General features: G+C 66.8%; 64 protein-coding genes. 29 read left to right on the top strand and 35 right to left on the bottom strand.

Annotation, left to right across the window (positions count from 1 at the left end):
- Nucleotides 1-156: 156 nt before the first annotated feature.
- The 9 genes from P5G59_RS20620 to P5G59_RS20580 form a co-directional block, all read right to left on the bottom strand.
- Nucleotides 157-774, bottom strand: coding sequence for a DUF6349 family protein (locus P5G59_RS20620; RefSeq protein ID WP_021756257.1), 618 nt, complete (start codon nt 772-774; stop codon nt 157-159).
- Nucleotides 775-803: 29 nt separating this feature from the next.
- A complete protein-coding gene (locus tag P5G59_RS20615) occupies nt 804-1,688 on the bottom strand; it encodes an ArdC-like ssDNA-binding domain-containing protein (protein WP_021756258.1) in 885 nt (294 codons plus the stop codon).
- 366 nt (nt 1,689-2,054) lie between these two features.
- A complete protein-coding gene (locus tag P5G59_RS20610) occupies nt 2,055-3,953 on the bottom strand; it encodes a hypothetical protein (protein ID WP_021756259.1) in 1,899 nt (632 codons plus the stop codon).
- 235 nt (nt 3,954-4,188) lie between these two features.
- Nucleotides 4,189-4,422 (bottom strand): hypothetical protein, encoded by a 234-nt coding sequence (locus P5G59_RS20605; protein WP_183428951.1) that lies wholly within the window; start codon nt 4,420-4,422, stop codon nt 4,189-4,191.
- 59 nt (nt 4,423-4,481) lie between these two features.
- The gene (locus P5G59_RS20600; RefSeq protein WP_021756260.1) at nt 4,482-5,396 is read right to left on the bottom strand and encodes an FHA domain-containing protein; all 915 of its coding nucleotides are present in this window, start codon (nt 5,394-5,396) and stop codon (nt 4,482-4,484) included.
- The gene (locus tag P5G59_RS20595; RefSeq protein WP_021756261.1) at nt 5,393-6,724 is read right to left on the bottom strand and encodes a MinD/ParA family ATP-binding protein; all 1,332 of its coding nucleotides are present in this window, start codon (nt 6,722-6,724) and stop codon (nt 5,393-5,395) included. The genes P5G59_RS20600 and P5G59_RS20595 overlap by 4 nt, the downstream gene beginning before the upstream one ends.
- Nucleotides 6,725-6,744: 20 nt before the next feature.
- Nucleotides 6,745-7,803: a M23 family metallopeptidase gene (locus P5G59_RS20590; RefSeq protein WP_021756262.1), complete on the bottom strand. Its 1,059-nt coding sequence runs from the start codon at nt 7,801-7,803 to the stop codon at nt 6,745-6,747.
- 2 nt (nt 7,804-7,805) lie between these two features.
- Nucleotides 7,806-8,360 (bottom strand): hypothetical protein, encoded by a 555-nt coding sequence (locus P5G59_RS20585; protein ID WP_021756263.1) that lies wholly within the window; start codon nt 8,358-8,360, stop codon nt 7,806-7,808.
- Nucleotides 8,360-8,635: a helix-turn-helix domain-containing protein gene (locus P5G59_RS20580; protein WP_021756264.1), complete on the bottom strand. Its 276-nt coding sequence runs from the start codon at nt 8,633-8,635 to the stop codon at nt 8,360-8,362. The genes P5G59_RS20585 and P5G59_RS20580 overlap by 1 nt, the downstream gene beginning before the upstream one ends.
- A 42-nt stretch (nt 8,636-8,677) precedes the next feature.
- Here P5G59_RS20580 and P5G59_RS20800 point away from each other — a divergent pair, with 42 nt between their 5' ends.
- Genes P5G59_RS20800 through P5G59_RS20540 form a run of 8 tightly spaced genes read left to right on the top strand, consistent with a single transcriptional unit; the run spans nt 8,678 to nt 17,660 of the window.
- Nucleotides 8,678-9,409, top strand: a complete 732-nt coding sequence (locus P5G59_RS20800; protein ID WP_307794843.1) for a DUF6668 family protein — start codon at nt 8,678-8,680, stop codon at nt 9,407-9,409.
- Complete coding sequence (locus P5G59_RS20570; RefSeq protein WP_021756266.1) at nt 9,406-9,714, top strand: hypothetical protein; 309 nt, start codon at nt 9,406-9,408, stop codon at nt 9,712-9,714. Before P5G59_RS20800 ends, P5G59_RS20570 begins: the two co-directional genes overlap by 4 nt.
- 7 nt (nt 9,715-9,721) lie before the next feature.
- A complete protein-coding gene (locus tag P5G59_RS20565; protein ID WP_021756267.1) occupies nt 9,722-10,468 on the top strand; it encodes a DUF8175 domain-containg protein in 747 nt (248 codons plus the stop codon).
- A gap of 3 nt (nt 10,469-10,471) precedes the next feature.
- Complete coding sequence (locus P5G59_RS20560; protein ID WP_185279202.1) at nt 10,472-12,106, top strand: TrbL/VirB6 family protein; 1,635 nt, start codon at nt 10,472-10,474, stop codon at nt 12,104-12,106.
- Nucleotides 12,096-13,604, top strand: a complete 1,509-nt coding sequence (locus P5G59_RS20555) for an SCO6880 family protein (RefSeq protein WP_374113197.1) — start codon at nt 12,096-12,098, stop codon at nt 13,602-13,604. Before P5G59_RS20560 ends, P5G59_RS20555 begins: the two co-directional genes overlap by 11 nt.
- Complete coding sequence (locus P5G59_RS20550; protein WP_021762744.1) at nt 13,604-15,178, top strand: P-loop NTPase family protein; 1,575 nt, start codon at nt 13,604-13,606, stop codon at nt 15,176-15,178. The genes P5G59_RS20555 and P5G59_RS20550 overlap by 1 nt, the downstream gene beginning before the upstream one ends.
- Nucleotides 15,175-16,971, top strand: a complete 1,797-nt coding sequence (locus P5G59_RS20545; protein WP_241706175.1) for a type IV secretory system conjugative DNA transfer family protein — start codon at nt 15,175-15,177, stop codon at nt 16,969-16,971. The genes P5G59_RS20550 and P5G59_RS20545 overlap by 4 nt, the downstream gene beginning before the upstream one ends.
- Entirely contained in the window at nt 16,968-17,660 is a 693-nt protein-coding gene (locus tag P5G59_RS20540) for a DUF4913 domain-containing protein (protein WP_021762746.1), read from the top strand. The genes P5G59_RS20545 and P5G59_RS20540 overlap by 4 nt, the downstream gene beginning before the upstream one ends.
- A 119-nt stretch (nt 17,661-17,779) precedes the next feature.
- Here the strand turns inward: P5G59_RS20540 and P5G59_RS20535 are convergent, their stop codons facing one another.
- From P5G59_RS20535 to P5G59_RS20520, 4 genes are read right to left on the bottom strand one after another with little or no spacing between them, the layout of a single operon-like run.
- The gene (locus tag P5G59_RS20535; protein WP_021762747.1) at nt 17,780-18,628 is read right to left on the bottom strand and encodes a hypothetical protein; all 849 of its coding nucleotides are present in this window, start codon (nt 18,626-18,628) and stop codon (nt 17,780-17,782) included.
- Nucleotides 18,629-18,643: 15 nt separating this feature from the next.
- A complete protein-coding gene (locus tag P5G59_RS20530) occupies nt 18,644-19,459 on the bottom strand; it encodes a 3'-5' exonuclease family protein (protein WP_021762748.1) in 816 nt (271 codons plus the stop codon).
- On the bottom strand, nt 19,413-21,176 hold the full coding sequence (locus tag P5G59_RS20525) for a relaxase/mobilization nuclease domain-containing protein (RefSeq protein WP_363324719.1): 1,764 nt from the start codon (nt 21,174-21,176) through the stop codon (nt 19,413-19,415). The genes P5G59_RS20530 and P5G59_RS20525 overlap by 47 nt, the downstream gene beginning before the upstream one ends.
- On the bottom strand, nt 21,176-21,595 hold the full coding sequence (locus P5G59_RS20520) for a MobC family plasmid mobilization relaxosome protein (RefSeq protein ID WP_021762750.1): 420 nt from the start codon (nt 21,593-21,595) through the stop codon (nt 21,176-21,178). The genes P5G59_RS20525 and P5G59_RS20520 overlap by 1 nt, the downstream gene beginning before the upstream one ends.
- 261 nt (nt 21,596-21,856) lie before the next feature.
- Here P5G59_RS20520 and P5G59_RS20515 point away from each other — a divergent pair, with 261 nt between their 5' ends.
- Together P5G59_RS20515 and P5G59_RS20510 are read left to right on the top strand one after the other, a co-directional pair.
- Nucleotides 21,857-22,228, top strand: coding sequence for a hypothetical protein (locus P5G59_RS20515; RefSeq protein WP_021762751.1), 372 nt, complete (start codon nt 21,857-21,859; stop codon nt 22,226-22,228).
- 330 nt (nt 22,229-22,558) lie between these two features.
- The gene (locus tag P5G59_RS20510) at nt 22,559-22,762 is read left to right on the top strand and encodes a helix-turn-helix transcriptional regulator (protein ID WP_115698368.1); all 204 of its coding nucleotides are present in this window, start codon (nt 22,559-22,561) and stop codon (nt 22,760-22,762) included.
- A gap of 26 nt (nt 22,763-22,788) precedes the next feature.
- Here the strand turns inward: P5G59_RS20510 and P5G59_RS20505 are convergent, their stop codons facing one another.
- The 5 genes from P5G59_RS20505 to P5G59_RS20485 all read right to left on the bottom strand — a co-directional run bounded on the left by P5G59_RS20505 (nt 22,789) and on the right by P5G59_RS20485 (nt 25,535).
- The gene (locus P5G59_RS20505; protein ID WP_021762753.1) at nt 22,789-23,196 is read right to left on the bottom strand and encodes a hypothetical protein; all 408 of its coding nucleotides are present in this window, start codon (nt 23,194-23,196) and stop codon (nt 22,789-22,791) included.
- Between the two features lie 14 nt (nt 23,197-23,210).
- The gene (locus tag P5G59_RS20500) at nt 23,211-23,792 is read right to left on the bottom strand and encodes a recombinase family protein (RefSeq protein WP_021762754.1); all 582 of its coding nucleotides are present in this window, start codon (nt 23,790-23,792) and stop codon (nt 23,211-23,213) included.
- Nucleotides 23,789-24,568 (bottom strand): Fic/DOC family protein, encoded by a 780-nt coding sequence (locus P5G59_RS20495; RefSeq protein WP_021762755.1) that lies wholly within the window; start codon nt 24,566-24,568, stop codon nt 23,789-23,791. Before P5G59_RS20495 ends, P5G59_RS20500 begins: the two co-directional genes overlap by 4 nt.
- Nucleotides 24,565-24,759, bottom strand: a complete 195-nt coding sequence (locus tag P5G59_RS20490; protein WP_039921998.1) for a hypothetical protein — start codon at nt 24,757-24,759, stop codon at nt 24,565-24,567. Before P5G59_RS20490 ends, P5G59_RS20495 begins: the two co-directional genes overlap by 4 nt.
- Before the next feature lie 206 nt (nt 24,760-24,965).
- The gene (locus tag P5G59_RS20485; protein ID WP_021762757.1) at nt 24,966-25,535 is read right to left on the bottom strand and encodes a recombinase family protein; all 570 of its coding nucleotides are present in this window, start codon (nt 25,533-25,535) and stop codon (nt 24,966-24,968) included.
- 283 nt (nt 25,536-25,818) lie between these two features.
- Here P5G59_RS20485 and P5G59_RS20480 point away from each other — a divergent pair, with 283 nt between their 5' ends.
- On the top strand, nt 25,819-26,340 hold the full coding sequence (locus P5G59_RS20480; protein WP_308458017.1) for a cation efflux transmembrane domain-containing protein: 522 nt from the start codon (nt 25,819-25,821) through the stop codon (nt 26,338-26,340).
- Nucleotides 26,341-26,414: 74 nt separating this feature from the next.
- On the opposite strand, the gene P5G59_RS20475 is transcribed toward P5G59_RS20480, so the two are convergent.
- Entirely contained in the window at nt 26,415-26,963 is a 549-nt protein-coding gene (locus P5G59_RS20475) for a hypothetical protein (protein WP_039922000.1), read from the bottom strand.
- 133 nt (nt 26,964-27,096) lie between these two features.
- Here P5G59_RS20475 and P5G59_RS20470 point away from each other — a divergent pair, with 133 nt between their 5' ends.
- From P5G59_RS20470 to P5G59_RS20455, 4 genes are all read left to right on the top strand, one after another.
- Complete coding sequence (locus P5G59_RS20470; RefSeq protein WP_185279203.1) at nt 27,097-27,444, top strand: hypothetical protein; 348 nt, start codon at nt 27,097-27,099, stop codon at nt 27,442-27,444.
- 77 nt (nt 27,445-27,521) lie between these two features.
- Nucleotides 27,522-27,722 carry a hypothetical protein gene (locus tag P5G59_RS20465; protein WP_081703938.1) on the top strand — a complete coding sequence of 67 codons (201 nt, stop codon included), beginning with the start codon at nt 27,522-27,524 and terminating at the stop codon, nt 27,720-27,722.
- A complete protein-coding gene (locus tag P5G59_RS20460; RefSeq protein ID WP_081703939.1) occupies nt 27,719-29,629 on the top strand; it encodes a cytochrome c oxidase assembly protein in 1,911 nt (636 codons plus the stop codon). Before P5G59_RS20465 ends, P5G59_RS20460 begins: the two co-directional genes overlap by 4 nt.
- Nucleotide 29,630: 1 nt before the next feature.
- Nucleotides 29,631-30,569: a cytochrome c oxidase assembly protein gene (locus P5G59_RS20455; RefSeq protein WP_115698372.1), complete on the top strand. Its 939-nt coding sequence runs from the start codon at nt 29,631-29,633 to the stop codon at nt 30,567-30,569.
- A 5-nt stretch (nt 30,570-30,574) separates the two neighbouring features.
- Here the strand turns inward: P5G59_RS20455 and P5G59_RS20450 are convergent, their stop codons facing one another.
- Together P5G59_RS20450 and P5G59_RS20445 are read right to left on the bottom strand one after the other, a co-directional pair.
- Nucleotides 30,575-31,210: a copper resistance CopC family protein gene (locus P5G59_RS20450; protein ID WP_021762764.1), complete on the bottom strand. Its 636-nt coding sequence runs from the start codon at nt 31,208-31,210 to the stop codon at nt 30,575-30,577.
- A gap of 14 nt (nt 31,211-31,224) precedes the next feature.
- Nucleotides 31,225-32,160, bottom strand: coding sequence for a cation diffusion facilitator family transporter (locus tag P5G59_RS20445; RefSeq protein WP_021762765.1), 936 nt, complete (start codon nt 32,158-32,160; stop codon nt 31,225-31,227).
- 121 nt (nt 32,161-32,281) lie between these two features.
- On the opposite strand from P5G59_RS20445, the gene P5G59_RS20440 reads away from it, so the two are divergent.
- On the top strand, nt 32,282-32,596 hold the full coding sequence (locus P5G59_RS20440) for an ArsR/SmtB family transcription factor (RefSeq protein ID WP_021762766.1): 315 nt from the start codon (nt 32,282-32,284) through the stop codon (nt 32,594-32,596).
- Here the strand turns inward: P5G59_RS20440 and P5G59_RS20435 are convergent.
- Complete coding sequence (locus P5G59_RS20435; protein WP_081703940.1) at nt 32,593-32,904, bottom strand: TFIIB-type zinc ribbon-containing protein; 312 nt, start codon at nt 32,902-32,904, stop codon at nt 32,593-32,595. The two genes, P5G59_RS20440 and P5G59_RS20435, sit on opposite strands and share 4 nt — an antisense overlap.
- Nucleotides 32,905-33,061: 157 nt before the next feature.
- Here P5G59_RS20435 and P5G59_RS20430 point away from each other — a divergent pair, with 157 nt between their 5' ends.
- The 9 genes from P5G59_RS20430 (at nt 33,062) to P5G59_RS20390 (ending at nt 38,393) form a co-directional block, all read left to right on the top strand.
- Nucleotides 33,062-33,475: a hypothetical protein gene (locus tag P5G59_RS20430; RefSeq protein WP_021762769.1), complete on the top strand. Its 414-nt coding sequence runs from the start codon at nt 33,062-33,064 to the stop codon at nt 33,473-33,475.
- Nucleotides 33,476-33,811: 336 nt separating this feature from the next.
- Nucleotides 33,812-34,393 (top strand): M23 family metallopeptidase, encoded by a 582-nt coding sequence (locus tag P5G59_RS20425; RefSeq protein WP_051336951.1) that lies wholly within the window; start codon nt 33,812-33,814, stop codon nt 34,391-34,393.
- Nucleotides 34,390-35,085: a DsbA family protein gene (locus P5G59_RS20420; protein ID WP_021762771.1), complete on the top strand. Its 696-nt coding sequence runs from the start codon at nt 34,390-34,392 to the stop codon at nt 35,083-35,085. The genes P5G59_RS20425 and P5G59_RS20420 overlap by 4 nt, the downstream gene beginning before the upstream one ends.
- Nucleotides 35,073-35,324 (top strand): hypothetical protein, encoded by a 252-nt coding sequence (locus tag P5G59_RS20415; RefSeq protein ID WP_021762772.1) that lies wholly within the window; start codon nt 35,073-35,075, stop codon nt 35,322-35,324. Before P5G59_RS20420 ends, P5G59_RS20415 begins: the two co-directional genes overlap by 13 nt.
- Nucleotides 35,325-35,385: 61 nt before the next feature.
- Complete coding sequence (locus tag P5G59_RS20410; protein ID WP_185279204.1) at nt 35,386-35,763, top strand: hypothetical protein; 378 nt, start codon at nt 35,386-35,388, stop codon at nt 35,761-35,763.
- Nucleotides 35,757-36,332, top strand: coding sequence for a signal peptidase II (locus P5G59_RS20405; RefSeq protein WP_301220844.1), 576 nt, complete (start codon nt 35,757-35,759; stop codon nt 36,330-36,332). The genes P5G59_RS20410 and P5G59_RS20405 overlap by 7 nt, the downstream gene beginning before the upstream one ends.
- Entirely contained in the window at nt 36,329-37,324 is a 996-nt protein-coding gene (gene ccsB, locus P5G59_RS20400) for a c-type cytochrome biogenesis protein CcsB (protein ID WP_115698371.1), read from the top strand. The genes P5G59_RS20405 and ccsB overlap by 4 nt, the downstream gene beginning before the upstream one ends.
- 65 nt (nt 37,325-37,389) lie before the next feature.
- Nucleotides 37,390-37,734, top strand: a complete 345-nt coding sequence (locus tag P5G59_RS20395; protein WP_021762831.1) for an ArsR/SmtB family transcription factor — start codon at nt 37,390-37,392, stop codon at nt 37,732-37,734.
- On the top strand, nt 37,731-38,393 hold the full coding sequence (locus P5G59_RS20390; protein ID WP_021762832.1) for a cation efflux transmembrane domain-containing protein: 663 nt from the start codon (nt 37,731-37,733) through the stop codon (nt 38,391-38,393). Before P5G59_RS20395 ends, P5G59_RS20390 begins: the two co-directional genes overlap by 4 nt.
- 310 nt (nt 38,394-38,703) lie before the next feature.
- Here P5G59_RS20390 and P5G59_RS20385 read toward each other — a convergent pair whose 3' ends face one another.
- The 5 genes from P5G59_RS20385 to P5G59_RS20365 form a co-directional block, all read right to left on the bottom strand.
- Nucleotides 38,704-39,141, bottom strand: a complete 438-nt coding sequence (locus tag P5G59_RS20385) for an SHOCT domain-containing protein (RefSeq protein WP_081703946.1) — start codon at nt 39,139-39,141, stop codon at nt 38,704-38,706.
- 48 nt (nt 39,142-39,189) lie between these two features.
- Complete coding sequence (locus P5G59_RS20380; protein ID WP_115698370.1) at nt 39,190-41,121, bottom strand: ABC transporter ATP-binding protein/permease; 1,932 nt, start codon at nt 41,119-41,121, stop codon at nt 39,190-39,192.
- Nucleotides 41,118-42,026 (bottom strand): efflux RND transporter periplasmic adaptor subunit, encoded by a 909-nt coding sequence (locus P5G59_RS20375; protein WP_147295979.1) that lies wholly within the window; start codon nt 42,024-42,026, stop codon nt 41,118-41,120. Before P5G59_RS20375 ends, P5G59_RS20380 begins: the two co-directional genes overlap by 4 nt.
- A 178-nt stretch (nt 42,027-42,204) precedes the next feature.
- The gene (locus P5G59_RS20370) at nt 42,205-43,041 is read right to left on the bottom strand and encodes a hypothetical protein (RefSeq protein WP_147295978.1); all 837 of its coding nucleotides are present in this window, start codon (nt 43,039-43,041) and stop codon (nt 42,205-42,207) included.
- Nucleotides 43,041-43,397, bottom strand: coding sequence for a peptidase inhibitor family I36 protein (locus tag P5G59_RS20365; protein ID WP_021756243.1), 357 nt, complete (start codon nt 43,395-43,397; stop codon nt 43,041-43,043). Before P5G59_RS20365 ends, P5G59_RS20370 begins: the two co-directional genes overlap by 1 nt.
- 244 nt (nt 43,398-43,641) lie before the next feature.
- Between P5G59_RS20365 and P5G59_RS20360 the strand changes: the two genes are divergently transcribed.
- The 3 genes from P5G59_RS20360 to P5G59_RS20350 are packed head-to-tail and all read left to right on the top strand — an operon-like array spanning nt 43,642 to nt 44,697.
- The gene (locus P5G59_RS20360) at nt 43,642-44,037 is read left to right on the top strand and encodes a hypothetical protein (RefSeq protein WP_021756244.1); all 396 of its coding nucleotides are present in this window, start codon (nt 43,642-43,644) and stop codon (nt 44,035-44,037) included.
- A gap of 35 nt (nt 44,038-44,072) precedes the next feature.
- Nucleotides 44,073-44,369: a hypothetical protein gene (locus P5G59_RS20355; protein WP_039920821.1), complete on the top strand. Its 297-nt coding sequence runs from the start codon at nt 44,073-44,075 to the stop codon at nt 44,367-44,369.
- Between the two features lie 55 nt (nt 44,370-44,424).
- Nucleotides 44,425-44,697: a hypothetical protein gene (locus tag P5G59_RS20350; RefSeq protein ID WP_039920823.1), complete on the top strand. Its 273-nt coding sequence runs from the start codon at nt 44,425-44,427 to the stop codon at nt 44,695-44,697.
- 3 nt (nt 44,698-44,700) lie between these two features.
- Here P5G59_RS20350 and P5G59_RS20345 read toward each other — a convergent pair whose 3' ends face one another.
- Nucleotides 44,701-45,024: a hypothetical protein gene (locus P5G59_RS20345; RefSeq protein WP_021756247.1), complete on the bottom strand. Its 324-nt coding sequence runs from the start codon at nt 45,022-45,024 to the stop codon at nt 44,701-44,703.
- A gap of 59 nt (nt 45,025-45,083) precedes the next feature.
- Here P5G59_RS20345 and P5G59_RS20340 point away from each other — a divergent pair, with 59 nt between their 5' ends.
- The gene (locus P5G59_RS20340) at nt 45,084-45,410 is read left to right on the top strand and encodes a hypothetical protein (RefSeq protein WP_147295977.1); all 327 of its coding nucleotides are present in this window, start codon (nt 45,084-45,086) and stop codon (nt 45,408-45,410) included.
- Between the two features lie 10 nt (nt 45,411-45,420).
- On the opposite strand, the gene P5G59_RS20335 is transcribed toward P5G59_RS20340, so the two are convergent.
- From P5G59_RS20335 to P5G59_RS20305, 7 genes are all read right to left on the bottom strand, one after another.
- Complete coding sequence (locus P5G59_RS20335; RefSeq protein WP_021756249.1) at nt 45,421-45,945, bottom strand: hypothetical protein; 525 nt, start codon at nt 45,943-45,945, stop codon at nt 45,421-45,423.
- Complete coding sequence (locus P5G59_RS20330) at nt 45,942-46,700, bottom strand: hypothetical protein (RefSeq protein WP_021756250.1); 759 nt, start codon at nt 46,698-46,700, stop codon at nt 45,942-45,944. The genes P5G59_RS20335 and P5G59_RS20330 overlap by 4 nt, the downstream gene beginning before the upstream one ends.
- Nucleotides 46,701-46,735: 35 nt before the next feature.
- The gene (locus P5G59_RS20325; protein ID WP_021756251.1) at nt 46,736-47,161 is read right to left on the bottom strand and encodes a ParB family protein; all 426 of its coding nucleotides are present in this window, start codon (nt 47,159-47,161) and stop codon (nt 46,736-46,738) included.
- Nucleotides 47,158-47,955 carry a ParA family protein gene (locus P5G59_RS20320; protein ID WP_039920825.1) on the bottom strand — a complete coding sequence of 266 codons (798 nt, stop codon included), beginning with the start codon at nt 47,953-47,955 and terminating at the stop codon, nt 47,158-47,160. Before P5G59_RS20320 ends, P5G59_RS20325 begins: the two co-directional genes overlap by 4 nt.
- A gap of 119 nt (nt 47,956-48,074) precedes the next feature.
- Entirely contained in the window at nt 48,075-48,461 is a 387-nt protein-coding gene (locus P5G59_RS20315; RefSeq protein ID WP_021756253.1) for a single-stranded DNA-binding protein, read from the bottom strand.
- A 65-nt stretch (nt 48,462-48,526) separates the two neighbouring features.
- Nucleotides 48,527-48,763 carry a hypothetical protein gene (locus tag P5G59_RS20310; RefSeq protein ID WP_021756254.1) on the bottom strand — a complete coding sequence of 79 codons (237 nt, stop codon included), beginning with the start codon at nt 48,761-48,763 and terminating at the stop codon, nt 48,527-48,529.
- Between the two features lie 155 nt (nt 48,764-48,918).
- A complete protein-coding gene (locus tag P5G59_RS20305; protein ID WP_021756255.1) occupies nt 48,919-49,200 on the bottom strand; it encodes a hypothetical protein in 282 nt (93 codons plus the stop codon).
- Between the last annotated feature and the right edge of the window lie 475 nt (nt 49,201-49,675).

The raw sequence follows: 49,675 nt of genomic DNA, 5'->3' as shown, positions 1-49,675 counted from the left end.
GGCCTCGCGGGGGCGGCGTCCTGAATCAGCGCGCCCGCGCGCAGCGCGGCGGCTTCCGCGGCCGTGAGCTCGACGACGCTCGACCGGTGACAAAACATGCATGCGGGTGTGGTGTGCGTCTCGGTGGTCATGAGTCCTCCAATAGTGGTGTTGGGGTTAGTCGGCGGCGAGGTCGTAGCCGCCGAGCGGAGAGCGGCCGGGGACGTGGCGGCGTCCGTGCTCGCCGCGCTCGGTGAGGATCGGGACGCCGGGCCGCTGCCAGGCGGCCGGATAGGTGGCGGTGACCCATGCGGCGACGGCCGCGATCCGCTGCTTGTTCTCGAACCGGGCGAGCTTGCGGGGGAGGATCGGCAGCTCGCGCCATCCGGGGAGGGCGTGGTCGTGCCACGCCTCGACGGCGGCGCTCTCGTTGTCGGTGATGACGTGCCAGGCGCAGCGCGGGCAGTTGGCCTGATACCGGCCGCCGCCGGGCAGCGGGGCGGCGCTGTGGTCGTGGTCAACCTCACGGCACCAGGCGTCCGCGGTGAACATGTGCAGCTCGTGACCCTCGGTGACGGTCGGGCCGTCCAAGTAGTAGGCGCGGTGCCACATGTGGCTGCGGGGGATGCAGCCGAAGTGCCCGTGCTCGGCGCAATAGCGCTCGAACGCGGCGACCAGGGCGGCGGGTTCGTAGTAGTCCGCCGTGTAGCTGAGGGGCGCGCCATCCCAGGGGGTGGCGGCGACCGCCTCGCGCTCGAATTCGGCCAGGTCGAACAGGGTGGGCTCACCGGTCATTGCAGTTACCTCCAACAGTACTATTAGGGTCAGGCGGTGGCGAGCTCGGCCGCGGGCTCGGTGAGCGCGTCCGCGAGGGTGTGCGCGGCGCGCAGGACGTTGGCCGCGGTGGCCTTGATGGTGTCGGAGTCGCAGTTGCTCCACCCGGCGACGTAGCCGACGCTGTAGGCGCTGGTGTCCAGTCCGAGAATGCCGGCGACGACGTAGGCGACGCTCTCGGCTTCGGTTTCCTTCACGCCGCGGTGCTCGATGTACTCGGCCTGATCCTCCTCAGCGTGCAGGATCGCGTGCGCGGCCTCGTGCAGGGCCGTCTTGGCTGCCTGGGCGGGAAACAGGTTCGCGTCGATGACGATGCGTCGGGCCTCGGGGTCGGTGTAGCCGTTGGCAGCTCCCGCGATGGGCTCGCACTCGACGGTCCAGCCGGTGCCGGTGAGGTAGTCGGCGGTGGCCTCGAAGATGCCGCGGGCGTCGTCTCCGGTGAGCGGTCGCGCGATGTCGGCCGGGTCGCCGGCTTCCTCGTCGATGAGGTCGGTCTGTCCCATGTCGAACACGGAGACGGGGAAGAACCGCACGCGGCGCTGTTCTTCTTCCTCGCCGGTTCGTTCGTTCTCGACCGTCTCGCGAATCTCGCGGCCGCCAAAGATGCGGATACCGCGCTCGCCCTTGCGCACTTGGCGGTTGAGCTTCTGCCAGGTCCTGTATCCGGCGACGTGGGTCGCCTCGGGCCGCTGGGCGAAGATCAGCAGCAGGTTTCCCAGGCTGTAGCGGTGGAACGACTGGGCGAAGTTCAGGAAGGCCGCCCATGCCTCGGATTCGCGCAGCGCCTCGACCTGTGTCGCGATCGTCGCTTGCAGCTCCTCGGCCTCGGCACGACGCTCCTCGGCGCTCTTGGTGCTGGTGATCTTGCGGGCCATCTCGCTACCTCCGGTGACGGTATTAGTACTATTAGGGCCACTCAGACCCCCTCCACGTTTTCTTGCCGTGAAGGCACGAAGTGCCATTCAGGGCAGAGGAGGGAGTGCAACCCGCAGGGCGGTGGGGGAGAGAGTTTTCGGCCGATGTGAGGAGCGCAGCGACGCGGCCGAAAAGTCTCGGAGGAGCCGGCGGCGCAGCCGCTTGCGCGGACGACGAGGCCCGTAGAATGCCGCAGGCTTCACGGCGAGAAAACGAGCGCCGCAGGCGCGAGAAGCAGCCGGCCGCGTGCGGCCGTCGTTCACGGCCCGCAGGGTCGCGGGGAGTGCGAGGGCGCCGGCCCTCGTGTCGGCCGGCGGCCGACTCGCTCAGGCGATCCGCTCGTCTCCCAGCATCGTGTCGACAGGATCGGGCGCGATCGCTCGGCGGCCTTTGCTCGCCGTCGATGCCGTAGCCGCGCCGCTCAGCAGTGCACGTGCCATCCGGAAGTCGGCTCGACCGTTAGCGTCCCGCGGGTGTGCGCCATAGGCGTTTGTTCCCAAGTCGGGGAGGAGTGCGAGCTGGCCGGGTCCGGGTCGGCGGCTCGGGTGGGTGCGGCGTGGGGCGCGCATCCACGTCTCCTCGGCCTGCCACCACGCCCACAGCTCGCGCTCGACCGTGTAGCGGGCTGCGCGCGCCTGCAGTCGGCCGTCGACGTCGAGCTGCACGGCGGCGGCTCGACGGTAATCCACCGATCGCCGTCGCCATCCGTGGCGGGTGAGGACGAGGACGCCGGCACGGGTGAGCCGATCGAGGGCCGGCCGCACCTGGTTGACGGTGCATCCTGCGGAACGAGCGAGCGCGTCGACGGGTTGAGGATCCGTTGTGGTGCGGGCGTACATGTTCCCCGCGTGGAAGCCGAGCCCCGGTCCCAGCGTGAAGAGGTCGTGGGCAGCGTCCCGGGTTCTCTGGGTCAGGGTAGCCAGGAGGGTGGATCGTTCTGCGGACCCTGCCCCTGCGGGGCGCGGGTCCGCTTGTGACCGACTTGTAGATGCAGAGCTGGGGATAACCGATTGAGGGTCGATGGTCCAGTGCGCACCATGTGGACCATCGGCAGCGCGGGTCTGGGCGACCCACCCGTCCGCGGCGAGCCGTAGGAGCGCCGTCCTGGCCGTCTCCCGGCCGATCCCGGCAAACAGGGCGAGGCGGCGGGTATCGGCCTCTAGAGAGGCGCTGAGGGCTTTCAGGGCGAGCATGCACAGGACGTCGAGCACGCGGCGGTCGGCTGGGCCTCCTCGGTGGGCCCAGCGGCCGGCAGATGCGTCCGCTCGCGCCTGGACGTGGCGGACGTGGGCGGCGATCGCGTCGGCGCGGGCGTCGAAGGTGGGGTCGTCTCCGACCTGCCGGTCTGTGGTGGCCACGAACCGTACGGCCTTGTCCCATTGCCGGCGGAGGACGTGTGCGGCTCCGCCGCGGCCGCGAGGGCGGCGCTGTAGGCGATCGCGGTAGGACCGGACGTGCTCTAGGCCCGGTGCGTCGTCGACGAGCGCAGCGACGTCGGCGTGACGCCATCTGGCGGCCGCGGCGCCGACGAGGATGCGCCAGAGTACTGCGGAGGCGTCGCCAGAGGCAGCGTCCTCGCGCAGTGCGGCGGCGCTGCGTGCGGTGAGCTCGCGGCGCGGGCCGGGGAGGTACAGGCGGCCGTGCTCGTCGACGGGGATCGGGCGCTTGGGGTCGATACGCCCTGCGGGCTCAGCGCCGTTACTGAGCTTGGCCAGGGCCTCGACCAGGCCACGCACCTGCGCGGCCGTGGTCGTGGGGGTGGTGAGCATCCCGAGGTCGCCGCGCAGCACCGTCGAGCGGCCGCCGTGGCGGTGCGGGGCACCTGGCGGGCGCAGGCAACCGGTCTGCGGGTTCGTCAGGGGAACGATGTCGAGTGTTGGGCACACGTTGCGCAGGAAGTGCGCGAGGGTGGCGATCGTGCCTGCGTCGACGCTCTCGGAGAGAGCGGCCCAGACGTGGCGGCCGTGTGAGGGGCCGGACTCGCAGACTACGTGCTGAATGCCGGCGTCCGTGAGGAGGCCGGCGATCACGTCAGCGTCACGAGCTGCCGCGGCCGCGGCACCGGGCGTCTTGGCGTCGAGGTCGAAGCCAAGGAAGCGGAAGCGTCCGCTGGCGTCGGCCAGGTACATCGCCCACGGGCGCGTGGGCTCCTTGCCGTCGACGCGGCGGTGCGAGGGGTAGCGGTTCTGAACGTCGCCGTAGGCGTCGACGACAGCGACGCGCACGCTCGGCCGAGGGCTGATGGCCGCGGTGAGTATCCACGACGCGCCAGGAGCGCCGGAATATGCATAATCCGTCGCGAGGGTTATGATGGCACCGTCTTTCACGTAGTGGTTGACACAAACAGGCCCCGGTCGCCAAACCGGTTCCTCACATCGCTTGATCTGTTTCCGTCGCCAAACAGTCCAGATCAGGCACTTAGCTTCGGCCCCCGTCTCGCAAGAGGCGGGGGCTTGCTCGTTAAGCCGCTGTGATGGGCAGCTCCTCGTATTCGTGACGTGGGGGGAGCGCGGGCGCGTATTCGGGCATGCCGACTTCGCGCGCGAGCAAGGACGCGATGTAATCGTTGACGCTCATTCCTCGGGCCTCCGCTTCTTCGCGGACGGCCTCTCCGAGAGGGTTAGCTACACGCGAGATGAGGGCCTGACGGTCGCCTTTGCTGTGGCGGCCGCCACGGTATCGCTGCGCTGTCATGTTCGTGAGCCTAGGGGCGTTAAGAAACTGATTCTGGTAGGCCACGCGGGCGTGTTGCATCACTTCGCCTCCGATGGCGTGACCTCGATCGTGCATACGACGTCGCCCATGCGCAGGCTGGTGCCGGGTTCGATCGTGTAGGGCACGCCTGGCTCGAACCGGCGGGGTGGGTCGGTCTGCGTCTCGATGCCGTTGCCGCTGTGGTAGTCGGTGACGACGATGCGGCCCTCGTCGTCGACGTCGATGAGGGCGTGGGTGCGTGAGAGCATCCGCTCGGGGCTCTCGACGGCGATCGGCTTGCGATCGCCTACGGCGATGGGATGGCGGCCGAGCACGACGCTCTCGCTGGTGTCGACCGACTCCTGGGTGGTGAAGCGCAGGCGCAGGCGCGGCCGCGTGTTGGCCGGGGGAGTGGGCTTGGCCATGACCGTGTGGTCCAGCTCCTCGACGGGGACCACCACGGCGCGCACGAAGGGCAGCTCCTCGACGGTGGTCGCGGCGTCGGGGACGACGGCCTTGACGTCGATGGGGTCGGCTTCCACGCGGTGAGGCTCGGGCGTCTTGCACTGGACGCACACGGCCTCGGTGACGGGTTGGAGTCGCCGGCAGATGCGGCAGCGTCCCTCGTGGACGGTGAGCCCGTCTGCCGGCGGGATCGTGCCGGCGGCATCGAGGAGCTGCACGATGCCCTCGGGCCGAACCCCGAGCGTCCATGTCTGGCTGCTGTCCTTGACGGTGAGGCGCACCGGCCGGTGCAAGCGGATGGCGATCGCTACGCATCGGGCGATCATGCCGGTTCGCAGCTCCTCGACGCTGGTGGCTTCGCAGGGCCGCTCAGTGCCGTTGATCGTGATGCTGCCGATGTACGTCGGTGGAGCATCTGTGAGCTGGTCGCTGGGGCCGTGGATGCTGGCGACGACTTTGGGCCAGTCCGCGACGGCTTCTGATGCGCGGAGGGCCTGTGTGGCGCTCATAGCCCGCGGGCGACGGCGGCCGCGGCGGCCAGCCACGCCCGTTGCGTCGAGGGTCGCAGAGCGCCGTAGTGCAGCACGCCGTCGACCATTGCCTGGTCGAAGGGGATCGTGACGGCTTCGCGAGTGATGTCGCGGTAGCCGGCGGCGACGCGCTGCATGTCGGCCGGGGTGGCCTTGGGGTCGGCCTGCGTGACGATCACCACGGCGTTGTCGGCCAGCCGAGCGGATCGCTCGTCGCGGTCGGCCAGCGCTTCCAGGAGAAGCGCGCCGGCCTCGGCGTGGTCGTCGCGGGTGGTGGTGGCCACCACGAGCTGGTCGGCGTGATCGATCATCCGCCGCCACATCGGATCGGACTCGTCGTTGCCGGAGTCGATGAAGATCAGCCGGTAGTACTTGCTGGCGACGGCGTGGATGGCGTCGACGTCCTCGGGCTCGATGCGCTGCTCTTGGGCGAGCGCCATCGGCTTGGACCGGAGAACGTCGAAACGGTCGCGGGTCTGGTGGTGCACGTAGTGGGCGAGGTCGGCGGACTGGGCGCTGGTGCTCAGGAGCCGATCGACCTGGGGCAACAACTCGAGCAACGTCGACTCGTGCGGCCCCTGCTCGGTCCGCCAGCCGAGCGTGCCGCGGGTCTGGTTGTTGTCCCAGGCGAGCACGCCTGCGCCGCCGTAGCGGGCGAACACGCCTGAGAGGAGGACCGTGCTGGGGGTCTTGCCAGCGCCGCCCTTGCCGTTGACGATCGCGATCGTGCGCGGGCCGGGCCAGTGCTGGGAGACGGCGAGCACGTCGGCGCGCTCTGCGCGCTCCTCCTCGCTGGGGCTCATGCGGATGCCGGCGCGCGTTGCCAGGCCGCGCCACCCGGTGGTGGCCGGCTCCTCGATCTGTTCCCGCACCAGGAACGACTGGCGCATGGCTCGACGTGTCGGAAGGTCTGCCCTCGGCGCCGCGGCGGCCGTGGCGGTGACCCATGAGCCGGGGCCGGCCGACGCCGCGCCGGTCTCGTCGGCCTCCGCCTGCTGGGGGGCAGGTTCCGCAGCGGGCTCAGGGGCCTGCGGTCGTGCTTCGCGGCTGTCGTCCTCGGTCACGGTCTGGTCCGGGTGGATGATCAGCGGCCATTCCCCGGCGGGGTCACGGGTGAGGACGTGCAGCGGCCGGCCTAGCTGTTCGGCGCGGGCCGCGACGATCGCGACGACCTGAGCGCGCGCCTCGTCGACGTCGCCTGCGGCAACCTCCGTGACGGTGCCACCGATGGATACCTGGGCGGTGCCGTCCTCGTTGAGGGTCGCGGTGGCGCGGGGCCAGGCGGCTGCTTCCGTTGTCGTGCTCATGTGGGTGTTTCTCCTTCCGCTCATCCGCCGATGGTGATTCCCACGGTCTTCATGAAGGCCACGGGATCGGTGGGGGAGCCGTTGATCATCACTTGAAAGTGGAGGTGACAGCCGGTGGAGTCACCAGAGGAGCCGATACGGGCGATCTGCTGCCCTGCGGTGACCTTCTGGCCGTCCTGGACGAGGATGCCGGAGGCGTACATGTGCAGGTAGACCGTCTGCACGCCGCCGCCGTGGTCGATCACGATCGTGCCGTTGGAGCCGTAGCCGACGCCGAAGCCGGTGGCGATGACGGTGCCGGTCTGGGCGGCGTAGATGGGGGAGTCACAGCCACCGGCGATATCGACGCCGGCGTGGAGCTTGTACACGCCGCTGATCGGGTTCACGCGCATCCCGAAGGGATCGCTGATGGGGCCGGCGGCCGGAAGCGCCCAGCCCTGAGCGCTGACGGTACCGGTGCCGGTGCCGACCCCGGAGCAGACCTGGTTGCCGGTGCCGGTGCTCAGGCCGAGCTTGGCTCCGGTGAGCCCTTCGACGACGGCCACGGCGGCGTCCCAGTACTTGGCGTAGTAGTACGGGTCCGCGTTGACCTGGACCTTGTGCGCGGCGATCGTGGGCGCGAGGGAGTCGCGGTCGGTGATCGTGGCCAGCTTCTTGAAGAAGTTCGTTGCGCTGATGTAGGGGTCCATGCGGTCGCTGAGCGACCCCCATGCCCCGTTCGCGCGCTGCTGGAACAGGCCGCGGCTGTCCGGCCCTACAGCGTCGCCGTAGTTGAGCACACGCAGACCGGATTCGCCCATCGCCGTCATGACGCCGATGGTCTGGTCGCGGGAGCTGAGGTTGAGATCCTTGCCGGCCTGGATCACGTACGCGGCGTTCACGAGCTGGTCGTGCCCGTAGCCGCTGATCGTGGTGGCGGGCACCGTCTTGGGGTCGATGGTGACCGCGGCAGCACTGTTCCCGGTGGGGTTGCAGCTCGCGGACGCCGACGACGTGAGTAGCAGCATCCCGAACACCGTGGCGAGGATCAGCACGGGCACGGTGATGATCGCTACGAGCCCCCCAGACTTGCGATCCATCGTCAGTGTGTCCCTGCCGGAGGGGTGAATCGGCTGGCGAGCCAGGGCGACGCGCCGTCGCGTCGCGTGAGGATGATCGTGTAGGTGCCGGCGTCGGTGGGAACGTCCACCGAGACGGCGTAGGTGCTGCTGTCGTCGACGATGGTCCCGTTGCCGGTGAGCTTGTGCGCCGGGATGTTGGCGGGGTCGACGGACTGGTAGTCCTGCTGCGCCTGCGGCGTCAGGAGCGGCGACAGGGCCGCCCACCACTCAGTGGAACTGAGGTCCGGGCGCGCGAACGCCGTGAGCGCCTTCTCGGCCGCGGCAACGGCGCTACTGCGCTGCGTGGCGTCCCAGGCGGGTGCCGGGTTCGGGTTGACGGTTCCGCCGCCGGACTCGTCGTCGAGCTGGGTGCCGGGGGGAGCCGGTGTGAACGTGTTCAGGTCCGGGATGGAGACACCGGAGGGTGTGGGGGAAGGGCTCTCGGTCGGTCGCTGTTCGCTGTTACCGGCGCATCCGGCCAGCGCAACCGTGACCAAGACGACGCCGGCTAGACCGAGCGTGCGCTTTCCCCCCATTACCCCTCCTCGTGCTCCTCACCCCGCGCTGGCGGCTGTGTCCGCCGTGAGTTCGCCCCCTGCTCTAGAGCTTCCTTTAGTTCATCCCGCAGGATGAACCATGTAGCTCCGAGCTTGTAGCCGGGGATCACTCCGTCTTTGAGCCACTTGTAGACGCCGGGCTTCGTGAGGCCCAGCATCTCTGCAACCTCTGGGACGGTCAGTGTCTCCTTGCGCCCCTTGAACAGCGCATCAAGCCCTGACGTCACGGGGAACACCGGAAGCCGCAAGCGCATGCAGACAGTGTAAACGAAAAGTGGCTCTGTTGCACGCTGTTTATGCGTGTGTATCCCTGTAGCATGCTGTTGCTCCCAGTAGAACGATCGAGTATTCTTGTCGCGTTAGCGACGTCGAACACAATTATCGAGGGGGGAACGGTGAGCGACGGCATTAATCCATGGATATCCCGACCCACTGACCCTGAGCCGGCATCTCCAACGACCAGCGCACCGTCTGTTGCGCCGCCCACAGGCCCGGTCGGGCCTCAGCGTGGGGTTCCGGCCCCGGATCGCGTCGACCAGCTGCCGACGTACGATCGCCCGCAGACAGCGCCCCTGTGGTGGCTCGGAGCGCACGGTGGTTCTGGTGAGTCGAGCTTGGCCGCGCTCGTGCCTGACTGGCTTGCTGCCGATCACGGTTGGCCGCGTCCCCCAGCGGGGATGCCGGCGCGTGTCGTTCTCGTCGCCCGCTCCCACGCTTATGGGCTGCGTGCCGCCCAGGCGGCCGCAACGCAATGGGCGGCCGGCCTCGTTCCGCACGTGGAACTGCTCGGCCTCGTTCTCGTCGCTGATGCCCCCGGCCGGCTGCCGCGCCCGCTGCGCGACCTGGCCCAGGTGGTCGGCGGCGGTGTCCCGCGCACGTGGAACGTGCCGTGGGTCGAATCGTGGCGTCTGGGGGAGCCGCCGGCTCTTGCGGATGCTCCGCGGGAGGTTCATCGACTCGTCGATGAGCTGAGCGCGCTGGTCACACCCGGTGCAACGGGCACCACCTACCGAAAGGAACAGCGATGAGCACGCTGCACACCATCCTGACCGCGGCGAACGACTTCCTGGCGCATGTCCCGGCGGTCGACATTCCGAACCCGAACCCGCAGCAGCCGCCCGGCACGGGCGGCATCACCACGATCATGGCGTGGTTGAAGTGGATCGGGTACGCGGTGGTCGGCGGCTCGATCATCGTTGGCGGCATCCTGATCGCGGTCAGCTTCCGCCGCGGCGAGGGCCACGACGCCCTCCCGAAGATTCTCTGGCCGATGGCCGGCGCGATCGTGATCGGTGCGGGTGCCGCGTGGATCGGCACCATCGCAGGAGGGTGAGGTAGTCGTGAGCGACGAGAACCAGAACGAGAGCCAGAGCCCGTTCACACGTCCGGGCTTCATCGCCGCCGCAATCGTCGTCGCGCTGATCGTCGTGTGCGGGATCATCCTCGTGGCCGTCAACGTGGGCAAGGGGAGCCCTAACGCGGCTCCCACGTCCAGTACGAGCACGTCTCCCAGCGTCATCTCGTCGCCCGGCCCCGTGTCGGGCGACTCGAGCGTTTGCGGCCTCCGTGGGGTCCAGCTTTCCGGTACCGTCAGCGCGGCTCCCGAGACGTCATGGAAGTACCAAGATGTGCTCGCCTACCCGACGTCGCAGACCGCCGGCCCCGGTGCCACGGCCGCGTCCGGATACCGATACTGCTTCCAGCACACCCCCGAAGGAGCGTTGTTTGCCTCAGCAAACTTCGCGATTATGTCGTTCGATCAGTCGCTCCGAAGCACGTGGCTCCCGTACGTACTGGCCCCCGGCCAGAACAGGGACAGCCTGCTCAGCTCCGGGCTCAATGCAGCGAACCCATCCGGCATTCGAGCGTCGATCGCGGGATTCCGCGTGCTGTCGTACGACGGCGAGCACGCGCAGGTCGACGTCGCCTTCCAGGCCACGACTTCCGGCCAGATCGTCACTGGGTCGTTCGTCGCGAAGCTCATTTGGTCTGGCGGCGACTGGAAGCTCGACTCGTCCGCGCAGAACCCGGCGCAGGTTGATCAGCTTCCGAATCTTGCCGGGTACACGGCCTGGGCGGTGGGATGACCAATGGCTGGACAAGACTGCGGATTCCTCGGCACCGGCTGCGTCGTGCAGGACTGGGTGAACAGCGCGGTCGGTAATGCGATCGACAACATGGCGAAGGCGGTCCAGGAGGCTTTCGGTAAGGCGGTGGCCTCGCTGGGAACGGTGTGGGTGAACATCGGCACTCCGAACCTGACGGGATCGGGTGGCAGCTCGTCGATCGCCGCGGGGTCGTCGGCTCCGAATTCGGAGGGCATCACGACGGTGCTCAGCTATGTGACGTGGGTGTCCTTGGCCATCTGCGGTATCGCCATGATCATCCTCGGGATGATCGTGGCTTCTCGCTTGCGATCGGGGCAGGGGATTGCGGCGGTCGGCCGCGCCGGCATCATCTTGGGCGCGGTGGTCCTGATCAGCGGGGCGAGTTCGCTCGTCTCGACGATCATCGCCTCGGGGCCAAGCGGCGCCGGAGGCGCGGTCGCGTTTCTGCAGGCGGGGCTCTGGTGGTACATGGGCGCGCTGGCCGTGCTGTCGGTGATCATCGGCGGTGCCCGGATGGCGTGGGAACAGCGCGCCGAACCGGGACGGGAGACGCTGAAAAGCCTCGTGACGCTGATCATCGTCGCGGGTGCCGGCGTGACCGTCGTCGGCCTCCTCGTCGCGGCGTCCGACTCGTTCTCGGTGTGGATCATCAACAAGTCGCTGGACTGCGATGTGGCCGCGACCGGGTCCACGTGCTTCGGCACGAACGTGCTGAACCTGCTGGCGCTGACGACGAACCCGGCCGCGGGCGGCCTGGGCTCGCTGCTGATCATCATCTTGGGGCTGATCGCGATCCTCGCGACGGCGTTTCAGATCGTGCTCATGGTCGCCCGCGGGGGCATGCTCGTTATCCTGACGGGCATCCTGCCGCTGTCGGCGTCGTTCACGAATCTCGAAACCGGCAAGGCGTGGTTCCGCAAGAACGTCGGCTGGCTGCTGGCGTTCATCCTCTACAAGCCGGCGGCGGCATTGGTGTACGCGGCCGCGTTCCAGCTCGTCGGCACGAACGTGTTCAAGGACGACGGGACGGGCCTGCTGGCCGTGCTCACGGGCCTCATGCTGATGGTGATCGCGCTGTTCGCGATGCCGGCACTGATGAGGTTCGTCACTCCGCTGGTCGGCTCGATGGCTGGTGGCGCGGGTGGCGCGATGGGCGTGGCCGCTATGGCCGCGCTTCCGACCGGAGCTGCGGCGCTGGGACGTCTCGGGACGGGTAGCGGTAGCAGCGGCTCCGATGGGGGCACTGGGAGCACGAGTTCGACCGGCTCGACCGGATCGCCCTCGGGCAGCCGCGGCGGCGGCGGTGCGCCTACGTCTCAGCCCGGCGGCGGCGGTGGTGCGTCCACGGGTGCAGCGAAGTCGACTGGTGCGGCCACGGGCTCCGGTGGTGGAGCTGCGGCCGGTGGCGGAGCTGCGGCCGGTGGCGCGGCCGCTGGAGGCGGTGCTGCTGCGGGTGGCGCGGCGGGTGGTGCGGCCGCGGGTGCGGCTGCCGGGCCGATCGGAATGGGCGTGGGGGCAGCGGCCGGCGTGGTCGCTGACGGCGCGAAGAAGGCCGCACAGGCCGTTCAGAGCGTTGGCGAACAATCTACGGAGGGAGGCCCCAGTGGTGGCCGTTGATTCAACTCAGGAAGGCCCTCGGACCTACGGCAACTGGCGGCGTCCGACGTCGCCGGGCCTGCTGGGTCTGGGCACGGTGGGTACGGGCCTGCTGTTCGTGGCCCTGTTCGCGATCCTGATCGCGCTCATGTCTGCCGGCATCCTGGCAGCGCTGATCACCGCGGCGATCGCGGGCGGTCTGCTGCTCCTCCTGGTGCTCAAGAACGCCGATGGGCGCAGCGTCCTCTCCCGCGCCTCCAACCGGATCGGATGGGCCTCCGCCCGTTCGCGCGGGACGCACCTCTACCGGTCCGGCCCTCTGGGCCGCACCGAGTGGGGCACCTACCAGCTTCCCGGCGTTGCGGCAGCGACGCGGCTCAGCGAGCACACGGACTCCTACGGGCGTCCGTTCGCGCTCGTCTACACGCCCGTCAGCAAGACCTACGCCGTGGTGATCGGGACCGAGCCTGACGGCGCGTCGCTGGTCGATCCGTTGCAGGTCGACACCTGGGTTGCCGACTGGGGTCACTGGCTGTCCCACCTGGCCGACGAGCCGGGTATCGAGGGCGCTTCGGTCGTAATCGAGACGGCCCCGGAGTCCGGCACCCGCCTGCGCCGCGAGGTCGAGCTGAATCTCGACCCGGACGCTCCCGAGTTCGCCCAGGCGATGCTGCGGGAAGTCATCGACACCTACCCCGCCGGCTCGTCGACGGTGAAGGCGTTCGTGACCCTGACCTTCAACGCGATCCCGCGGAAGGGTGCACAGCCTCGCAAGCCGGACGAGATGGCGCGCGAGCTCGCGGCACGCCTGCCTGGCCTGACCGGCAACTTGCAGGCCACCGGGGCGGGTGCCGCTCGCCCCCTCGCGGCGCAGGAGTTGTGCGAGACGATCCGGATCGCCTACGACCCGGCGGCCGCACAGCTCATCGACGAAGCGCACGCCCAAGGTGAGACGCCCGAGCTGTCGTGGCCGGACGTCGGGCCGACCGCGCATCAGGCGTCGTGGTCGGACTACCGCCACGATTCTGCGACGTCGGTCACCTGGGCGATGACTCAGGCTCCGCGGGGAACGGTGCAGTCGGGTGTTCTCGCCCGGCTGCTGGCCCCGCATCGGGATATCGCTCGCAAGCGGGTGACGATCCTCTACAAGCCGATCGATCCGGCCCGTGCGGCCGGACTCGTGGAGTCCGACCTGACGGCCGCGCAGTTCCGTGCCAGCGCGACGCGAAAGCCGCAGGCGCGTGACACCCTCGCGGTGCGCGCCGCGGCCGCGACCGCGCAGGAGGAGGCATCCGGCGCCGGACTGGTGAACTTCGCCATCTTGGTCACCGCGACGGTGCTCGACCCGGCCAGGGAGCCGGAGGCGGCCGCCGCGATCGACAACCTGTCGGCCGGCGCGCGCCTGCGCGTGCGCCGTGTGTACGGGTCGCAGGACTCGGCTTTCGCGATGGCGCTGCCGTTGGGGCTGATCCCGACCAAGCACGTTCAGGTTCCCTCCACGCTCCGGGAGCGGGTGTGATGACGATGGCGACGAACAAGAAGCGCAAGAGCACCAAGAGCCCCGCTCAGAAGGCGCAGACGACGACCGAGCCGCGCCCGCTGCGCCCCAGTGGGCGCGGCTGGATCGGTCGCGGCCGCGGTACTGCCGGATACGTGCAGGCACCCGTCGAGTACCGCGGCACCACCGTTCAGGTGTGCGGGCTGTGGCCGTTCTCGGTGGGTACGGGCGCACCGCTCGTGGGCGTGCCGCTGGGGCGGCACCTCTACACGGGTGCGACGGTCTGCGCGGACCCGATTTCGTGGTTCCAGCGCGCGAAGCTGATCAGCAACCCGAGCGTGTTCGTGCTCGGCTTGCCGGGCCTGGGGAAGTCGACGACGGTTCGACGGATGGCCGCCGGCTTGGCCGGCTTCGGCTCCATCCCGTTCATCCTCGGAGACTTGAAGCCGGACTATGTTGACCTGATCGAGGCCCTCGGCGGACAGGTGATCCGCCTGGGCCGCGGCCGCGGGCACCTGAACGTTCTAGACCCTGGCGAGTCGACAGAAGCCGCGCTGCGGCTGCGTGAGGCCGGGTATGAGAAGGAGGCGGAGGAGGTTGAGGCGGATGCCCACGGCCGACGCCTCACGATCGTCTCTGCCCTGCTGACGATCCTGCGCAAGCAGCCGCCGTCCGACGTCGAGGAGTCGATCGTCGACCAGGCGCTCCGCATCCTGGATCGTCGCTTCGTCGACCAGGTGCCGGTGCTCGCCGACCTGCTAGCGATTGTCCAGGAAGGCCCGGCCGAGCTGCGCGAGGTCGCCGTCGACCGTGGCGACTTTGCCGAGTACCAGCGCACGACCCGCGGGCTGGAAGCATCGCTGATCAGCCTCGCCCGCGGCGGCCGCCTCGGGGAGACGTTCTCTCGGCCGACCACGAATCCGATGCGCCGTGACCGTCCGGTGGTCTACGACATTTCCGGGCTAAAAGAGACCGACGTCGACCTGCGCGCCGCGACCCTGCTTGCCTGCTGGTCGAACGGGTTCGCCACGGTGAACGTGGCGAACGCTCTAGCTGAGGCCGGCCTAGAGCCGCAGCGCCACTACTTCGTGATCATGGACGAGCTGTGGCAGGCGCTCCGCTCCGGTAGCGGCATGGTGGATCGGGTCGACTCGCTCACCCGTCTGAACCGCCAGTTCGGTGTCGGGCAGGCGATGATCACCCACACGATGCGCGACCTCGACGCTCTCCCCACGGAGGAGGACCGGATGAAGGCGCGCGGGTTCGTCGAGCGTGCCGGCATGGTCGTGGTCGGCGGCCTTCCGCACTCGGAGATGCCGCTGCTGACCACCGCCGTGCCGTTCTCGCTGGCGGAGCAGAGTCTCCTCACCGGCTGGTCTGCGCCGCCGTCGTGGGACGCCACGACCGGCAAGGAAACGGAGCCTCCCGGCCGCGGCAAGTTCTTGATCAAGGTGGGTGGCCGCCCCGGCATCCCGATCACGGTCAAGCTGACCGAGACGGAGCGCTCGACCAACGACACGAACAAGCGGTGGCACGCGCAATCCCGTGTCGGCCGGCGCCTGCACGCCGTCGAGCCGGAGGAGGCGGTGTCGTGAGCACGCCGAACAACCGCCGCCGCGACCCGGGCGGCCTGTCGGCGGAGTCGATTCTGCTCGCCGCCGGCATCGTGATCGTCATGGTCGGTGTGGTCGGGGTGAACCTCGCGGTTCGGCTCGGCCACCAGCTCGACCACACGGGGATCACTCTCAGTAGTGACCCCTTCACGCTGACGTTCGAGGTCCTCATGGGCAAGGTGCCGTGGCCGGCGTCGGGCACGTGGATCATCGCCGTGGTCGCGGCGATCGTGCTCGTCCTCGCCGTGCTGATCATTGTGGCGATCGCCCGCTACCGGAAGGGGCGGACCCGCGTCGACCGATCGGCCGCGTACCTGGGCCGCGGCCGCGACGTCGCGGACCTCAGCCGCAAGAGCGCTCTGGAGAAGGCTCAGCGCCTCGGCGTGCCCGACGCGCCCGGTGTTCCCATCGGGCGCACTGTCGCGTCAGGGCAGCCGCTCTACGGCTCCTGGGAGGACATGCACATTGACATCTGGGGGCCGCGCACCGGTAAGACGACCAGCCGCGCCGTGCCGGCGATCCTGGCCGCTCCCGGCGGGGTGCTCGTCACCTCGAACAAGCGCGACGTCGTAGACGCCACCCGCGACGTGCGGGAGAAGGCCGGGCAGGTGTGGGTGTTCGACCCGCAGGGCATCGCTTTGGAGGAGCCCACCTGGTGGTGGAACCCGCTGAGCTACGTCACCGACGAGGTACGCGCCGCCAAGATGGCCCAGCACTTCGCCTCCGGCTCCCGCGACGCGGACGCCAAGACAGATTCCTACTTCGATCCGGCCGGCAAAGACCTCCTGGCCGGCCTTCTCCTCGCCGCAGCGCTGGACGGCCGCCCGATCACGGACGTGTACACGTGGTTGACCCGGCCCGCCGATGACACGGCGGTGGAGATCCTTCGACAGCACGGCTTCCCGCTGACCGCCGACCAGGTGGCCGGCGTCATCGACGCGCCGGAGAAGCAGCGCGGCGGCGTCTACGGCACCGCCCAGCAGATGGCATCGTGCCTGACGAACCGTCAGGTCGCCCGCTGGGTGACCCCGTTGGGCGGGAACGCAAGCGATCGGCGGCCGCAGTTCAGCCCGGAGGCGTTCGTGCGCGAGGGCGGCACGCTCTACAGCCTCTCCAAGGAGGGCCAGGGCACCGCCGGCCCGCTGGTGACCGCGCTCACGGTCGCCGTGGTGGAAGCGGCGGAGGAGCTGGCCGCTCGGTCGGCTGGCGGGCGCCTCAGCACGCCGCTTCTGGGCGTCCTGGACGAGGCGGCGAACGTCTGCCGCTGGCGCGACCTGCCGAACCTCTATTCGCACTACGGTTCGCGCGGCATCGTCCTGATGACGATCTTGCAGAGCTGGTCGCAGGGTGTGGAAGTGTGGGGCGAGTCCGGGATGCGCAAGCTGTGGTCGGCCTCCAACGTGAAGGTATACGGCGGTGGCGTCTCGGAGGCCGGCTTCCTCGAAGACCTCTCGCGGGTGATCGGTGACTACGACCGGCTCTCCTCGTCGACGTCGAGCGGGCGCGGGCAGCGCACGGTGTCGCAGCAGCTCCACCGTGAGCGCATCCTGGACGTCGCGGACCTGGCCGCGTTGCCCAAGGGGCGCGCCGTGGTGCTTTCCTCGGGTTCTCGGCCGACGCTGATCCGCACTCAGCCGTGGATGACCGGCCCGCACGCGGCCGATGTGCGGGCGTCGATCGCCGCGCACGACCCGCAGGCGCAGCACACGATCAGCGAGGCGCAGCACGAGGTCGCCGCCGTTGAGGCGACCATCGGGAGTGAGGCGCGATCGTGAGCGACTGGGGCGAGGACGACTACGAGCCGCAGGACGCCGGCAGTTCGTCGACGACTGCGGCAGCTCCGGCCGGTGGCCGGGCGTTCGGGATCGACGTGGGCGGCCTGGCCGACGAGCTGGTTGATGCCGCGGTCAAGTCGTTGGTGCGCAAGGAAGTGTCGGCCGTCGCCGCCGATGCCGTCAAGGACGCCCTGACCGACGATGTGCTGGACGCGCTTCGTGCTCGGGCTGAGACGGCGGCCGCCGCGGCGATCGCCGCACAGCTCGAAAATTCCGGGCTCGACGAGGGCACCGCGGCGGATGTGCCGGACGCGGCAGAGTCGGTCCTGACCTACGGCAGCGTCGACGAGTTCTTGCGTGAGTATCTGCGCAGCGTGTACCGGCGCAAGATCGACGGCAAGAACCGGGTGTGGGCGGCCGAATGGTGGAAGTACGACGAGGCGGTGATCCGTCTCGAAGCGCTCTGGCGCTCCTGGGAGTTCCTGCGCCGCGATCCCTCGACCGGTATGAGTGTGTGGTGGCGTGACCACGCTGACACGCACATGGCGGTGCTGATGGACCCGCAGGGGCCGTTCGCGCCGGCCGACGCGATGGCCGCGGAGAACCAATGCAGCAAGGGTGACCCGCTGCCCTACAAGCGACCACCGGAAGGGCTGTTCCCCGACGTCCGCGAAGCGACCGCCGACTAGGGGTGTTGCCGCCTCGGCCGGTCACCCAATAATTGACCCACCGTCGATCCCCCAGCGACGGGGCACGAAGAAGGGCCGCGCTCCCTCAGCGCGGCCCTTCTCCCTGTCCGGTGTCCGGTTCAGCGGCTCTGTTCGTTGCGCTGCACCTGGACCCCGCGGCCGCGCGCCTTGCGCGCCTTCGGTGCCTTGGCCGGACCGCCAGCGGCCACAGCGGCGGTGGCCGGCTTCGCCTGGCTGACGTCTGCGCGCATCCGGGTCGCGATGACCTCCTGATCGATGCCCTTGCTCTCCAACTCCGCCGCGGTGGACGCGCGCCGTTCGGAGCTGTCGTAGGTGGCCGCGCTGTCCTCTCGGGCAGCGCCGGCGCTCACGGTGCGCTCGTCCGCGTCGGCCTGAGCTCGAGTACGCTCCTCCGGGTCGGGCTCGTACTCGGCCGCGGCGCGCTCCTGCTCCGCCAGGCGGTCCTGCTGGTCCGCCTGGGTGAGGAGCTGCTGTGCCTCGACGTTCTCGACCGCAGAGCGCTGTCGTTCCGCGTCGGCCTGCGCACGCTCCTGTTCGGCGCGCTCCACGGCAGTACGGACCGCGGCCGCGTCGGCGCCCGTGTCGGCCGGGTCGACGCCGTAGCGGGTGCGCAGCTCCTCGCGCATCCTCTCCTCGGCGCGGGCGGCCTCCGGGTCGTCCTGCGCCCACGCGCGGGTGGTCTGGTACGTGCGGCCGATCTGCTCGGGCGTCGATCGCTCCCACCAGTCCGACCGGTAGACGTCGGCGTACTCGGTGCGTGCCGTGCGCTGCTCGGCCTCGAACCGTGTCCGCAGCTCGCGCGCCTCACGCTCGCTCGCGGCCTGGGCTCGCCGCAGCGCGTCCTCCCGTGCTCGGGCGATGCGCTCGCCCACCTGTCCCGCAGCGGTCACCAGCACACGGAGCTGTCCCTCGAACGCCTCCGCGATCCCGTCGCTCTCCTCGGCCATGATCGGCCCCCCTTCCTATTCCTGCCCGCCGCGTTGCGACGTGACTTTGTTGTGCGACTTCACATGCAGCCCCAAGGCCTTGATGGCTGCTTCGATCGACCCGTGCTCCGCGATCACGCGAGAGAAGATCACAGCGTTTAGGCGCGCGTCCTCGGCGGCATCGAAGGAGGTTGCCTTGTTACCGACACCGAGCCCGACGTGGAGCGACCACCGGCGGGACGCCGTGGTGGGGTCTACGAGCCCGTACCGCACCACCTGCGCATCCAGCGTGTTTCCCCCGGCTGTGAATGCCTCGATCGACAGCTCCAGGTCGGTATCGGTGCCCGGCACTCCCCACTCTTGTGGGGTTAGGTGTCGTATCGCTTCCATGCCATCCAACCAACGCAAATTTGGCTGTTGGATAGCGGCAAGGTCAAGGAGCCGGCGTAGTTGCGCGCGATCGAATCGCGCGCCGTATGCGGCCGTGTAACCCTCGCGTAGCCGCGGCTCCAACGTCGACCAGACCTCGCGCAGCGACGGCGGTCGAGCCCTCGTGTGCTCCGGCATGAAGCTTTCGCTCATGTCGACGAGCTCCGCGAGCTCGTCAGGAGTGAACGCGCCGTGCAGCGGCGGCTCCACCTGATCGCTCTTGCGGGCCATCCATACCTTCCACGCCTCGACGCGCTGAGCGGCGCACCAGTCGTCCCACGAGTAACCAATGTCTGGTCGCATGAAGCGGTGCAGCTGGACTGCACCGACGCCGGCTGCGTCAACCTCGGCCAGGCCGATGAAGCCTACGGGCTGGTCAATTCCGCCTGGCTCGATGTCGATAGAAACGACCGTGGCACTCATCGCTCTGTCCCGTCCCGTCCCGGACGTGGTGCCGGCCGGCGAGCTGGTGAGTCATCGGGTCGCAGCTCCCGCGGGACGGCGAGCCTGGCGTGCCGCTCCGGCCGGCGTTCAGCCGGTCGAGCATGGCACGAGTCTCAGCGTCGAGCGCGGGAGCCTCTGTCGCCACGCTGCCCTGCTCCTCGACTACGGCAGCCTGGCCGACGCTACGGGCTGGCGGAGTCGGCAACGCTGCGTGTACACGCTCCAATCGGTCGCGCGCATCCGCTAGAGCGGTACGCGCGTAGCGGTCCTGACGTGCGGCCTCCGCCACCTTCATGACGGCAACGGTGAGTGTCAGCATCTCTCGCACAAGAGCCGCTTCACCGACAGTGCCTTGCCCTCCGCGTACCGCGCTTGCCAGGAACAGCGCAGCCCCGGAAATAGCGATCGTTCCCGCCTTCGCCGGAGGCGGGGTGCGTCGATACGTCTGCGCCGATCGAGACAACGCCTCAGCGGCCGCAGCGATATCACCTGGCGTCTCCTCCACGGCGTTCGACCATGCAGCGAGAGCGCCAGCGGTCTGCCGTGCCACCGTGGCCCACGTCTCGCGATCGTCAAGCGGAACGCGCGCCAGCTCGTCGACAGTACGCGCCAGTCGCTCGCTGTGTCGCAGTGCTTGATCGTTCGTCGGCTCCAGCCGTTCGCGACCAGGTGCCACAACTCGCCGGCCACGCTTGGCCGCGTTCCATTCGGCCACCGCCGCGGTAGCGCCTTGCGGGGTGTCCTCCCACCCGTCGCGCAGCCGCGGCAGCGTGAGGTCGCGGCCAAGGTGGCCGCCGCCGTACCAGATCGGACGTTCCCCGGCCGTGGGTCGTTCGGCCACCGAGTAGCCGGTCACGACGTCAGTACGCCCGTCAGCGTAGCGAGGGCGTACGAGCAACCCTTCACGCCGCATCCGGCGCACGAACTCGGCTTCACTCCGACTAGCGCCAGCACACCCTCGGACCTTCAACGCCAGCAGGTAGCGGGGCTGATCGGTGCGCAGCTCGGCGCTGATCCGAGCCTGCCGATCGGGGCCGGTCAGATGTTCCCAGCGTAGGGCGTCATCGCCCAACTGCGGGCGGGTGCGTTCGTACTTCGCGCGTGCTCGCGACCGTGCCTGAGCCTCCCGCTCGGCCGGGTCGTACCCGCGTGTGGAGCGCTCTGCGCGCACCGATTCCAGCTGCTCCAATCCGTACTTCACTTCAAGCGCTCGGGCCGCGACCTGGGCGCGGTGGAAGTCGTTGTGGATCGATGCCTTGGTGCCGTCCTCGCGAACCAGGTTCACAGCGATGTGGATGTGGTCGTTGCCGTTCGAGGACACACCGTGACGGACGGCAACCCACCGGCACGGCGCCTTCGTCCCCTCGTTGTCGTCGAACTCCATCGCCGTGATGAAGTCGTTGGCGATCGCGCCCCACTGCTCGTCCGCGAGCTGCCCTTCGTCGGCGCGCAGCGACAGCGAGCAGTGCCACACGTGACCGCCCGGAACCTCGACACCGAACACAGCCCGCGGCTTGTCCAAGTGACGCGCGATCGACAGCGCCGCGTCGCGTCCGAGCTCCGCGTCGTCGTGCCACGCCATCAGCGCCGGATCGCCCGCGACCAGGTGCGGTTCGGTGTGCTCGTTCGACCGGCCCGGGCCGGTGAGGTACGTCATCAGTCCCGACATGCGATCGCCGCGGACGACGTTCGGCATCACGACGCTGCACCGCTCAGCTCGTCGACGAATGCGTCGATCCGATCGGCCACCTCGCGGACCTTCCGCAGCGTCGCCACCATCTCAGCCTGCACGTCGCCAGTCGCGTTCGTCGCCTTCGCCATCTGGTTCACGTTATTCGCAATCGTGGCCAGCAGCCGGTGCGTGGAGAACATTTGCGCAATGACCTCATGCCGCACCGACGCATTCGACGCGGCGGCCGCAGCTCCTCCAGCGAGAGCGGAATCCACAAGCAGCTTGGGCACGCTCACCTTGTACTGCAAGGCGAGCGCGAGGAGCTGCCCCTCTTCCTCCGGAGTGACGCGGACGACATGACGGTGCCGGCGACCGCCCTCGACGCGACGGCGGCGTGCCTGGCGGCGCGGCTCCTGCTCCCCCGCGGTGTCAGAAACGGCCATGCCGTCACCTCTTCTCGGCCCAGCGCAGCGACCCCGCCTAACGCGGGGACCACACGTCCAGTGTGCCGCATCCTCGACCTTGTGTCGAGGATCAAGCCCGATCCGGTTACCGGATCGTATAGCTTGCTCCGTCCCTCCGTCCGGGACTCCAATCGCATTTGCTAACATCGTCAGACGGGAGTGGTCGCGGCTTCGCCGCGGCTGCTTGTCAGTGTGTCGATGGGCGTCGACGAGAGGCGCTCAGCTCCGTACCATTAGTGCATGGCTACGCAACTGACACCAGAGGAAGCAATCGAGCGCGCGCGACGTCTACAGGACGACCGGCTCAACGCCGTTCGCAGCGTCGCGGAGGCGCGCCAGGCGCTCGTCGATGTGCGCGAGCAGACCGACCGCGAGCTGAGCGAGCTGCAAGCGAGGATCGCGGAGCGGATCGCCAACGCAGAGCGCGACGACGTGCGCGCCTACTCCGCCGCAGTGAGCGCCGGATGGACCGCGGAGGAGCTTCGCAAGATCGGGTTCTCCGAGCCCGACAAGAAGGCTCGCACCCGGCGACGCGCAACGCGCAAGCCAGCGAACCGACCCGTCTCCGAGGCGGCCACCGAACCAGCGCAGGAGACGTCCTCGCAGGGTTGACCACGCACTCACGAAAGGCCCCACGTTCCGCTCTGCGGCGTGGGGCCTTTCGCATGCCCCCGCGCTGCGGGGGTTGCACTCCGCTACGAGGCCGTCAAGGGCGCTACGCGTCCCTTCGGGAGAGCCCTACGGGCTCCCCTTGACCGCCTCTCCACTGCGTGCAAGTCGGCCAGTGTTCCGTTGAAAGCAGCCAGCTCGTCGCAAGCGCCGAACTGCCAACTTTCAATCGGACACACAACAACCGGAAGGCCGAACGATGAACAGGGAAACCGAGCAGATCGAGAACATCGGAGGGTACGCCGTACCCGTCGACCCGATGGACGAGATGGGATGCGACTCGTGCCAGTGAACGACGACCAGAAGCGGCCCACGATGCTCACACCCAAGGCCCTCGCCGCGCAGCTCGGCGTCGACGTCGAGCACCTGCGCCGCCTACGGGATCAGGGCATCGGGCCGGCCTACATCCGCATCACTCCCCGCACCGTCCGATACCTCAGCTCAGAGGTCGCAGAGTGGCTGAACGACGAGCAGTGAACAGCTCCGATTTGGGGGATTTTGGGCTAGGGGATGAATTGCTCGGGCAGGCTGAACATGCGATCTAGAAGCGGCTCTAAATGCGCGATTGCAGCTCGGTGCTGTTCCTCCGTGAACTCCTCGATCAGAGGCGGGTCGTCGTCCGTCCAGCCGGTGGCTTCTGCCGCGATCGTCAGATCCCATCGGTTCCACCGCAACCGTCCTTGTTCGCGTAGTTGCTCCTGGAACTGTCCCTCGATTCCGAGCGGTCGGAACCGGTTGGCGTCGTTGGGCGACAGAGCCCCGCGCACCTGGTCGATCGCGAGGGTGTATCCGGCGATGAAGGCTGTTACCCGGTCGAACCGGATCGGCAATCCCAGGAACATGCCAGGTCGCTTGATGAACGCGCCCGCCATGATGAGCTGTGATGGGGCGCTCGCCTGGTGTTCACTCATCGTCCATACCTCCTTCAGGCCGACGGCTGGCTCTGGTCGTGCTTCGCAAGCGCGCGCGCGACGGATGACTTGCCGACGCCGAGCACGGCCGCGATCTGTGCGATGCTGTCGCCCTGCTCACGCATCCGCGCGGCCGCGGCGGTCCGTTCCGCTGTCATCACCGAGGGTCGGCCTCCCACGCGACCCTCAGCGCGCGCGTGAGCCAGGCCCCGTACGGTGTTCTCCCGGATCGTGTCGACGCGGAGCTGCGCGAACACGGCAACGATGCCGAACAGGGCTCGGCCCATCGGGGTTGTCGTGTCGATGTCCGGCTCGGTGAGGCTCTTGATGTTCACGCCCCGCTCGTGCAGGTCCGTGATCGTCTCGATGGCCATCTTCTCGCTGCCCGCGAGGCGATCGAGCCGGCGCACCAGCAGTGTGTCGCCGGGGCGCAGGTAGTCCAGGCATGCGAGCCACTGCGGGCGGTCTTTCACACGGCTGGACTCGCCGTGGTCGACGAACACCCGCCCGGCGCCTGCCGCGCGCAGCTCGGCCTCCTGGGCTGCCGGGTTCTGGTCATGACGCGACACCCGCGCGTATCCGACAACGTTGCTCATCGCCCCATCCCTCGATCCATGCCATACCGAGCTCCGGACGTGTGGGGGGCACTCCCGCGCTCCTGGATGCCGCCTGCCGGCGGCGTTCTCCGCGTGGCTTCAGTAGCGGGTTGCGGAAAACTCGCGTGTAGCGCCGAGCTGACGCCCGCCGTGCTCGACAGGGACGGGCTCTGCCGTGGAGCTTCGGAGCTCATGAGCCTGGCACCGAGATAATCGGCCAGCGGCTTGGTGTTGCCGACGACGGCGCGCAGCCGAGCGGTGCGCAGCTCGTCCACGTTGACGCGCCGCCAGTCGATCGGGTGCCCGGCTCGCTCAGCGAGCACGGTGACGTAGAGGCTTTGGCTGCGCGTGTTCCCGTCACGGTAGGGATGGATGGCCGAAAGGTCCCCCCAACGGTCTGCGAGCCGCGCAGCGAACGTGTCGGCGTCCAGCCCCGTCAGGTAGTCCTCGCGGTCGAGCTGGTCGAACAGGCGAGTGAGGTTGGGCTCGATGTACTCGGGACGGCAGTACGCGATCCCGACCCCGGTCGCTTGCACGTCGACGTCGCGGAGCTTACCGGCGATGCCAGGCACGATGCGCTCGAACAGCCGCGTATGGATGCGGCGCAGGTAGTCGTAGTCCAACCGATCCGGCGTCGGCTCGGTGCGCAGCTCCGCCATTGCGACAGAGGCATAGTCGTTCATCGCGGCATCGAGCCGGGCGGCGTTGCGTATCCCCTTCGAGTTGACGAGCACTCCCCCGCTGTCGGGGTAGGTGTACTTGTCGTCCTCACTCACCCTTGGGCGTACTTCGCGTCCAGCTCGACGTACGCCTCAGCAGCGGTCACACGACCGTCGAGGATGCGACGAGCGCGATCAAGCGCTTCGTGATCCGGGAAGTGACCGGCAAGCTGCTGAGCCTTCTCAATCATCGACAGCTCGCCATCAACGTCGACAGTCGGTTGAATCGTCGCGGTGCTGCGGGCCATGCTGGCTCCTCTCGCCTGTTCCGTCCATTCTATCACTTATCCCGAAAACGTTATAGGCGGCATTTCGGGTCAAATTGGTTTCGGGACTGAGTTTCGGGACGGGATTTCTCGGCTGTGACTTTGGTCGCTGTGTGGCGGTTTTCTGGCGGTTCTTGGTGGCGGCTTGGTTGTGAGTCGCGGCGCTAAATGGCGGCTTTCTGGCAGCGCTATTTGGCGCGGTCGCGTTGGAGTTCTCGGTAGATCGTCGCGCGGGAGACGCGCAGCAGTTCGGCGAGCTCGCTCTGGGTGTGAGTGCCGGCGGCGTGGAGGGCGAGTAAGTGCTTGCGCTGGGCTGACGAGAGTTTCGGCTTCTTACCTTTCAGTCTGCCGTTGGCGCGGGCAACGGCCATTCCTTCGCGGGTTCGCATGCGGATGAGGTCGGCTTCGAATTCGGCGACCATGCCGAGGACGTTGAACAGGAGCCGGCCTACCGGGTCGGTGGGGTCGTAGATGCTGCCGCCGAGGCTGAGCGTGACGCCTTTGCGGGTGAGTTCTGCTGCGATGTCGCGTGCGTCCGGTAGGGAGCGGGCGAGCCGGTCGAGTTTGGTGACCACGAGGGTGTCACCGGAGCGCACCGCTGCCAGTGCCGCGCGCAGCCCGGGCCGCTCTCGGTTGGTGCCGGTCAGCCCGTGGTCGACGTGGATGTTCTCGACATCGACGCCGAGCGCCCTGAGCGCGTCGCGTTGCGCGGTGAGGTCTTGTTCGGCGGTGGAGACGCGGCCGTATCCGATCAGCATGAGAACAGTGTTGCAGTTAGCGTCCCATCAGCGGGCATTTCATCGGGCGGGTCTAACGGGCATTGACCTTCGCCCGCACTCCCGCGTGATGACGCGGTTCACACACGCAGGCCCCAGCAGTCGAGGACTGTGCGCTGGTCGACCGCCTATCGGACACGCGATTGCAACTCGTCCGCGTCGTTTGGCGACAGCTGATCATCTTCGTCGTCGCACTGTCGGCCGTGGTCGCCGGGTGGGAGGCGATCGACCGGTTCGTCCATCCGCGCCCGGTGGAGAACGCGTGGTGGCTGATCGCCGCCGGTCTGGTCGGCTTCGCCGGCAACGAGCTTGTCGCAATCTACCGAACCGCGTTGGCCGGAAGATCGGCTCCGCGGCGCTCGTCGCCGACGGTGTGCACGCGCGACTGGATGGCATCACCTCGCTGTCGGTTGTGCTCGGCGCAATCGGCGTCCTTCTCGGGTTTCCGATCGCCGACCCGATCATCGGCCTCCTCATTGCGATCTCGATCCTGATCCTGCTGGGGGGGACCGCGAAGTCCGTCGGGGCGCGCCTGATGGATGCTGTCGACCCGGGTCTGATCGACCGCGTCGAGCGCAGCTTGACGCACACGAAGGGCGTGACCGGTATCCGGAGCGTCAAGCTGCGCTGGGTCGGCCACCGGCTCCTCGGCTCGGCAGTCATCACGACGAACGCCGAAAACCTCCGCGACGCCACGCACGTGGCAGAGCACGCGACCGAACACGTCCGCGGCGAGCTGCGCAACCTCGACGAGTTCGTCGTCACCCCCATCGCCGCCGATCGCTGATCAAACCGTGCGCCTTGAGAGGCGGACTTCCGGCGGATACGCAAGGCCACGACGGGACCACTCACGGCTCCTGGTCAATAGAGTGCCGTCTTGAGCAGGATCACCAGAATGCCGAGTAGAGCGCTGATCAGCGCTGCGGTTATGCAGGCCCACCATGGTCGAGCGCGAAGCCAGAGGACGAGGTAGCCCAGCAGAGCAAGCATGACGACGGCGACCCAGAGTGCGATCGATATGCCGGTGTCGGTCGTCATCACACCGAAGGCCGCGAGCAGCAGGGGAATGGATGGGACGACGGCTGCCTCCAACATGCCGCTGGATTCCTTCAGCGCTTGTCTGATCGAATCTCTTATCCGGTCTCGGAGATGGTCGGCATGCCCGTGGGAACCGAGCGCAGTCGAATAGACGTGAGCGACCCAGAACACGACGACGCTGACGACGGCGAAGATGAGCACTTGCCATGCCGAGCTTGATTCCTTGAGACCGATCGAAGTCGCAGCGACGACGCTCGCATAGACGATCGTGCCGTAGATCGCAGCGGGGGTACCGATGTGCCCCAATAACGTACGGCGTGCGTCGTCGGTCGGCGCGTGCGAGGGTGGGCTCAGTGAGCCCCGACCGGTCATGGTTCACATCATCCGTTTGCCGGTCCGCGGTGGCAAGAGGAGCCGCTGCGCCGACGAAGTGCGACCGATGGGCTCTGAGAGGGGCCTCTCACAGTTGAACTGGGTACGCTGAGCCGAGCAAATGGAGGTAGAGGTGAGTAGAACGCTGCGCGTGGTGCACATCTTCCTACTCGTCCTTGTCGCCGCGGTGATCGCCGGCGTCGGCTTCGGCCACTCTTCCGATGCAGCACACGCAGCCGTGGGCACGTCTTGGTCACAGCCAGTGAGTGTCGGCGACACGGATTCCAATCACAGCGATTCCGAATTCTGCGCGGCGTTGTGCGCCACGGCGGGCGCTGCGACCCCGATTCATGATTCGTTGGTCGTGGTCGAAGTCCGATTCAGGACCGAGCGGCCGACGCCGGCTGCTGTGGCCATTCCGCAACGAGAGTCGCCCGCGCCGCCTTCACTGTTGGGACTGCTGGGCATACTTCGAATCTGATCACCGTCCGTTCCGGGATTTTGCACGCGCACGCCCTGCTCGGCGAGCCGTGTGTTCGACGGTTTGTGAAGGTGAAGATGGACGACTTTTGGACCAATGCTCTGTGGTCTCTGACACCAACGGTGTTGGTGGGACTCGTTTTCTGGTTCGTGCTGCGATCAATATTTCGCGCTGATCGGCGTGAACGTGAAGCGTACGCGCGCGAGGAGAAGCGGCAGCGCGCGCAACGCGTGTCGGCAGCCGGTTCCGCGCAGGCCGGTGAGCAGGATCCGTCGTGACCGGGGCAACGTCGACGCGATCCGCCCCAACGCGAGGTGCGATCGCTGCGCTTGCCGCTCTCGCCATTACAGCGTTGTCTGCTGCGCTGGTGCTGGCATTGCTCACCGTCCAGCCGGATGGGTCGATCTTCAATCCGGGGCCGGCGGTGACGTATGGGTTGCCGGCTGTGAAAGTGGTCGTCGATCTGGCGGCTGCGGCCACGATCGGTGTGCTCGTCGTTGCAGCTTTCTGCGTACCGGTCGGATTACGGTCGTGGAACCGGCTCCTGGACGCGGCGCCCTGGTGTTCCGCCTGCTGGCTGGTCGCCAGCTGCATTGCTGCGGTCATGACCTCGATCAGCTTGACGGGGCCGGTTGAGGCGAACATGCTCGGTCCTAGCCTTGCTCAGTTCTTCACACAGATCGCGGTCGGCCAAGGGTGGTTCGCCACAATCCTGATGACTGCGACGATCAGTGTTGTGGCGTTCGCGGCCCGTGGGCAGGCAGGCGTGGCCGCGGCTGCCATCTTGGCTTTCGCTGCGCTGGTTCCACTCGCGCTCCAGGGGCACGCCGCCGGGGCTGGAAATCACGTCACGGCGACGGTTGCGCTGTGGCTGCACGTCGCGGGAGCGGCGGTGTGGGTTGGTGGTCTGGCCGCGGTGGTCTATGTCGCGACCGTTGATGGGCGCACATTTGTTGCGTTGGTGCGTCGCTATTCAGCGATCGCACTGGCGGGGTTGTGCGCGGTGACCATTTCCGGGTTGGCAGGCGCACTCGTTCGTCTGAGCGATCCAGCACAGCTCCTGACCACGGACTACGGTCGGCTCCTGTCCGTGAAGGTGGTCGCCCTCCTCCTTCTGGTGGCGTTCGGATGGGCGCAACGAACCTACGTGATTCGACGGTTCGGTTCCATGGATGCGCCTGCGCTGCGGCGCCGGCTCGCCTTTGGCTCCCTCGCTCTCTGGGAGCTTGTGGTTATGGGCGTCGCGATGGGGACAGGAGCAACGCTCTCTCGGACAGAGACTCCGGGTGGTCAGATCCTGTTGGCGACGAAGGCTGAGCAGCTCACTGGTGACCGGTTACCGTTGGCACCGGGCATCGCCCGGCTCATGGACGCGTGGGTGTTCGACGCCGCAGCGGTGCTCGTTGTAGTCCTCGGCTTTGGGTCCTACCTCTACGGCGCGATCGCGGCACGTCGAAGCGGCAGCTGGCCCCGATCGCGGATGGTCGCCGCGATCGGGTGTGCCGTGGTCATCGTGTTCGCGTTCTGTTCGCTTCCCGGGGCTTATGCAACGTTCTCGTTTGCGGCGTACACGACTCTGCTTCTGCTCGGTGGTGTGCTTTCGGCAATTCTGGTTGTCGCAGCGCAGCCGATTCGCTTGCTTCAGACGGTCGTGAGACTTCGGGGGGACGGCAGCCTCGGTACGCGCGAATGGACGAGCTGGGTACTAGGAAGTCGAGCGATGGCAGTGCCGCTCCGGACGCCGTGGCTGTCGGCTTGTGCTCTGGTTGTGCTGCTCGGCACCGTGTTTCTATCGCCGTGGCTGGGTTGGGCGGTGCAGGACCCGGTGGGCCGGACCCTCACGACAGTCCTGGTGTTCGGGGTGACGACGCTGTTCGCTGCGTCACTGTTGCGCACGCTCGGCGAAGGACAGCGCCTGTTGGCGCAGGCGGTGGGGATCGCCATGGCGGTGGTCCTGGCAGTGGGCTTGCTCGCGGTCGTGGTCGCTTTCGTCCCCGGAGGTATCCTCCCTGCGTGGTACGGGGTGACCTTGCCCGCGTTGGGCGTGACTCCCGCGCTCGATCAGCTCATCGCGGCCGTGCTGCTCTGGGCGATCGCCGCCATTGCTGTGTTCGTGCTGCTGCTGGTTTTGGGTCAGCGGGTGGTCGAGGCTCGGCCGGAGTCTCCAAGACCGGAGCGAGCCTGAGATGGATGGGCCTGTGTACTTGCCGGAGGAGCCACCGGGCTTGGAGGCCTTCCTAACCTGGGCTCCGCAACCGGTGCCGCTTCTCCCAGTGGTAGGCGTCCTTCTCGCCCTCGCCTATGGGTGGGGCGTTTGGTTGCTAGCGTGCCGGCGTATTGCATGGCCGTGGTGGCGCACCACTCTCTTCGTGACCGGCTGCGGAGTTCTCGTCGCATTGACCGGTACGGGGCTGGAGGGCTACGGCTATCGGATGTTTTCGGTGTTCATGTTTCAGCAGCTCACCCTGATGATGACGATCCCGCCGCTGCTGATTTTGGGGGCGCCGGGCACGCTCCTACTGAAGGCGGCGCCGGCGAGGGGGCGTTGGCGCCTCGTTCGGCGATTGGCTCTCACCGGTCTGAGGTCCCGGCTTGCCCGTCTGCTGTTGCATCCGGGGTTCATGGTCCCGCTGTTCCTGATGGTGTTCTACGGGCTCTATTTCAGCGGCATCGCGTCGACATTGCTGGGATCCGTGGCCGGGCACCTCTCACTCGAGGTGGTGTTCTTGGCCGCGGGCGTCCTCTTCACTCTGCCGCTGATCTCTCCTGACCCATTGCCACATCGCCAATCGCATCTCGGTCGCCTGTTGGACATGTTCATCGAGATGCCCCTTCATGCGTTCTTCGGGGTGATCGCGATGATGGCGACCGTACCGCTGGTGGGCTTCTTCGCCCGGCCGCCGGCGGCGTGGAGCGTTGACGCTGTTGCTGATCAGCGCATCGCTGGCGCGTTGGCGTGGTCCTATGGTGAGCTGCCGTCGCTGATTATCGTGCTGATCCTGTTGTTCGCGTGGGCGTCCGACGACACCCGCCGAGCGGAGGCCGCCGACCGCCGGAAAGATGTGGAAGGCGACGCGGAGCTCGATGCGTACAACGCTTGGCTGTTGCGGCTGAATCGCCGCTGAGCAAGCTATTCCTTGCTGGCGCGTCGCCGGTTGAGTTCGGTGGCGAGCCAGAGTCCGCCGCCGGCGAGGATCAGCACGACGATGATGATCACGACCACCAGCGCGATCGGCGTCCCGGAGGACGAGTTCGCGGCCGTCGGGGGGCTGGTTGGTGAGGCGACAACGGAGGGGGTCGGCGTTGCCGATGACGTCGGCGTCACGGTCGCGGTGGCAGCGGCCGGGATGGGCCCGGCGTAGCTGAAGGTGTAGCTGCCGTCGATCGGATGCCCGTCGGCGGAGACCGTGCGCCAGGACACTGTGTAATCGCCTTGATCGGTCATCAGAACGGCACGGGACAGGGTCCGGTCCTGGATGCGGAGTTCGCCGGTGGTGACCTCGTGGCCGCCCGGACCGACGGCCTGGATGACGATGCCGCCCTGGAGGCCGCTCAGCGGTGCCTCGTTGAAGGTCAGCACGATCTGGTCCAGCTTTTCGGTGACGGTTTGGCCTTGGGCCGGATTGGATTCAGTGAGAGCATCGTGTGCTTCGGCAGGGGGCGCGGTCAGGCAGTTGGCGACCAGAGCGAGCGCGACGACTCCCAGGAGGGCAAGGACCCTCCACAGGAAACGGCTGGGCTCGGCGGCGGCGCTGGGGGCAGTCATCAATGGTCCCTGTGTTACTCGTGTGCGGAATGCTCGTGGCGGCTGTGCTGCGGGGGCTCGAACTGGAAGGTGGAGTGTTCGATACTGACCTCGAAGTGACTTGCAACGCAGTCCTGCAGCTTGTCCAGGAGCTCGGGCAGACGCCCGTTCTCGAAGGTATCGGGTTCCACGATGACGTGTGCGGTGAGGACCGGCAGCCCGGTGGCGATCTGCGTGGCGTGCAGGTCGTGGATGTCGACTACCTCCGGCAGCTCCAGGACGTGATTGCGCACGGAGTCGAGGTCGAGGCCGGGCGGTGTGGATTCCAGCAGCACGCTGGTCGTCTCCCGCAGCAACTTGAACGCACGCGGGAGGATCAGTACTCCGATGAACATTCCGGCCAGCGCGTCAGCGGCACCCCATCCGGTCAGTCCGATCAGGATCGCAGCGACGATGACCGCAACCGAACCGAGCGCGTCGTTCATCACCTCGAGGAAGGCGGCGCGGAGGTTGAAGTTCTCGCTTCGGCTGGAGGCCAGCACGGTCAGCGAGGCGATGTTGCCGACCAAGCCGATGATGCCGAAGACCAGCAGCTCGGTGGAGGGAATCTCCGGCGGCTCGAACAGCCGCCGAATGCCCTCGATCAAGACGAACACGCCGACCCCGAGGAGGACGGCGGCCTGCGCGGTCGCGGCGAGCACCTCAGCCCGCCGGTAGCCCCAAGTGCGCTTGTTCGTAGCCGGTTTGGTGCTCAGGTACGACGCCACCAACGCCATCGCCAGCCCGGCAGTATCGGTAAGCATGTGGCCGGCGTCGACGAGCAACGCCAGGGAGCCGGTGAGGACCGTGCCGACGACCTCGGCAATCAGGATGACGAAAGTGATGCCGAACGCGATCGAGAGGCGAACGCGATGGCGTTTGGCGGCCTCGCCGAAGAGTTCCATCGTGCTGCCATGGTCGTGGCCATCCATGCGACCTCCTTTCGCCATCACCCACTTTACGTCAATACATGCGAATATGTAAATTAGTTAATGTAGTTGAGAACCGTAATCAGAACCGTTCTCGGTACGATGAAGAATCGAGGAGCGAGTCGTGGACGAATTGACGTTGAACATCGAGAGCGCCGGCGAGCTGGCGGAGGTCTTCCATGGCCTGGCATCGCCGACGCGCTTGCGCGTGCTCGCCAGACTTCGGCAGAGTCCATCGAGCGTGACCGTCTTGGCGGAGGAGCTGGAGATCGGACAGGCGACGCTATCGAACCACCTGCGCATCCTCCGCCAGGCAAAGCTCGTCATCGGCGACCGCGACGGACGCTCCATCACCTACCGGCTGTTCGATGACCACGTCGTCGAGTTCTTCGACCAGGCACTGCTGCACCTCGGCCACGCCCAGCCGGGCGGCGACTAGTCGCCGAAGAGATCCCCCAGCCAGCCACCGCGGCGCTTGTTGCCGTAGCCGTTGTGGCCGGAGTTACCGTGGCCGGCGTTTCCGTGGCCGCTCTTGTTGTGATGTCCGGATCGATTCGGGTCCGACCATCCTTGCGGGTCAGCCGGGGCGGCGTATCCAGTCGATGGGCTCTGGGTCAGTGAGCGTTCGATGATCTTGTCGAGCTCGCCCCGATCCAGCCAAACGCCTCGGCAGGCGGGACAGTAGTCGATCTCGATTCCGGAGCGATCGGAGAGCAGGAGTGTCTCGCCGTCAACGGGACATTTCATGGTTCTTACCCTTCTGGTCGGTATGGTTGCCGGAGCGTAGGGGCCTCGTCTGAGAGTCGGCTGATCGCGGACGCGACTCGGATGCGGCAGTCAGGAGCCGTTTGCTACGCTTCCCACCAAAAGCTGGCTGTTATCGAACTGTGACCGTGGAGGTGAGGTGAACGCGCTGAGTGCAAGAGGAATCCGACGCTGGGTCGTCCTCGCCGTCGCAGCGCTCACCGTCGTGTTCGCTCTGCTGCTGGCGCACATGTTCGAAACGGCACACCCGGTCAACGAAACCGCCGGGCCCGCGGCATCCGCCATTGAGGGCAACGCCGCTCCGGCAGCAGCAAAAGCCGCCGCCGCCGCGCTCGCTTCATCAGAGAACGGCGTCCCACACGACCAGGTGCTGGTCCTGGGGTGCGTCCTCGGACTTGCTGCGGCCGCCTTAGCTCTAGCCCTGTTCGTGGGTTTGCTGCGACGAGACGTCCGCCTGACTCTTCTGCGCGTCGTGCGACGCCTGGGCGCGTCATTGCAGCTCGAGCGACCACTCGCGCCTTCTCTGGAATCTCTGGCCATAAGCCGGACCTGACGACACTTTCGCGCACCCACGGTGCCCTCGTCGTTCTTGTCCGTGCCCGCATAGGGCCGAGTCCGGAAACCCTAAATGCTCATCACCCGCCGCGCGCGGCCGGTTCGCCGCGCAACCTTCACCCCCGCCCCCGCTGAACCTCGATCACGTCGTGAGGCTCTCTCCGCTGAACGGAGCGTCCCAAGACGGCGACGCCGCAGCCGGCCGCGCTCCAAGGGTCGGCCTGCCCGCCGTTCCCTGCTACTTCCTCTGGCGGGGGCCGTCTTCGCCGTGACTTTGAGCGTGGCGACCTCGGTTCCAGCCGAAGCTGTACAACCTGACGGCGCCCTCGAAACGGTGGCCGACACCATCGTCGCGGGTGTGCCGCAGGCTATCGGGCAGACCGGCGGCGCAGCCGTTCCGGTGAATCGTGACGCACCCAGCGCGACCTCAGAAGCCGAACTCAAGGCTGCGGCGCGAACGGACCCCGCGGGCACTCTCGTGGGCAACACGCTTGGCCCGATCCAGTGGCCGTTCGCCGGCGATGTCCCGATCAGCGACGGCTATGGGTCGCGCTCCGCGCCCTGCTCCGGGTGCTCCAGCAACCACAAGGGCCTGGACATGACCCCCGGCGGCGGCACCAAGATCGCCGCGATCGCTGACGGCGTGGTCCGTTCCGCCGAAGAGTCCGATGTCGGGTTCGGCGTGAATGTGATCATCGACCACCGGGTCAATGGTGAGCGATTCGCAAGCCTCTACGCGCACATGCAGTTCGGGTCGTTGCAGGTCCGGGCCGGCGACCGCATCGCGGCTGGCCAGATCATCGGACGGGTCGGCACGACGGGCGCCAGCACCGGCAATCACCTCCACCTGGAGATCTGGGCGAACGGCGAGACACCGATCGACCCGTACTCCTGGCTCCGAGCACGAGCGAGATGAGTACCACCATGCCGAAACAGCCACGCCGGAAGCCACAGCCGACCCGCCGGCTTTCCGCGCGATTCTGGGCCAACACCATCGTCATCGCGCTCGCCTTCATCGTCGTGATCGTCATCGTGCTCGTCGGCCGGGCGCAATCGGCATCGAAACAGGACGCAGCGCCCGCCGTAGTGCGAGCCGACAGCCGAATCCTGCAGAAGGCGCCGACGGACAAGGTGACGGTGGTGGAATTCCTCGACTTCGAGTGCGAAGCCTGCGGCGCCGCCTACCCCGTGGTCGAGCAGCTGCGTGAGCAGTACAAGGACCGTGTCACATTCATCGCTCGCTACTTCCCCATCCCGAGTCACAAGAACGCGATGAACGCGGCGATGGCTGCCGAAGCAGCCGGCCGTCAAGGCAAGTTCACCGAGATGTACTCGAAGCTCTTCCAAACTCAGACGCAGTGGGCCGAACGACAGGATGACCAGTCGACTGTTCTGCGATCTGTGGCCGAGTCGCTCGGCCTGGACATGCGCCAGTACGACAAAGACATCGCCGACCCGACACTCCGGATCCGGGTGATGAAGGATCAAACCGACGGTGTCCAGCTGGGTGTGGCGGGTACACCAACGTTCTTCCTGAACGGCGAGAAGCTCACGCTGACCTCCACAGAGCAATTCGCCGCCGAGCTGGAGAAGGCGTGGCGGCGATGATGTTGGGCGACCGCCGGATCCGCCGCCAGATGCAACGGCTGTGGAGGACACCAGAAGCACACGAGACCATCCCGGCAGCCGTGTACCGGGAGCTGATCGAAGCAGCGACCGCGGCCTCCGTCCAGCTCCAGGTCCTCCTCCGCCGCAGGCCCGCAGACTCTGACGTGGAGCTCGAGGCACTCAGCGACGACATCGACACCCTCATTCGGATCATCAAGCGTCATCGACCAACCCGCTGAATCGAGAAGAATCATGTCCACTACTAACCGGCCCGTCCTCATCGCCGCTACAGCGGTCGCATTGGCGGCACCCCTGTTGCTCTCCGGCTGCTCGATCGGGGACACCGTATCCAAGCAAGCGCAGAACGCCGCCTGCCCCTTGGTCACCCCGATCACCGACAAGGTGGCATCCGACATCGATGCCGCCTTGAAGTCCGCGGTGCTCGACCCCGCGGCGGCCCTCGACCAGCTGAAGGCCGCCCGGACGATCCTGGCGCCGATCGCCGATCAACTGCCCGCGGGGAAGCAGCAGACTGCCGTGCAGAACGTGGTCGACACCATCGACAAACTCATCCCCGTCTTGAAAGCGGAATCCACCGGGTCGTCGACGGGCACCAGCTCGGACGTGCTCACCAAGAAGCTCTCCGAACAGATGAAGGCGCTGACCACCCTATGTTGACCGAACAAGCCGTAGAGACGGCGACCACTGGAGACGTCGACCGTCGACGCGTGGCGTTGCGTGCGCTGTCCGCAGGCCTTCTCGCGATTGCTGTAGACCAGGCAGTCAAGGGCATCGCCATCCTTTCACTCCCGTATGGCCAGCCCGTGCCGACGGTGATCCCCAGCCTGGATCTCAATCTGGTCCTGAACGCTGGAGCGGCGTTCGGGCTCGGCGCCCGAGTCGGCCCCCTGTTGGCGGCCGGAATCCTCATCGTCCTGACCGTCCTCACGGCCTGGATCATCCGACGAGTGATTCGTCGGGAGAACCCGACGGTGACAATACTGCTCGCGATCGCCGCCGGTGGCGGCTGGGGCAACATGGTCGACCGCGCGCTCCTAGGAGAGCACGGCGTCCTCAGCGGTGCCGTGGTCGACTACCTCTCCGTCAGCTGGTTCGCCATCTTTAACCTCGCCGACGTCTTCACTGTGGGCGGCATCGCGGCCGCGGTAGTTGCCGCAACTGTCCAAAACCGCCGCGCGCAGGGCGTCGCGGCGGCGACCGTTCACGACACGGTGACCGGCGCATGACCGGGACCCTCTCCGCACTCTCGACGGTGGCACTCTACGTCGCGATGGGCTTCTACACGGCGGCTTTCGTGGTCTTCTCCATCGACCTGGCCAGACGCGGAGCCGAAGCGACAACGACCGTCCCCAGCGCGGTCGCACGACGGATCGCGGCAACACAGCCACCGACGACCGTTGTCATCGGCGAGGAATCCAGCGAGCAGTCGACCAAATCGAAAGGAGCGCCGTCCCGCGCCGCCCGCGGCGTCACACGATGGGCATTCGGTCTGACGATCGCGGGCTTCGCCTTCCATCTCATCGCGACGGTGCTGCGCGGCGTCGCTGCGGCCCGAGTTCCCTGGGCAAACATGTGGGAGTTCTCGATGACCGGCACGTTGGTCATCGTTGGTGTCTTCCTGCTCGCCAACCTCAAGTGGGACATCAAGTACCTTGGCACGTTCATCGTCGGCCTGGTGCTTGTGCTGCAAGGCGTGGCACTGTTGCGGTACTACGTTCCTGTCGTTCCCCTGCAGCCGGCGCTCCAGTCCTACTGGTTGGTCATCCACATCATCGTCGCCGTCCTGGGGACCGCGTTCTTCGCCCTGGGATTCGCGCTATCCGGACTCCAACTGCTGCAGTACCGGCGTGAAGGCCAGGTCAAGGAGTTTCTTCCGCAGCAATTCCGGTTCCTGGCTACCCTGCCAGACTCGGTCGCGCTAGAGAACCTCGCCTATCGGATCAACATCGTCGGCTTCATCGCCTGGACGTTCACGCTCATCGCTGGAGCCATCTGGGCCTCCGCAGCCTGGGGTCGCTACTGGGGTTGGGACACGAAGGAGGTCTGGACGTTCATCATCTGGGTGATCTACGCCGGCTACATCCACGCCCGCGCCACGCGCGGCTGGCGTGGCTCTCGCTCCGCGTGGCTCGCGATCATCGGCTTCGCCGCCGTGCTGTTCAACTTCGGTATCGTCAATGTCTTCTTCAAGGGCCTGCACACCTACTCGGGACTGTAAGTCCAAGCCCCGGAGGGCAACAGTACAGCGATGCATTAATTCAGCATTCGCTGTACATTGGTGGAATGAGCATCGTCATGCCGGCGGCGACCATCACACACACCGCCGCTCTCGCCCGCTTCGGCCACGCGCTGTCCGACCCCACACGAGTGGGTATCCTGCTGGCCCTGCGGGAAGCACCCGCCTATCCATCTGACCTCGCGGACGCCCTGGACGTGAGCCGTCAGGTGATGTCGAATCAGCTGGCCTGTCTGCGCGGCTGCGGCCTGGTCGAGGCCATCCCGGATGGCCGACGCACCTGGTACCGACTTGCCGATGGGCACATCGCCCCTGCACTGGATGAGCTGCTTCGGGTGGTCCTCTACGTTGAACCCGGGTGCTGCGAGGGCGAGGAGTGCAACTGCACATGACGACGGCGACCGCACTCACAGACGCCCGCCGCGGCGTTCTGCGTCGACGAATCCGATGGATCGTATCGATCACAATCGGGTACAACCTCATCGAGGCCGTCGTCGCGATCACCGCCGGAAGCGCCGCATCCTCAGCCGCACTCGTCGGCTTCGGCTTGGACTCAACCATCGAGGTGCTCTCCGCTGTCGCGGTCGCCTGGCAATTCACTCGGAAAGATCCGGAGCGATGGGAGAAGGGCACGCTGCGCGTCATCGCGGTCGCGTTCTTCACGCTCGCGGCCTACGTAACCGTGAGCTCGCTGCTGGCCCTGGTCGGAGCTGTCAATGTAAAACACTCACCGTTTGGGATCATCCTCACCGCGGTCAGTGTCGTGATCATGCCCTTCCTTTCCCTCGCCGAGCGTCGCGCTGGGAAGGAAATCGGTTCTGCGACAGCGGTTGCCGACTCCAAACAGACATTGATCTGTACCTACCTGTCAGCAGCGGTGCTGATCGGGCTTGTTCTGAACAGCGCCTTCGGCTGGTGGTGGGCAGACCCGATCGCGGGCCTCGTCATCGCGGTTTTCGCACTGCGTGAAGGGCTGGAGGCTTGGAAAGGCGATGCCTGCGCGACATCTGTTGGAATGGTGCTAGAGGACGGGAGCGACCACGATCAGTAGGTGATGCGCAACGCTTCGCCCTCCTGGCTCAGCCGCGCGATACGCCCACGCAAATGGCACGCCTCATGAATGCACGCCAACAGGCCCTCCATCCACGCACGCCTCGACCGCATCTGCCCCGCACGGTCGGAGATGTCGTACCCGCCCGCTGAAGGATCCGCTTACGTACCAGCGATGCCGCCACGCAGCGATAACAGAACACCGCCACACAGCGACCAAAGTCACAGACGAGAGCGATCGCCTCAGCGTCCCAGAAACGATCGCTTTCGGTGTCAGCGCGGTCGGATTCAGGCTCTGCGCCAAGGCTGCCCTACTCTAGGAGCTTTCGCTTGCCCTGCTCGTACTCCGCATCAGTAAGAACTCCTTCGTCGTGAAGAGCGGCCAGCTGGCGGAGCTGTCGAGCAAATCGCGGCGGCATGTGGCGCACGGTTTGGCGGGCGGCCCATTGGTGACGCCGCCACGACGTCCGCATTCGAGAAGCGAGATACCCGCCAACGAGGCAGATTCCCACTACAGCCAGAAGGATCCCTCCGCACATCCACAGCCTCGCGTCTGCAGCGGCTGAAGCAGCGGCCGGGTCAAATTGAGAAGCACGGACCTCTGCAATGCCTGCGCGATCGGCCTGAATCAGAAAAATGATCGTTCCGGAGATCGCGGCAGCCGCCCCAACCATCCACAGCAGTGCACCGTGTGATCCGCGCTCGGTGTGGGCTTCACTCAGCTCGGATGTGAGAACTTTCGCGCTCATGCGTCGAGGGTAGTCCTGTGGGTGGCGAGGTGGCACGCCTCTGGGCGATTATCGAATGGCGTCGGCGGGGTCAATTCGCGCGGCGCGTACGGCGGGAAGGAAGGCCGCGAGAGCCCCACAGACGGCGCCGGCTACCGGCGCGATCGCGATCGTCTCCCAAGGCGCGATCGCGGTCCATCCGCGCGCGGCGGCGACTGCGACGGAAATTGCTAATCCGCCTGCGATTCCGGCAAGTGCGCCAGCGAGGCCGATAACGACGCCTTCCCAGAGAAAGATTGCCGCTACGCCGCGTTGTCCCAGTCCCACGGCCCGGGCTAGCGCAAGTTCTTGCGTGCGTGCTTGAACTGAGATGAACATCGCTGAGGCGCCGCTAAGTATGGCGAGGGCCAGAAGCGCGATCGCCAACGAGGCGAGTAACCCGTTGAGGTCGGTCTGCACTCCTACCCGCAAGTTCCGTAGCTCGGCAGCGGTCTCGACTGAGATATCTGCGGGGGATGCCGGGGAGAGAGCGAGCGGTATCGCGCTGGCTAAGGGTCCGGCAAAGCCAGGATCAGTTCGGACCACGATTTGTCGAGAACCGGCCGAAAAAGGCGGTAACGGTACGACAACACTCGTCAAGAGGTTCGGTTCCCGAGGCGCAGCAGTGATAGTGCCCACGACTGTATACGGTTCGCCGTTGACCCAGACCTCAGCTCCAATTCCGCCCCTGTCGGACAGGCCGAGCTGTGCGCCCGCGTCCGCACCAACGAGCGCCACGTGTTCCTTGGTCGATGAGAAGAGCCTGCTCAGGCTCTGGGGGGACGTTCCGATATCCAGCACCCCGAAGAGTCCACTATCAACGGCCACGGTGCTCCCTTGAAAGGGCGAGTTACCGCTGGCCGAAGTGAATGCGAACCGGCTTGTCCGTGCGGTGTTGGCGTCGAGGGGTGCCACCTGCCCGACCTCTCGGACATGTGGGAGCTCCCCGAGTCGGTCTAGCCAGGCGGCGGCCTCCTCGTCTGATGTACCCGCCGGTACGTTCACCCGAACCTCGTCCCGAGCTGCGGCCGTTAGCCGTCCGGCGATCTGCTGCGAGGCAGTCGCGCCGATGCCGGCCGCGCCGATGAGTCCCGCGAATGCGAGAGCGAAGGCCGCAATCAGAGCGACAGAACGCAGCGGTCGAGACGTCACGTTGTTGATCGCCCGAGTGAGGCGATCCGATGCCCGTCGTGACCGTGTGCCACGACGCTCCTTTGAGGGAGTCACTGCCAGCGACGGCCGTTCCTGTCCGTCAAGTTTCGAGCCAACAGAATTTTCTGCCCCCGTGATCTCTAGAACACCGTCAGCCATCCGGACCGTTCGGTCGGCGTAGGCGGCAATCCTCGGATCATGGGTGACGAGGATGACCGTTGCTCCCTGTCGATTGAGCTCGAGCAGGGCCTCCATCACTTGATCGCCGGTCTCGCTGTCCAGGTTTCCGGTGGGCTCGTCCGCGACGATGATCGAAGGATTCGTTGTAAGGGCCCGCGCGATGGCAAGTCTTTGACGTTCCCCACCGGAGAGTGACCGTGCCAGTGCAGCGGCCTTTTGATCAAGGCCCACGGCTTCTAACGCTCGCGAGACCTTTTCGGATTGCTCGCGGAGCGGTGCTCCTTGAATTGCGAGGGCCAGCGTCGCGTTTCGTTCGGTGCTTTCGTATGGGTTGGCGTAGGAGGACTGGAAGATAAATCCGTAGGTTGTGCTGCGCAGGTGATCGATCTGTGTTGCGCTCAGACCGCGAACGTCAATGTCGCCGAGGTGGTAGCTCCCCTCCCAGCGTGAGTCGAGCAATCCGATGATGTTGAGGAGTGTCGACTTTCCCGATCCGGATCGCCCCACGATCGCGAGGAATTCGCCCGGTTCGACGACCAAGGACGCCTCTCGGACAGCGAACCACTGCTGCGACTCTCCGTAACGGCGCTGGATATGGTTGAGCGTGAGCCGTGGCGGTGAAACGGTCATTGGGACACCAATATCTCGTCCCCGACTGCGAGGCCCTCAGCTTTGATGGCCGTCCACCCGTCCGCATTTCGTACCACGACGATTGGAGTGCGCGCAGGAGTATCCGATTTGCTGCGCTTGATCACGTAGTCACCGCCAGAGTCCGACCGGATGGCGATTGTAGGCACTGCCATGTCGGGTTTTGACTCGGTGCCGAAGAGGACTGCGACGGCGTCGCCTGCCGTCAGGTTTCCGCCGGCATCAAGGTTGATTTGGATGTCGCGGCCGGGTGGCCGTCCGCCGCTGGTGGGGCTCGACTGGAAGTCACTGATCTTGGCCACGGCGCCGGTGCCCTTTTTCCCGCCAGAGCCGGTGATTGTCACCTTGTCGTTCAGTTTGATTTGTTCGGCCTCGCTGACACTGGCTCGCACACTGACGTAGGGGGATCCCATTCCCAGCACAGCGAAGGGGTGATCGTTGTCCACGGAAGTGCCGGCCGGAGCGACAGAGACCAAGGAGAGGGCGCCGAGCGAGGTTGGAACGGTGTAGAACTCTGCGGTGGTGATCGTCGTGGAGTATCGACCACCAGGTGGCTCGACATTTGCGGCTGAGTAGGCGGAGCGCACTGCACTGAGGGTGGCGCTATCGACCTTCCCCGTTTGCGGGACTCCAAGCGCCTTTTGCAAGCTGGCGACGTCACTGCCAGTATCTCCAGCGACCAGGTTCCGGAAGAGCGGTATATCCACGCTGTACAGAAACACGGGTCTGTTCGAGACAGTACCAAGAAGCTGTCCGTTGGTAAGTGGGCCGGGGTTAGCCGAAACAGAAGTGACAACGATGCGCTCTGCGCCCGCCGGTGGGCCAACCGTCACCGGCTGTTCCTGTGTCCCCGAGACCTCGCCTTGGATGCGGATGTCGGCGGTCACGGTCCTGGATTCAACCGGGGCGTATACGGGCACATTCGTCCCGCGAGCGTCAAGCACAGCCGAGTCCGGCGAACGCACCCATATACCCAGAAGGAATGCCGCACCCGCGATAAGGACCGTGATTAAGACAAATGCGAGTGCGCGGAAGGGATGATCCAAACGACGCAGCCGCCGCGGCTCACCCGCCAACGGTCGTGACCAATTTCTGTGCTTGGGCGACCACCTTCTTGACCTTGTCGCGGTAGGCCGTCAATTCGCCCTCGTGATCATCGATGTACCCTGCCTGCTTGGTCGCTTCCCAGTCCGCCAGCGTCTGGACGGAATTGAGTGATTCTTTGCACCGTACGTCGATTGCAGCGACCTCGAGCTGCTCTTCTCCAGCGGAAGGGAATTGAGGCACCAGAACCCGGGCATCCTTGTTGGCCGCCAGGCCCCCGTCCTGTATGCAGCTGAGCCACTTCTCCCGGACCGACTTAAACTCGTCGCTGGCAAGAAGAGCCTCGAACGATTCATTCATCCCGCGATCTACCACCGACTGATCCGGCGACGTGTTTACCCCCATCACGGGTAGCTGCTTGGTTGATTTGAAGCACGCCCGATAGTCCTGCCACCAATCGGGACCGAGCGCATCCTCCTGGGCTTGAACATCTTTCGACTGACTCGACTCGGGTAGCTCGTACCCATTGGCCTCAGCGTCGGCCGGCGCCCATAACCCATACCGACGATCCGGTAGAGGCGCGAGCGCCGACCAATCCTGAGACGCGCGGGGGAAAGTCAGCCCCTTGTTGGCCATGCACTTTTCGATCGCAATCGAGTTCGCATGGTTGACCGTCTGAACCTCACCCCAACTCATCGCATATGACTCAAGCGGCAACAGAATCTGTGCCGTCGCCGGATTGAGCTGCGCGCGCACGTTGGCGTGCGCTTGCGACGGCCCGGACGAACACCCGGTCAATGCAACGACGAAGATGAGCGCTGCTGCTGAAGTCGTCGCTGTCAGCCGCCCACCCGCCATCAGTAGAAGTAGAGGGAGTCGAACGAGTCGTTACGCCAGTCAGGCCAATTGAAGAAGCCCGCGGCTCCTCCGGGCTGCTGGAACAATGAACCCGAGTAACCGGGGTCGCTGAACCAGCCGATATAGGCAGTTCGGTTGTTGGCGACGGAGGAGATGACGTCGTGGAACCCCGCAAGCGACGACTGGCTGCTGGTCCACGATCCGAAGGCTCCGGCATAGCTGGAGTCAGTCCAGGCGCACGCGCGGTTACTGCCGCACTGAGTGATGGATGCCTGTGCCGGTGCGCTGAATCCAATGACAGAAGCAGCGACAAGAGCTGCAGCACCTGCAACCCCAATGATTGAACGCTTTTTCACGATATCTCCCCAATCCTCAGTGAACGTGAAGCTGAGCCGGAGTCTAGAACGCCCTGTCTAGGGGACGCAAGTACCAAGCGCGAGAGCTCCACGAGCATCCGAGAACATCAAAGCTGGTGCCATCTCGGGCGGCACCAGCCTGGTCGTCGGGCACCGCTATGGCCCGCCGGGTCGCTTGCGCTAACGATCGTTTCTGAACCTGCCCCCTGTCCCAATGTCGGGACGATGGTGTAGTGTCCCAAGCATGGGACAGCAAGACGGCGGATACCTCGATTGGCTCAGATGGCATGACTCGCTCACCACTGAGGAGCGGATCGCCCGCGGGCCTTTTCAGTCCGCGTTCGCAGTAGGCCGTGGCGAGCACGGTAAAGGCGCAATCGACCGCGCGCGCCGGCAGGCGTCCATCGCATCCCACGTGCTCGACCAGGTGGAGGAGCAAGCGGTGTTCGCCCTCCTCGTCGACGGCCACAGCGTCCGCGACGTCGCCGCGAGCACCGGGCTCAGCAAGAGCGAGGTGGGACGCATCGCCAAGCGTTTTGAACGGGACGGTGACACCTTGGTGTCGCACGCGACGTTAGCGCCCCTGGGAGCCGCAGACGATGTGCGCGACGGCATCCGCGCCGCGTGGGGTCACCGCTGATGCGGGGGTACACAGCGGTCCCGGACCCGTGGCCCATGCCCACCCTGCCGCAGTGGGCGGCCAACATCGTGGACAACGCCGTGCTGTTCATCGTCGGCGTGGTGATCGTCGCCGGCATCGGTGTCGTTGTGTGGATGGTCCTGAGCGATCGCGCTGAGCGTCGGCGCCCAGATGGAGGGCTGCATGCGTTTCGACCGTTCCACGCTGGGCGACGAGCTGCCCGGCAGGGTGCACCGGTGGTCGCTCCGGCAGAGCTGAGCGACCAGGACGCACCCGCCTGGGTGGCCGGCTACCATGTCGGCCGCATGGAACCGGTCGCGTCCCGGAAGTAGGCCGCCCGGTAATGCGGGAGGGCTCGTCAGCTCTGGGTATGAGAGTGTCGATGGCATGAGCGATGAACCAGAAGCGAACCCTCACCTTCGGGATGCGTTGCTGATCGCCAGGCAGCAGTGGCAGCTCAACGAGATACGCGAGCTGGTGCGCGCCTTCGCGCGAAATGGGACGTCGACGGCTCCGCCGGAGGCGTACGCCTATCTCGAACTCATGGTGGATGCGATCGTGGACGATCCGGAACAGGTAATGGCGCTCAACGCGGACGTGAGTCGGCTACTCAACGACGGGGGTACGACCTTCGATCCAGACGGTCGCCAGGCCGGCTGAGCTTCACGGCCTCGGCGTCCCGCTGCGTGGGTCGAGGCCAGCCTTCCATCGCTCGCGCTGTTCCTCCGGGGTCACGATCTGCCCGTGCGGGTCGGTGATGGGGACGAGGAACTTCGGCGTGCCTAGCTCGCCTTCGGCGGCGGCCTGTGCCTCAGCGAGGCTTTCGTAGTAGCCCAATGGCCACCGGTCAGCACGTTTCAGGACCCAATGGTCGACGCGGTACATCATCAGCGTTTCGCGGGTGATCTTGTTCACGGCCGGCCCGTGGTGGATTAAGAAGCGCGGTTGGATCGCGTCGTCGAGCACCAGCCAGTCGCTCTCCCCCACCCGAATCGTTCGCACGAATCCATTCGAACATACTTTCGAATCTCTGGTCTAATGGGGGCATGAGCACGAACCGCCGATATCCCGAAATGGGGATCGGCCGCGGCGTGGAGGAGATTCTGATCCGAGCCCAGCCGGTGAGTCTGACCGATGCGGAGCTCGACGTCGAGCACCACCCGATTCACCGGCCGGCGGAGCCGCGGCCGGTGCGGGCGTGGGTGCGTTTCCCGGAGACGGTGATCCGCCCAGAGTGCGAGGCGATCGCCTGGACGGATCGCGCCGTTCAGGTCCGTTGGACGTCGGTCAACGGCATCGTGCGTACGGCATGGGTGTGGCGGGGCGCGATCGAGGATGGTTGGGACCGGCCGCCGATTCCCCCGCGGCGATAGGAGTCCCTTGTCAGGCTCGGTCGCCAGCCGACCGCTCCGTAGCCTGTTGTTCCAGCCGCTCCCGGGCTTCGGTGATCAGCCGGCCGAGCGCGAACAGGGAGGGGATGGCCTCCGGGTTGCCAAGGCCGGAGTCGTCGACGAGCGTGACTTCGAGAGGGTTCTCATCCTCTGAACGGTTGTTGACCGCGGCGCGGATCGTGATGGCATCGATGTCGGCGTGGAGGACGTCTTCACCAGAAATTCCTCCTGTCATGACCACTGTGCCGTCGCCGCGCCGTTCGAACGTGCCCGCGGAAGTCGCGGTGGGAGGCATGTACCAGAGCAGATCGGCCGCGAATCCGGAGTCCGCCGGCAAGCCCATCTTGGCCAGGAAGAGCCGGGTGTACGTCGGGGCGAGCTTGCTCGTCTCCTGCGCCAACCATTCGGAGCGGAGTTCTTCTTGCTCGGCCGCTTCCTGTGCGCGCTTGGCCTCAATCTCGGCCAGCTCAGAGCGGTACTTGGAAAGGGCGGCCTCTGCCAGTCGGGAGTTCGTCATGCGGTGCCGCCGTTCGTCCGTGCGCGACCGGTGTACGTGAGGCCGGCACGGCGCAGGGCGTCGGCCGGCGTGCCGTCGCTGTAGTCGGGGGCCTCCCCCGTCATCGGCAGCGGCGCATTCGCGCGGGCGTACTCGTGCACCTGGTCGCTGAGTGCGTCCCAGGTTGGGATCTCACCCACCGGAGTGGTGACCAGCTCGACGCCGCACGTGATCCCTTGTTCGGTGAGGTATTGGCGGGCTGCCGTGAGGTACGCCTCGGCGTACGCGGCCAGGTCGCGCGCGAACAGCGCTTCGACGTCCTCGACGAGCTGCTGCGCGGCCGCGGCCCGCTCCTCGGTCATCCCCTCGGTGAACGTGGCTTCTGCGGCCGCGTCGCGTTCGTCGTCGTACAGGTCGCCCAGACCGAAGTCGTAGAACACATCCTCCGCGTCGAACGGCAGCCGCACCGGCTCGGTGCGGTAGCGCAGCAGCTCGGCGTCGTCGTCGCCGGCGGTGCTGTGGACGATCTGGCGCACGTAGTCGGCTTCCCATGATCCGGGCCGGCCGGCCAACAGCTCCTCAACGCCGCCCAGGTTGGCGGCAACGGCCGTGAGGACGTAGGTGGCGATTTCTCCGAAATCGACGGGCTCGACGGTGGCCTGCTCGGTGCCGGCGCCGCGCACGCGCGTCTGACGCGCCGCCGCGGTGAGTGCGGCGATCGCGTCGGCTACCGGGTTGGGCTCGGCAGGCTCGACCGCCTGCAGTGTGGTGGTCATCGTGTGGTCCTTCCGGATCGATACTCGAGGACGGTCTACAGGTTGGCCGCAGCGGCCCCCTGGGGCAGCTCACGGGCTCCCACGGGCGGGAACGGCTGCCCGTTGTTGTACTTGGCTTCCAGGCGCTCGACCTCGGCCATGACGGCCTTGTGGATGAACTGCGAGAGGTTGCGGCTGCCCTCAGTGGTCATCGTGTAGAGGATCGCGCCGCGCACGCGGTCGGTGTCGGCGGGGTCTTGGTAGAACGACACCTTCGCCCGTGACTTCGGCTCGCGTGGCGCGGGCTTCGTCGCGGCGCGCTCGGCAGCCTGGAGCTGGCGGGTCTGCTCTACCTGGTCGGCGTCCTCGTGCTGTTCTTGCGTCCACCGGGTGGCGTCGACGGCAGTCGGCGCGGCCGCGGGTGGCGGCGTGATGGGGCTCGATCCGGCGAGGCTGGATTTGCGTGGTGCTGGTCGGTTCATGATGCGGCTCCTTCGATCGCAGTCAGGTGGTCGGCGTAGATGGCTCCGAGTTCTGTCGCTTCGGAGCCGCCCCACTCGTCGAGGCCGCGTGCGGCCTCGGCCGCGTCGGAGATGACGACGCGCTTGGGGACGACGGGTGAGAGCATCCGCAGCCCTCGGGCCGTGATGGCTTGTCCCAGCTCGTCCAGCCATGTGCGGCCGCTGACGGTCTTTTCCTCGTGCTTGTTGACGATGACGCCCGCGACGCTCAGTCCGGGGTTGTAGTAGGCCCTGACGTTCTCGATCGTGTCGAGGAGCTGGCCGAGCCCGTTGGCGCTGAACAGCTTGGATTCGGTGACAACCACAACGGCATCGGCGGCCGTCAGGCCGTTGATGGTGAGCTGGTCGAGGCTGGGTGCGCAGTCGATCAGGATCAGGTCGTAGTCGTCGACGACGCTGGCCAGGGCCTCGCGCAGGCGGCCTTCTCGGCCGGCTCCGGCGATCACGAGTTCGTCGCGCACGTAGCCGAGCGTGACGCCACTGGTGGGCACGACGTCGAGGCCGGGCCAGACGCCGGGAACGATGACGTCGCGGATGGTCTCAGGTGCGCGCGAGCTGAGCGCGTCGGCAAGGCCGGCCTGGTCCTCCCCTACATCCTCGGCCGCGGCGATCGTCGTCAGGTTGCCTTGTGGGTCGTTGTCGACGGCGAGCACGCGCCGGCCTGCACGCACCGCGGCGCGCGCCAGGTGAAACGTGGTCGTGGACTTGCCGACGCCGCCCTTCTGGTTGCAGAGGGCGAAGATTCGAGCGGTCACGTTGGTTACCTCCAATGGGTCTAATAGTACTGTTACCGTCACGTCATGCTGCTGCGTTGTGTGCGCGTGGCGTGACAGGGCCGGGGAGCTGTCGGGCAGCTCCCCGGCCCTGCTTCGACTCAGAACGGGGTGTCGTCGTTGGTGTCGGCGGCGGCCGTCGCGCGCTGGACGGTGACGCTCTGTCCGCGCAGGCTCACACCGATTTCGTCGGCGCGGACCTCGTGCTGAAGCCGGGTTCCCTGCTCGCCCTTGTACTCGGTGATGCGGTAGCCGCCGGAGAAGGTAACGCGGATGTTTCCGCCTGCCTCGGCCGCGTCCACGAGGTTCTGCGCCTGGTTGCCGCTCACGGCGACGTCGTAGGCCGTGGCCGGACCGTCGCTGTAGGAGCCATCCGACTGACGGATGCGGTCGCTGACGATGACGCGGGCGTAGGTGTACGGGCCGTGCTCCCCCTCCCGGAGCGTGGGCGTCTCGGCCAGGTTTCCAGTGCGAGTGATGTAGCTCATTTCGATTCCTCCCAGAATGATGGTGCCTCTAACAGTACTGTTGGGGTTTATAGAGTTGCAATGACCTAGTAGCGCTCGACCTCCATCTCTCGGCCGTCCATCTGGGGCGGGTACAGCACCCACTCGATGCCGCTGACCGGGTTGGGGTTCTCGACGCGGACGCCGCGCACGGGCGAGCCGAACTCGATCGGCCCCAGCTCGTCGGTGACGCGCAGCGGCGTGCGGTAGATGCGGCCGCCGTGGCTGAGGATGCGGTCCCCGATCCGCAGGTCTGCGAGTCGAGTGACGATGATCTTGGACATGGCTTCTCCTATGGAGTGATCTAACGGTAATAGTACTGTTAGGGTCGTTGGGGCTGTTTTATGTTCCTGCTGGTTCGTGCCGGTGGATGTCGACTGGGCTACTTATGGCCCTTCGTTCACCTCTAATAGTACTATTACCGGCGTTGGGGGTCAAGTCACTGGCAGCTGTCACATTGCAGGGCTTCCATCGGGTCGATGGGCACCACGTACTCGGCCGCAGGGGAGCGGTAGTGGGCATCGCCTTCGTCGTCGCCCGCGGCGTGCGCCTCGATCCACATGTCCGCGCTGGCTGGCTCCCCGATCGCTCGAAGCATCCCCGCCAGGGCCTCGACCTCGCCGCAGCTCAGGGTCGGCCCCAGGTCGCCTGCCATGTCTCCGGCGGAGAACACCGCCGCGAATCGAGTGACGTCGCTGGTGTTGGTAATGAGTGTGCTCATCGCTTCTCTCCCTCTCCCTCTCCCTCATGTTGTTTTGCCGGGAAGGCACGTAGTGCCGTTCAGGGAGAGCGGTTGGAGTGCAACCCGCAGGGCGGCGGGGGAGAGAATTTCCGCGCGAAATAAGGGAGCTTGCGACCGCGTGCGGAAAATCTCGGCGGAGCTGGCTCCCGCAGGGAGCTTGCGCGGAGGCCGCCGACCGTAGAATGCCGCAGGCTTCCCGGCAAAAGACAGGGGCCGAAGGCCGTACAGTCGGCCGGCTCCGTCCGGCCGTCCGTTGTCGGCGCCGGCTCCGTCCGGCGCCGACCGCTCTGGACGGTGTTCAGTCGAAGCCGGGGCCGAAATTGTCGGTCCAGCATTGCGGATGAATGCCGGTTCGGATCAGCTCGCGTTCCGCGGCCGGCCTCGCGGGGGCGGCGTCCTGAATCAGCGCGCCCGCGCGCAGCGCGGCGGCTTCCGCGGCCGTGAGCTCGACGAC

The sequence above is a fragment of the Leifsonia virtsii genome, assembly GCF_030433675.1.
Taxonomy (GTDB): Bacteria; Actinomycetota; Actinomycetes; order Actinomycetales; family Microbacteriaceae; genus Leifsonia; species Leifsonia virtsii.
Note: the sequence above shows the minus strand (reverse complement) of the source record. Positions and strands in the feature narration are given on the sequence as shown.

Bases quoted from the DNA above. Each gene is read 5' to 3' on its own strand.
- P5G59_RS20340 (WP_147295977.1), top strand. From the start codon at position 45,084: ATGAGCACGAACCGCCGATATCCCGAAATGGGGATCGGCCGCGGCGTG.
- P5G59_RS20505 (WP_021762753.1), bottom strand. From the start codon at position 23,196: ATGAGTGAACACCAGGCGAGCGCCCCATCACAGCTCATCATGGCGGGC.
- P5G59_RS20490 (WP_039921998.1), bottom strand. From the start codon at position 24,759: ATGGCCCGCAGCACCGCGACGATTCAACCGACTGTCGACGTTGATGGC.
- P5G59_RS20520 (WP_021762750.1), bottom strand. From the start codon at position 21,595: ATGGCCGTTTCTGACACCGCGGGGGAGCAGGAGCCGCGCCGCCAGGCA.
- P5G59_RS20385 (WP_081703946.1), bottom strand. From the start codon at position 39,141: ATGAGCGCGAAAGTTCTCACATCCGAGCTGAGTGAAGCCCACACCGAG.
- P5G59_RS20370 (WP_147295978.1), bottom strand. From the start codon at position 43,041: ATGGCGGGTGGGCGGCTGACAGCGACGACTTCAGCAGCAGCGCTCATC.
- P5G59_RS20500 (WP_021762754.1), bottom strand. From the start codon at position 23,792: ATGAGCAACGTTGTCGGATACGCGCGGGTGTCGCGTCATGACCAGAAC.
- P5G59_RS20380 (WP_115698370.1), bottom strand. From the start codon at position 41,121: ATGACCGTTTCACCGCCACGGCTCACGCTCAACCATATCCAGCGCCGT.
- P5G59_RS20390 (WP_021762832.1), top strand. From the start codon at position 37,731: ATGACGACGGCGACCGCACTCACAGACGCCCGCCGCGGCGTTCTGCGT.
- P5G59_RS20600 (WP_021756260.1), bottom strand. From the start codon at position 5,396: ATGAGCGCCACACAGGCCCTCCGCGCATCAGAAGCCGTCGCGGACTGG.
- P5G59_RS20335 (WP_021756249.1), bottom strand. From the start codon at position 45,945: ATGACGAACTCCCGACTGGCAGAGGCCGCCCTTTCCAAGTACCGCTCT.
- P5G59_RS20405 (WP_301220844.1), top strand. From the start codon at position 35,757: ATGTTGACCGAACAAGCCGTAGAGACGGCGACCACTGGAGACGTCGAC.
- P5G59_RS20485 (WP_021762757.1), bottom strand. From the start codon at position 25,535: ATGCTGATCGGATACGGCCGCGTCTCCACCGCCGAACAAGACCTCACC.
- P5G59_RS20445 (WP_021762765.1), bottom strand. From the start codon at position 32,160: ATGGATGGCCACGACCATGGCAGCACGATGGAACTCTTCGGCGAGGCC.
- ccsB (WP_115698371.1), top strand. From the start codon at position 36,329: ATGACCGGGACCCTCTCCGCACTCTCGACGGTGGCACTCTACGTCGCG.
- P5G59_RS20350 (WP_039920823.1), top strand. From the start codon at position 44,425: ATGAGCGATGAACCAGAAGCGAACCCTCACCTTCGGGATGCGTTGCTG.
- P5G59_RS20570 (WP_021756266.1), top strand. From the start codon at position 9,406: ATGAGCACGCTGCACACCATCCTGACCGCGGCGAACGACTTCCTGGCG.
- P5G59_RS20620 (WP_021756257.1), bottom strand. From the start codon at position 774: ATGACCGGTGAGCCCACCCTGTTCGACCTGGCCGAATTCGAGCGCGAG.
- P5G59_RS20360 (WP_021756244.1), top strand. From the start codon at position 43,642: ATGGGACAGCAAGACGGCGGATACCTCGATTGGCTCAGATGGCATGAC.
- P5G59_RS20580 (WP_021756264.1), bottom strand. From the start codon at position 8,635: ATGCGCTTGCGGCTTCCGGTGTTCCCCGTGACGTCAGGGCTTGATGCG.
- P5G59_RS20450 (WP_021762764.1), bottom strand. From the start codon at position 31,210: ATGACTGCCCCCAGCGCCGCCGCCGAGCCCAGCCGTTTCCTGTGGAGG.
- P5G59_RS20525 (WP_363324719.1), bottom strand. From the start codon at position 21,176: ATGCCGAACGTCGTCCGCGGCGATCGCATGTCGGGACTGATGACGTAC.
- P5G59_RS20325 (WP_021756251.1), bottom strand. From the start codon at position 47,161: ATGAACCGACCAGCACCACGCAAATCCAGCCTCGCCGGATCGAGCCCC.
- P5G59_RS20305 (WP_021756255.1), bottom strand. From the start codon at position 49,200: ATGAGCACACTCATTACCAACACCAGCGACGTCACTCGATTCGCGGCG.
- P5G59_RS20510 (WP_115698368.1), top strand. From the start codon at position 22,559: ATGCGACTCGTGCCAGTGAACGACGACCAGAAGCGGCCCACGATGCTC.
- P5G59_RS20435 (WP_081703940.1), bottom strand. From the start codon at position 32,904: ATGAAATGTCCCGTTGACGGCGAGACACTCCTGCTCTCCGATCGCTCC.
- P5G59_RS20535 (WP_021762747.1), bottom strand. From the start codon at position 18,628: ATGGCCGAGGAGAGCGACGGGATCGCGGAGGCGTTCGAGGGACAGCTC.
- P5G59_RS20315 (WP_021756253.1), bottom strand. From the start codon at position 48,461: ATGAGCTACATCACTCGCACTGGAAACCTGGCCGAGACGCCCACGCTC.
- P5G59_RS20465 (WP_081703938.1), top strand. From the start codon at position 27,522: ATGGACGACTTTTGGACCAATGCTCTGTGGTCTCTGACACCAACGGTG.
- P5G59_RS20395 (WP_021762831.1), top strand. From the start codon at position 37,390: ATGAGCATCGTCATGCCGGCGGCGACCATCACACACACCGCCGCTCTC.
- P5G59_RS20455 (WP_115698372.1), top strand. From the start codon at position 29,631: ATGGATGGGCCTGTGTACTTGCCGGAGGAGCCACCGGGCTTGGAGGCC.
- P5G59_RS20420 (WP_021762771.1), top strand. From the start codon at position 34,390: ATGAGTACCACCATGCCGAAACAGCCACGCCGGAAGCCACAGCCGACC.
- P5G59_RS20550 (WP_021762744.1), top strand. From the start codon at position 13,604: ATGACGATGGCGACGAACAAGAAGCGCAAGAGCACCAAGAGCCCCGCT.
- P5G59_RS20530 (WP_021762748.1), bottom strand. From the start codon at position 19,459: ATGAGTGCCACGGTCGTTTCTATCGACATCGAGCCAGGCGGAATTGAC.
- P5G59_RS20310 (WP_021756254.1), bottom strand. From the start codon at position 48,763: ATGTCCAAGATCATCGTCACTCGACTCGCAGACCTGCGGATCGGGGAC.
- P5G59_RS20590 (WP_021756262.1), bottom strand. From the start codon at position 7,803: ATGGATCGCAAGTCTGGGGGGCTCGTAGCGATCATCACCGTGCCCGTG.
- P5G59_RS20560 (WP_185279202.1), top strand. From the start codon at position 10,472: ATGGCTGGACAAGACTGCGGATTCCTCGGCACCGGCTGCGTCGTGCAG.
- P5G59_RS20515 (WP_021762751.1), top strand. From the start codon at position 21,857: ATGGCTACGCAACTGACACCAGAGGAAGCAATCGAGCGCGCGCGACGT.
- P5G59_RS20595 (WP_021756261.1), bottom strand. From the start codon at position 6,724: ATGAGCACGACAACGGAAGCAGCCGCCTGGCCCCGCGCCACCGCGACC.
- P5G59_RS20615 (WP_021756258.1), bottom strand. From the start codon at position 1,688: ATGGCCCGCAAGATCACCAGCACCAAGAGCGCCGAGGAGCGTCGTGCC.
- P5G59_RS20355 (WP_039920821.1), top strand. From the start codon at position 44,073: ATGCCCACCCTGCCGCAGTGGGCGGCCAACATCGTGGACAACGCCGTG.
- P5G59_RS20605 (WP_183428951.1), bottom strand. From the start codon at position 4,422: ATGACAGCGCAGCGATACCGTGGCGGCCGCCACAGCAAAGGCGACCGT.
- P5G59_RS20585 (WP_021756263.1), bottom strand. From the start codon at position 8,360: ATGGGGGGAAAGCGCACGCTCGGTCTAGCCGGCGTCGTCTTGGTCACG.
- P5G59_RS20330 (WP_021756250.1), bottom strand. From the start codon at position 46,700: ATGACCACCACACTGCAGGCGGTCGAGCCTGCCGAGCCCAACCCGGTA.
- P5G59_RS20475 (WP_039922000.1), bottom strand. From the start codon at position 26,963: ATGACCGGTCGGGGCTCACTGAGCCCACCCTCGCACGCGCCGACCGAC.
- P5G59_RS20800 (WP_307794843.1), top strand. From the start codon at position 8,678: ATGCGTGTGTATCCCTGTAGCATGCTGTTGCTCCCAGTAGAACGATCG.